Raw genomic sequence first — 57,671 nt, forward strand, 5'->3', positions numbered from 1 at the left:
GCCTGCGCCACCGCCTCGCGGGCCTTGGCGCTGACGTAGGTGCGGCCGTTGATCACCCGCGAGGCGGTGGACCGGGACACCCCGGCCACCCTGGCCACCTCGTCGAGGGTCGGGACCTCCCGGCCGTCTTCGGCCACGCTCTACCCCTGTTCCGGCAGGGCGTTCGCCCCCGCCACCGTCGCGTACCACCTGCCGCTCAGCTTAGGAGTGCGGGCGAAAGTGTCGAAGTCGACATGCGCGATGCCGAACCGTTTCGCGTAGCCCTCGGCCCACTCGAAGTTGTCGAGCAGGGACCAGGCGAAGTAGCCGCGCACGTCCACCCCGGCCTGGATCGCGTCGTGCACCGCCCCGAGGTGCTGTTCGAAATACCGCTGCCGAGCATGGTCTTCGATCTTGCCGTCGACCACGGTGTCATCGTAGGCGGCGCCGTTCTCGGTGATGTGAATGGGCAGCCGCGGGTATTCGTCGTGCAGGCGGTTCAGTACGCGGAACAGGCCGTCGGGCAATTCCTCCCAGCCCATCGCCGTGGTCGGCAGGCCGCGGCTGACGTTGTGCGCGTGCTCCGACCCGATCCATTCCGGCGTGATTCCGCCGGGCTGCCCGGTGACGTGGTGACCGGTGTAGTAGTTCACGCCGAGGGCGGCCAGCGGGGCGCTGATCAGCGTCAGGTCGCCGGGGCGGATGTGGTCAGCGAAGCCCAGCGGGGCCAGGTCGGCCAGCACGTCGTCGGGGTACCGGCCGCACAGCACGGGATCCAGCCACAGCCGGTTCTGCAGGCCGTCGACCCGCCGGGCGGCGTCCACGTCGATCGGGTCGTCGGGATCCACCGGGTCGACCGGGTACAGGTTGAACGTGACGCTGACGTTGTCGCCGATGATCGACCGCGCGAGGCCGTGCCCCAGCAGGAGATGGTGCACGGCGGCGGCAGCGGCTCTCGGCTCTCGACGACCGGGGCGTGCACGCCGGCGGCGTAGCCGAGCAGCGAGGCGCAGTAGGGCTCGTTGAGCGTGGTCCAGTTGTTGACGCGGTCGTGCAGCGCGTCGTACACGACCTGGGTGTAGTCGGCGAAGTGCTGGGCCGTGTCACGCTGCGCCCAGCCGCCACGGATCTCGTGCCGCTGCGGCAGATCCCAGTGGTAGAGCGTGAGAAACGGGGCGATGCCGCGGTCGAGCAGGCCGTCGACCAGACGCTCGTAGAAGTCCAGGCCCTTGCGGTTGATCGCGCCGTCGTCGTCGATGATCCGGGACCACGACACGGAGAACCGGTAGGCGTTGAGGTTGAGCTCGGACATCAGCGCCAGGTCGACGTCCAGCAGGTGGTAGTGGTTGGCGGCCACGTCCCCGGTGTCGCCGTTGACCACGCGCCCGGGCTGCCGGCTGAACACGTCCCACACGGACTCGCAGCGGCCGTCCTCGGCCGCCGCGCCCTCCACCTGGTAGGCGGCCGTCGCCGCGCCCCACAGGAATCCTTCCGGGAACACAGACACAGTTACCCCTTCACCGCTCCCTGCATGATGCCGGCGACGAGCTGACGGCCCACCGCGACAAAGAGCAGGAAGATCGGGATCGTGGCCAGCGTGGTGCCGGCCAGCACCAGCGCGTAGTTGACGTAGTAGCCGGCCTGGAGCTGTTCCAGGGCCAGCTGGATGGTCGGGTTGTTCTGGTCGAGCGCGATCAGCGGCCACAGGAAGTCGTTCCAGGACTGCATGAACGTGAACAGGCCGAGCATGGCCGCGGCCGGGCGGGCCGCCGGCACGGCGACGTGCCAGAAGACGCGGATCATCGAGCAGCCGTCCGAGCGGGCCGCCTCGATCAGCTCCGACGGCACCGCGTCGGCCAGGTACTGGCGCATCCAGAACACGCCGAACGCGCTGACCAGGTTGGGCACGATCACGGCTTGCAGGTGGCCGGCCCAGCCGAAGTCGGCCATGGCCATGTAGAGCGGGATGATGCCCAGCTGCGTCGGCACCGCCATGGTCAGCACGACGAGTACGAAAAGGACGTTGCTACCGCGGAAGGCCAGCTTGGCGAAGGCGAAGCCGGCCAGCGTGGAGAAGATGACCACCGACAGCGCCACCGAGCCGGACACGATGACGCTGTTCAGCAGCGCGTGCCAGAACGGGATGGTGTCCAGCACCTGCTGGGCGTTGCTGAAGAAGTTGCCGCCGGGCAGCAGCGGCGGCACCTTGTCGGTGAGGATGTCGTTGCCGTGGCTGGGCACCAGGAACGACCAGTAGATCGGGAAGGCCGAGCCCAGCACGAACGCCACCAGCAGGCCGTAGACGAGGAAACCCGGTCGGCGGGTCATCGGGCCAGCCTCCTGGTGATGAAGTAGTTGCCGACCGCGGCGATCACGATGACCAGGAACAGCACCCAGGCGATGGCGCTGGCGTAGCCGAGCCGCTGGTTGTCGAACGCCGACTGGTACAGGTAGAGCGTCACGGTCTGGAACTGGCCGGTCGAGCCGCCGGTGTCCGAGCCGGGCATCGCGCTGAACAGCTTGGGCTCGGTGAAGATCTGCAGGCCGCCGATGGTCGACGTGATCACCACGAAGATGATGGTCGGCCGCAGCATCGGCAGCGTGATGCTGGTGAACCGCCGCCAGGGGCCGGCCCCGTCGATCATCGCCGCCTCGTTCATCTCCGGCGGGATGGCCTGCATGGCGGCCAGCACGATCAGCGCGTTGTAGCCGGTCCAGCGCCAGTTCACCATGGTGGCGATGGCGATGTGGCTGGCCAGCCGGTCGGCCTGCCAGTCGATCCGGCCGATGCCGACGAACTCCAGCAGCGAGTTGACCAGGCCGTAGTTGACACCGAACAGGTTGCCGAAGATGATGCCGACCGCGACCAGGCTGGCCACGTACGGCACCAGCACGCCCATCCGGAAACCCGTGCGCAGCCTCAGGTTGGTGTTCAGCAGCGCGGCCACCGCGACGGCGACGACCACCTGCGGCACGCTGGAGAGCAGGAAGATGCTGACGGTGTTGAGCAGCGCGTTCCAGAACTGCGGATCGGCCAGCAGCTCGCCGTAGTTGCCGGCGCCGAGGAACTTCGCCGTGTCGTCACCGAGCCGCCAGTCGAACAGCGACACGTATCCGGTGTACAGCAACGGAAACAGGCCGACCACCGCGAACACCACGAAGAACGGCGCGACGTAGACGTACGGCGAGACCTTGAGATCCAGCTTGGCCCAGCGGTCGGGCCGCCCGGCGACCGGGGCGGTGGCCTCCGGTCGCCGGGCGGGCAGTCGGGTCAGCGTCACTTCGCTGCCTTCTGCGCACCGGCCACGGCCTGCTGCCAGCCGTCGGCCGCGGACTTGCCCTGTTCCACCGCCTGTAGCGCCGGCGCGAACACGTCGTCCTGGATCTGGCCGTCGGCCGGCCCCTTGTACTGGGCCTTGGTCAGCTTCTTGGCCAGCTCCGCGTACAGCGCACCGGTCTTCGGGTCGGCGAAGTAGGCGTTGGTGGTGTTCTGCAACTCGGGCGACTGGAGGGCCTGCACCTGGCTGGGGAACGGGCCCTTGGCCACGAACGCCTTGATCTGCTGCTGCGGCGCGGTCAGCCAGGCCGCGAGCTCGGCCGCTTCCTTGGGGTGCTTGCTCTGCAACGGAACCGTGAGGTACGAGCCGCCCCAGTTGCCGCCGCCGTCGGGGAAGGCCGACGAGACGGCCCACTTGCCCTTGTTGTCCGGGCCCGAGTTCTGCTCGATCGAGCCGAGCATCCAGGCCGGGCAGACGGTGGTGGCGAAGGCGCTGGTCTTGAAGCCGGCCTGCCACTCGTTGCCGAACGACACCAGCTTGGCCGACTCCTTGTCGGCGATGGCCTGCGTGACCGCGTCCCAGTCCTTCTTGATGTCCGGGTTGCTGGCCACGACGAGGGTGTCGCTCTGGTCGTAGTAGCCGACGTCGTGCTGGTTGTGCATGGCGTTGAAGATCTGGGTCGAGGTGTCGAACCAGGGCTTGCCGGTCTTCTGCACGTAGGTCTTGCCGGCGTCGAAGTAGCTCTGCCAGCTGGCGAACAGCGCCTTCACGCCGTCCGGGTCGCTGGGCAGGCCGGCTGCCTTGAGCATGTCGGTCCGGTAGCACATGGCCAGCGGGCCGATGTCGGTGCCGTAGCCGACCAGCTTGCCGTCCTTGGACTTGCCGGCGTCGTACTTCCACGGCAGCCAGCGGTCCGGGCCCGCGTCGGCCGGGCCGATCTTGCTCAGGTCGTTGAACTTGTCCGACTTGGCCATCACCTGGGCCCGGTAGCCCTCCTCGATGGCCTCGATGTCGTCAAGGCCGGAACCGGCGGCCAGCTTGGTGAACAGCTCCTTGTGGTGCGGCGCGGCCTGGCCGACCTTGTGCTGCGTGACCACGATGTTCGGATGCTCGGTCTGATACTGCTTGAGCAGGTCCTCGTAGCCGAACTCGCCGAAGGTGGCGATGGTTAAGTGGATCTTGCTGTCGGCCGCGTCGCCGGCCCCGCAGCCGGTGACCAGCCCGGCGACGACAGCCGTCGCGATGGCGGTCGCGAGAAGTCTCTGACGCATGTGCTCCGCTCCATTCTGGAAGCGCTTCCAGACACTGGGGGCAGAGTTTGCGGGGTTCTTACGACGTCGTCAACCGGTCGACGCCATCTCGTGACCAGATTTCTGGAAGCGCTCCCAGTCGAACGGATCGAATCCTGACACGAAAACAGCGCCGCCGGAAGGTCCGGCGGCGCTGGTCCGTTACCGCGCGACTACCCCACGTGCAGAATGTCGCGGGCGGCCGCGGCCGCCTCCTGCGCCGCGCAGGACACCAGATCGGTGCCCGCCTTCACGTCGACCTTCGGCAGGTTCCAGCCCTGGAGGCTGACCACCGGCGTCGCGCCGCGCAGGTCGGCCGCGTCGTAGGTGACGGTGAGGGTCTGCGACTCCCCCGGCCACAGCGTGACGTCGTTGTCATTCCACAGACCCGACGTAACCTGGTTGTCACCGGGCTGCTCGGTGCCGTCCGCATTGCCGCGGCGGATGTCGGCCCGCAGGAAGAAGCCGACGACCGGCTGCTTCGAGGTGTTGGTGACCGTCACCTTTGTGACCTGCTTGCCGTCCCGCTGCTTCTGCGAGTAGGCGACCGCGGACACCTTGGCCTGCTGAAGGTTCTGGAGGCCCTGAAGGTCGGCGTACTGGGTCATGGTCGCCTGCGGGTTGCCGTAGCTGGCCGGCCAGTCGACCACGTCCTGCTGCGTGGACAGCCAGTACACGTTGCGGTCCACGACCTGGTTTCCCTTGCGCAGCAACAGCTCCACGAAATACGTCTGCGCCTTGGCCGGCGGCGCGGTCACCGCGGGCGTCTTCGGCTTGAGGACATCGGTGCGGACCTGCTGACTGGCCAGGCTGGTCGCGTCCGTGTGCTGGTTGTCCAGCACGTTGCCGTTGGTGTCGTACACCTTGGACTCGACGGTCAAGCCGTCCTGCTTGTCGGCGCCCAGGTTGTCGACCGTGACGCCGCCGTCGTCGTAGGAGTACAGGACGTGCAGCGGCTCATTGGCCTTCTTCGCGCCGAAGAAGCTGCCGGCCTGGTCGCCGTCGTTGTTGTAGAGCGTCCAGAGCAGGCTGGGCCAGCCCTTGTTGCCCTGCCAGTAGATGGTGCCGGTGGACGGCGTCGGCTGGTTGGTCGAGTGGTCGATGAACGCCTCGAACTGCGAGCGGGTGTTCTCGTAGTTCTGCACCTGGGCCTGCTGCACGTACTGCGACAGGCTGTTCCACCGGCCGTAGCGGTTGGACATGGCCTGGTCGAAGGTGAACATCGAGCCGAAGCTGTAGCCGCCGTGGCCCTGCTCGAAGTTCAGGTGGTACTGGTTGTAGGCCGGGTCCTGCCAGAGCTTGGCCTGCTCGTCGGCGCTGAGGAAGCGGTTGATCGAGTCCAGCGTCGGCACCGTGTCGCCCGCACTCTGCTCGCTGTCGAAGCCCCAGGAGCCGCCCACGTTGGTGCGGGAGTCGTCGGTCGGGTCGAAGTGGGTGGTGTCGTACCAGTAGTTCGGGGGCACGTAGTCGTACGGGCCCTCCTTCTCGCCGGCCTGGCCCAGCTGCGGGCTGGCCTTGTACTCCGCCGAGGCGACGATCGGCTGGTGGAAGTCCGCGTCCTTGAAGCCCTGCAGCGACACCGCTTCCTGGCGGGGCGTGGGCTGGTTGTCGCTCCAGTTGAACGTGATCACGCTCGGGTGGTCGCGCAGCCGCTCGCCGATCGTCTGGGCGCTGAGCTGGATGATCTTGAATTCCTCATCCGTGACGCCCTTCTCGTTGCCCGGCAGCTCCCAGTGGTCGCAGCAGGAGAAGCCCGCGTTGATCATGATGCCGGCGCGGTCCAGCTGCTCGTAGAAGTCGTCCGGCAGGAAGTGGCCCTCGACCCGGACCAGGTTCACGCCCATGTTCTTGAGCAGCTTCACCTGCTTGGCGATGTCTTTGGCGTCATAGTGCAGCAGCAGATCCTCGGCGAAGCCGGCGCCGCGGACCACCAGCGGCTTGCCGTTGATCGCGTACTGCCGGACCCCGTCAGGGGCCGCCGGCGAGGGGCTGATCAGCTTCGTCGTGACCGTGCGGATGCCGAACTGCTCCGTCGTGCCGCTGCCCTGGGCCTCGGTGGTCAGCGTGTACAGCGGTTGGCTGCCGAGGTAGTACGGCCACCACAGCTGCGGGTGGTCGATCACGATCGGCTTGAACGTCACCGTCTGGGTGCTGTGCGGTGGGACCGTCACCATCTGCTGCACCGTGCGCGGCCGGCCGTCCGGGTCCGTGACCGTCGCCTTGGCCATCGTCGTGATCGCGATGTCCGTGCTGTTCGTGAGGTCCGTCTTCGGCGTCAGCGTCGAGCGGTCGTTGGCGTTGTCCTGGAGGACGCGGGCGTTGCCGTTGGTCAGGACGCCCGCGACGCGCAGCTGGACCGGGAAGTGGATGCCGGTGTTGTTGTCCGGCGGGACCTGGTTCCAGTCGATGTCCGAGACCGTGAACATCTTGCCCGGGTTGTTCGGGTAGACCTTGAGGGCCAGCGTGTTGCGGCCCTTCGTGACCAGCTTCGAGACGTCGAACGTGAACTTCGTGTAGGCGCCTTGGACCGTGCTGTTGCTCGCCACCTGTTGGCCGTTCAGCCACACGTCCGCGGTGCCGATCACGCCGTTCACGATCAGCTGGGCGGTGCTCTTCTGGGCCAGGTTCGGTGTGAAGTCCGTACGGAACCACCAGGGCACGTTGAAGGGCGCGATCGCCGGGCCGTGGTTGTTGTCCGTGTAGCCGAAGCACTTGCGCAGGTTGTCCGAGAAGTAGACGTCCGGGCACTTCCCGTTCTGGACGAGGGCCCCGATCTCCGTGCCCGGAGCTCCCCCGTCATCGGCTTTGACCTTCAGCCAGCCCTTCGTGTCGAACCCCGCCTTCGACACCTCACCGCCCGGCTGCGTCGCCTCCGCCGTGCTCTGCACCTGCCAGCCCTGTAACCCCAGCGTCTCCAGCCCCGTAGCCCCGCTCGCCGGCGCCGCTCCTCCCGGCACCGCTCCCGTGACTCCCAGCAGGCCCGCCAGCAGGGCTCCCGCCAGCCCCGCACCCAGCCCTCGTCGCATCGCCCCAGCTCCCCACACGCCGAAATAGTTCAGAAGGTTTCCTAACACACATCCCCCACCGCCGGAAGCCCTCCATTCCCCCAGCTCAGCGCCCCACCACCCCCCGATTTCGATCTTTCCCCCAGGTGCGCTAAGCTATGCCAGCACTCACCGCAACACCGAGTGCAAGACCGGGACGTGGCGCAGTTTGGTAGCGCACTTGACTGGGGGTCAAGGGGTCGCAGGTTCAAATCCTGTCGTCCCGACGGTCGAGAGGGTCTTCGCAGCTCAGAGCATGCGAAGACCCTCTTTTATGATCTTGTTCCGTTCGTCGAGCTCAAGCACGCCGCTCTTGGACCCCTTGACTCGACGAGGTCACGATGCCGCTCTTGGACCTGGACAAGATCACGAACGACCTTCCCACACTGTGGGACAGCTACCTCCGCAGCTGGGACCGAACCCTCCGTTCGGCCAACCACCCGGAGACCACCCGCTACAACTACCTGCTCGCCGCACAACAGCTCGCGCTCTACCTCGCGGAGTACTCCCCCGACCCCGAGGCGAATGACGCAGCCGACGACCCGACCGAGGTCACCCGCGCCCACATCGAGCATTTCCAGGCCTGGATGATCGAGACCCGCTCAGCCGCCACCGCCATCAACAAGCACAAAGTGCTCCGGCAGTTCTTCAACTGGCTGCGCGACGACGAGAAGGACATCGACCACCACCCGATGGAACGGGTGAAGCAGCCGAAGGCGCAGAAGAAGCTCGTCCCCATCATCATTCGCCGCGTTGCGGGACGAAGCAATCATCCTGTGGGGTTCCAAAGTGGTGACCGCTGCTGACCAGCGGTTTTATGCGACCCGTTCGTACTCGTTAATCAGGCCTCCAAGCAACCGCTGTCGCCTGACCCGCTGGGAGCCGAGGTTCGCCACAGGGTATGTCGGCCGCGGTGGGCAAAGTTCGCGGGACCGGTGCGGCCGTCGACCGTTGTAGTGCTGGACGTACTCGGCGAGCACGGCGTGCAGATGCCGCTGGCTCAGGATCAGCATGCGGTCGGTGAGCTCGGATCTGACGGTGAGTACGAACCGTTCGGCGTAGCAGTTCGCCCGTGGGCAACGCGGCGGGATCTTCACCGTCGTGATGCCGACGTCAGCCAGGACGGCGTCGAACGAGGCCGTGAACTGGCCTGCCCGGTCGCGGACGAGAAACCTGAACTCCTCGACTCGGTCACCGAGGTCTATCACGAGGTTGCGGACCTGCTGGGTGGTCCATCTGCCGTCCGGATTGGTCGTCGTGCCGAGGACATGGACGTAGCGGCTGCCGACTTCTAGCACAAAGAACACGTAAATCCGTTGGAGAGTGAGCGCGCAGTCGACGTGAAAGAAGTCGCACGCCAGCATCGTCGAGGCCTGCGTGCGCAGGAACTGCCGCCAGGTCGCGTCGGTATGCCTGTGCGGCGCGGGAGGTATGCGCGCCCGCTTCAGGATCCGTCGGATGGTGGAGGCACTGACCTGGTGTCCGAGCTTGAGCAGCTCGCCTTGAATTCGCTTGTAGCCCCAGTTGTGGTTCTCGGTTGCCATCTGTTCGATCAGTCCGGTGATCGCGTCGTCGACGGGCGGACGGCCGCCTCGGTGTGGGTAGGTCCACTTCGCGGCTACCAGGCGCCGATGCCAGCGCAAGATCGTGCCCGGGGTGACCAGCCGGTGCAGCCGCAGCCCCGTCGGGAGCCAGCGGGCTAACGCGGCGAACACAGCGCGGTCGGCCCAGTCCAGGCGCTGTTTCGGGTTGCCTCTGCGCAGCACGGCGACCTCATGGCGAAGCACCAGCAACTCGACGTCCTTCGACGCTGACGAGCGACCGAGCAACACCAGCAGGCCCACCAGTCGGAGGAAGATCAGGTAGAGCAGACGCAGCGCCATGGCTGGCGATCATGCCGTCGGCGTGTCATGCCCGTTGCCGCAGGTTGGACCCGTGGACCGACTTCTGAAACCCCACAGGGCGCTGGAAAGATCCTGCTCGACGTCAAAGCCGGCTGAGTATCCGATTCGGACGGAAAGCGGTACCGCGATGTTGACGGTTATTGTCTGGGTGTTGGTTCTCATCGGCGCCATCGGCATCAGAGTGTGGACCAGCGTGGCTCTCTACGGCGCGGCGATGTCCGCCGGACTGGGTCGCCGAACCGCGATGATCGTGGCGTTCGGCACCGCGACGGTGCTCTTCGCATGGGTGGCCCTCGCCGCCTTGCTGGCCTTCTACGGCGCATTCAGGACCGGGTTGTGGGGTTCGGTCTTCGCCGCCGGCACCGCGCTGGCGGCGTTGGCTGGTACGCGCATCCCGGCAGTAGCCCGGGTGCTTGACGCGCCCGGGTTGAGCGTCCGTCTCACCTGGCCACACAGCGTCCGGGTGGTTGGCATCGTGTTTCTCATCCTGCTGTGGGCGGGCAAGGCCACCCCGCAGGCAGCGTTGCCGGTCGGTGTCGGCGATCTCGCGGTGGGCCTGGCCGCGCCCTGGGTGGCGCGTTCGGTGATGCGTGGCGCCGGTCAGCGGCGGGTGTTCTGGTTCAACGTACTGGGTATCGTCGATGTCGCCATCACGTTCGGCAACCGCCTGGTGAGCGGCCTCGTTTTCGGTGTGCCGGCAGGCGCATCAGGTGTGTTGCCACTCGTGCTCCTCTCGACCACGGCGTTGCCGCTCGCATTCGTCATCCACGTCGTGGCACTTCGCCGGATGGCGGGCACTGCCGGTGGCGATGATCGCCGAACTCACCGGTTCTTCAGCCCAGCATCATAAACCAATCGGTTTCCACGGTGGGCTAATCGCGTTGGGCTTCCCGCCACCCCACCCTCCCGAGATAGCGACTCAGTTCGCTGTGCCCACGAGCGAATCGATCCGACAGGAGAGACTGACATGGACAGACGTTCCTTCCTCGGCACGGCCGCCGCGACACTGGCGGCGGTGCCGCTGGTTGGCCTGACCGGACCGGCCCTCGTCGCCGACGCCACCGGAACCACCCGTACCACCGCGGCCACTCTCGCGGCGACCGACGTGCCGGCCGGGCAGTACACCGTCGTGCACCGCTTCTGGAACGCGATGCCGACGGGCATCACCGTCTCCCGGCACGGCCGCATCTTCGCCTGCTACCCCCGCCTTGGCGACAACGTCCCCTTCACCGTCGCCGAAATCCGCGACGGGCAAGAGATCGCCTACCCCGACGCGGACGTGAACCGGCAGAACCCCGACGATCTGGCCGGGTACTTCCAGTCCGTACAGAGCGTCGTCGTGGACCCGGCCGACCGGCTGTGGATCCTGGACACCGGCAGCCCGCTGTTCGCCGGATCCTCCTACGGTGGCCCCAAACTGATCGCGGTCGACCTGCGCACCAACCGGATCGTGCGGAAGATCCTCTTTCCGTCCGATGTCGTGCCCGCCGACAGCTACGTCAACGACGTGCGCTTCGACCTGCGGCGCGGCAAGGCGGGCATGGCGTTCATCACCGACGCGGGTGGCCCGCTGGGCATCATCGTCGTCGACCTCGCCACTGGCCGGTCCTGGCGCCGGCTGGCCGGGGATCCCTCGGTGGTTCCGGACCCGAGCTTCGCTCCGGTTCTCGACGGCGTGGCCATTCCCAACGAGTTCGGCTCCGACGGCATCGCACTCGGCGCTGACGGCAGGCGCCTGTACTACTCTCCGCTGTCCAGCCGTCGCCTGGCCAGTGCGTCGCTGGACGCCCCGGCCAACCCGAATGCCACCGACGCCGAGGTGGCGGCGACGGTCAAAAACCTCGGGTTCAAGCCCATGGCGGACGGTTTGGAGGCCGATGACAAGGGCAGGCTCTACGGTGGCGACGAGGAGCACAACACCATCTGGCGCCGCAACCCGGACGGCAGCTACCAGACCATCGCCCAGGGCCCGGATCTCGTCTGGATCGACACCCTCTCCGTCGCCCCCGACCGGCACCTCTACGCCATAGTCAACCAGTTCGACCGGCAGGCCCTGTTCCGTGGCACGGACCTCCGCCGCAAGCCCTACCTCCTAATCCGCCTCCCGATCGACGCCGGACCGGTCCGGCTTGGCTGACGGCCCTGTCTCGCAGAGGGGTGTGTCGCGTTCCGGCCTTTAGACGCCCGCACGCGCCCGCCCTCGGTCGCGCTATTCGTCAGGCATGGTGATCACGGCAGTACACGAGGCATCGAGACAGCCGCACTGCACCACCCCCGGCTGCGTAATTGGGAAGCCGAGCTACTTGGCCGGTCTGGAGGACGACATCGCGGCCAACACCGGGATGGCGGCGATCTTCTCGGGCGTCAGGTGGTCCCAGATCAGGCCCACGGGCCGGCGGGACGGGCCGCAGGAGATGACCTCTGCGGGCGTGACGATCAGGTCGACGCTGAAATCGTGCTCGGTCTCCGGCAGGTCGTCATCGACGACCTGCCGGTCGTTCACGACAGTGACGATCGTGGTGTTCGACCTGATCAGCCCAGCCTCCTGACGCAGGGCGACCTCGAGGCCCGCCACGACGGCGTGTCCGACACCGTCCGGTCCGATCTCGCACCTCCGATGCGGGAACACCATGGCAATCTCACGGAGTTCACCGTCGCCGCCGGCCATTGGGCGTCGCTCGGACGCGCCAGCGAGGTCAGCGCGGTAATCGAACGCTGGCTGGCCGCGACCGGCCAGCGCTGGCCGGCATCTCGGTGGAGACCCTGCGCAAGATCGAGACCGATTGGGTGCTGACGCCCGCGTTCTTCACCGTGGCCGCCGTAGCCGAGGCGGTCGGGCTGTCGCTGGACGCGCTGCACGGTGAACTGGACGGCAGCAGACCGCTCAGCGCCTGACCACTGTCCAGCCGTCCGCATAGCCCAGTTCGAACCGGTCTGCGATGCCGAGGGCATCAAGGACGGCAAGCACCCCCGCGGCGCGAACGGCGGAGGCGGCGATGTCGGCCATGTTCAGTTCGGCCTCGACGATGGACACGGTCAGCCCGCCTGTGTCGATGCCTTCCGCGGCAGCAAGACGCAGCCCCTCGCAAATGCCGTCCTGCGCCGCGTCGACGAACTCCTGCTCCACGCCGGGCTGGACCGAGTAACGGTCGTCGGGGCGCACCGACCAGACCACTTCAGGCGGGTGCGAACCGTCCGACGTGATGACCTCGACCGCGACCTGGCCGAAGTTGCCCACCCCGTTCTTCTGCCGCTTCAGCCGGTACCGGCCGTGCGAGCTGGTTTTGCTCACGGTGCCCTCCGCGTGTGGAAATGGCCGTAGACACCGGCACGGAAGTAGTTCTCGACACCGTAGCGACCCGTCATGCGGCGCACGTGATCGTATCCGTGATTGCCGCCCGAGTTCCAGATGTCGGTGGCGGTGTCGTCGTCCATCTTGGTCAAATCGGCGGACTTGAGGCGGCCGTAGTCCTCCTCGGAGATGCGGTGTTCGAGGACGCTCACGTCGGCACCCTTGGCCTGCTGGCCCGCCAGGTACTTTTCGGCGTCCTCACGGGTTTCCCAGGTGTACAGGCCAGGCCCGAACTCAGCCCTTGCGGACCCGTGGCTGGTGCCGGTCGGCCACGGCTCGCCGCCGTTCTCGATGAGGCGACGCGCGTCGGCCTCGTCCTGCACGCTGTAGAACACCCGATAGGGCGCGAGCCCGACTGGATCCGACCACAGGAGTGGATTGCCCACATAGCTTCGTGGATTCGGCGCCGGTGCCAGGCCGAGCGGGTCGGCGCTGAGATAGCGACCGACCTCGGGGTCGTAGTGGCGGTAGAGGTTGTAGTGATGGCCCGTTTCCAGGTCGTGGTACTGGCCGGGGAACCGGATCGGACAGTAGGCGGCCTGTTGGAGTGGCGCGAGCACTGCACCCCACAGTGTGGTGTTCTGCCGCCACGCGAGATTGCCCGCCGCGTCGACCAACTCGGTCGGAGTGCCGACGATGTCGGTGACGATGGCGTAGAACCGCTCGTCGATCGAGTCCTGCTCGGCCTGGGTCACCGGCGTGGAACTGCCCGGACGGTGGTTCCAGGTCGTGCGGTGCCCGCTGGAATGGACCTGCTCGGCCAGCGTCGTGCCGTCCCATGTGAACAGCGTCTGCTCGGCCACCTGGTTGTCAGGGGTCAGGCGTAGCTTGGCGATACGGCGGCCGAGGGCGTCATAGACGTAGCGCCAGATGATCTGGTCGGGGGTGGTGACAGCGACAAGTCGATCTTCACAATTCCATAGATAGCGCCAGCTTCGGGCCTGTCCGGACAGCGTGCGCGAGTGACGGGCGATCTGGCGGCCGTGGTCGTCGTGCTCGTACCGGGTGTCTCCAGCCGCCCGCAGCAGCGTTCCGGCGGCGGTGTGTGGACGCGCCGGCTCAGTAAGGTTGCCGCTGAGGTCGTATCCGTACCGCTCCTGGCGGTCAGCGGCGGCGACACCGGTGACTCGTCCGAGAGGATCCAGCTCGAACTGCCGCACACCCGCCAACTGGTCGACGATGTTGGTGACCGCGCCGTCGTTCCGGTAGGTGTAGGCACGCCTCTGCACAAGGCGCTGCTGGTCGGCCGGGCCGGGCGCCACCAGAGCCTGGGTACGCAGGCGGTGGTTGTCGTCCCAGGTCTGGGACAGGGCTGCGACTCCGAACCGCCATCCAGTCTGTCTGCCGGCCGGGTCATAGTCGAACGCCAGTTGCTGCGCGCCCGAGGTGAGGGCTGTCGGCCTGCCGGCTGCGTCGTAGCTCCACAACGACCGCGCGCCGGCCGGAGTCACCCTGCTGACCCGGTGTCCCTGGGCGTCGAAGGTGCTGACGACGCTGCGTCCATCGGTGGCCTCCTGAACCACGCGTCCTAGTTGGTCGCGCGTGAACACGACATCCGCGTCAGCGTTGGTAGCCCGGATGAGCCTGCCGACCGCGTCGTAGGCGAACGTGGCCGTGCTGTCCTCGCTTCTGCGCGCAACGGTTCGGCCGAGGGCGTCCACTTCGAACGTGGTGGTCTGGCCGGCACCGTTGGTCTTGGCGATCAGCTGCCCTGCCGCGTCTCGGGCGTAGCCGATGGTCCGTCCGTCGAAATCGGTCTCGCTGATCAGGTTGCCGGCCGCGTCGTAGTCGTAGCGCCACACGAGACCGGCGGGGTTGGTCACGGAGACCAGCCTGAGCTCGGTGTCGTAGTTGAACACCGTGCGCGCACCAGTGGGGTCGATTTCGGCCACAGGCCGGTCGAAGCCGGCGAACTCGGTGCGCGTGACCGCGCCCGATGCGTCAACGTGCTCGACGAGGTTGCCCTCACCGTCGTACGACCAGCTTTCGACGGTGCCGTCAGGCGAGCTGCACCGGGCAAGTTTGCCGCTTGCGGTCCATTCCAGCCGCGAGACTCCGCCGACCGGATCACGCACAACGATCACCCGGCCGAACTCGTCACGCTCATAGTGGGCAACCGCGCCCAGCGGATCGGTGACGACAACCGGCAGACCCGCCTGGTTGCACTCGATGCGCGTGAGGCCGCCCAGAGGGTCGGTGACCGACGTCAGGTGGCGGGATTCGTCGTACTCATAGCGGGTGACCGCGCCTGCCGGGTCGGTCACCGCGATCACGTTGCCGACATCGTCGAAATCCCGCCGCCAGATGGCACCGTCCGGGTCGACCTGCGTCACCGGCAGGCGCAGGTGGTTGCGCTCGATGACCACCTGCGAGCCGTCGGGGCGGGTGACCCGCTGGAGGTCGCCGGCCTCGGTGTAGTCGAACCGTGTCGTCCTGCCCAACGGATCGGTGCGGGACAGCAGCCTGTCGTATCGGTCCCACTCGGAGGCGGTCCTGCCACTCGCCGGGTCGAAGACCGCCACAACCTGCGACTTCTCGTTGAGGTGATAGCGGGTGACGTGGCCGAGCGAGTCGGTCGCGGTGGTGACCAACTGCTCCCGGTCGAACTCCATCGTGCAGTTGAGCTGGCCGCCCGCACCCTCGGCGAAAACACACCGGCCGCCGCTGTCGTAGTGGTAGCGGTACCACATGTCGTTGCGGTCGACCCATTCGGTGAGCCGGCCGTCAGCGTCGTAGCTGAACCGCAGCGAGTGGCCTGCGGCGTCGATCACCTCGGTGAGCTGACGGCTCTCGTAGGCGAATCGCACGAACGGTTGGCCGGCAACCGACAACCCGGTGATCAGACCGTCCACGGTGTCGACGGCGACTCGGTAACCGCCTGAGTGTCGGATCTCGGTCAGGGTGCCACCGGTTGTGCGGTCGAAGTCGATGCGGTGCCCGGCTCGATCTGCGATCGCCACCAGAGCGCCGGACGAATCGAACAGCAGGCTCTGTCCTGCCTCGGGCTTGGTGATCGTGTAGCCGATATCGGTGCGCCGCAAGGGCCAGCGCGCACCTTCCACCGGAAGCACGTCGTCAGCGGTCGGCGTCGGGTAGACCAGCAGCACGCCGTCCGCGGCGACTAACACCGCACCGTCGGCGTCGATCTCGAGCCGCTGGTCCACCGTCGCAGCCCACGTCTGCCCGAACGAGCGGCCCACCCGGTACGACGACAAATGGGTACGCGAGAGTACGAGTGGCAAAGCGCCCGGCAGTTCAAGGTCTGTCTGTGGCAGCAGCACTTCGCCGGTCGCGAGGTCCACCGGGTCCTTGGACTTCGTCCGCTGGTTCTCACCGACCGCGTGGCCACGGGGGTCGTCGTCGACGTGCTGTCGTGCGCTGCGTCCGCCACCACCACCGCCACCGACCGGCCTCGCTCTGCTCGCGCCTCCCCCGTGCGGGTCGATGTCTCCCTTGACATCCGGGTGGTGCTTCTTGAGCAGGCTTGCGCCTTGGGCATCGGCCTCCTCATAGAGGTCCGCGCTCGTGTGGAGCCGCCTGCCAGCTTCACCGGCGACCCGGCCGCCCTCTTCGAACACCTTGCCGGTGACCTCGACGCCCTTGCCCATCGCCTTCGCGACGACGGCGCCAACGCCCGACCTGTCGCCGCTGGCGTGGGAAACCAACTGCTGGCCGGCGGATTCCAACTTCTGACCGCCTTCAGCGATCTTCCCGCCGAACTCGGACAGCTTCCCGCCGGAGCGCCGCATGTGATCGGGATGCACATGGAGTCGGCTCATGCCGCACCTACGCCGCTAGACGAGCTCGCGGATCCGACGGTCCAGCATCTCCAGCGATTCCCCATTGGCCAAGGCTGCCGCGGACAGCTGCCGGAACGCCAGCCGGTAGCCGTCGACGTCGTCCGTCGCGTCCGAATAGGCCAATCCCGTATGCCTTTCGGTGTAGACGGTGGTGAACTCCGGGGCCGCCATTCGCAGCAGCGTGAACGGCGTGCCGATACCGGAGTGCTCGCCATTGTCCAGTGGAACACCTGGAAGGTGATGTTCGGTCGGGCCGCCATCTCACACAGGTGCTCCAACTCTCGCCTCAGGACGAGCCGGCCGCCCACCGGACGCACCAGCGCCGGCTCACCGACCACCATGTGCAGGTCGGGCGCACTCGGCATGATGAGGGTCGCTGCGCCTCGACCCGCTCCCTTGCCTCCCGGCTCACTTCGAACGGTGCCGTCTTGAGCGGGCCCCGGGTATCAGACTGGGCGGCGGCCGAGATCCGGCCACTGCGTCGCCAGGGCTGGGGCCCTTGGTTGCTAGCCCGTAACCCGCGCCAACCGCCCTCCCGAACAGCCCCGCCGGCCTACTATCTGTAATGATTATCATGAGCGTATGACCTCGCTCGCTCGCGTCCCTGTGACGGTGCTGTCCCACACGTACCCGTACCGCTCGACTGTCGGGTACGTCGTCAAGGACGCGGTGGGCGGGATCCTGGTGGTCCGCGGAATCTCAACGCACGCGCCCGAAGGCGTTGGTGACGGCGATATAGGCCAGACATAACAGCACGAGTGATCATCATGCCTTGAGACGGACGTCTGCCAGACCTGGGGAGCCGGCAAGCTGACGGACCTGCTCAGTGGTGACTGAGGGTTGCAGGCGGCGCGGATGAGGTTTTCGGCAGGCGCAAGGTCGGCCGGTAACTGCTCGCCGGCGCTGTAGCCGGAGTTGGGCAGCACCCACATGTCGCGCCGACCGGCGAAGGCCTGAGCCAGCGCGCTCCGCGGATTGTGGACGGCGACCACCGCTCCCTACCTTGACGGCAGAGGGGTTCACCGACGCCGACCCGGAAGAGGATGTAGCGGTGGCAAAGCACAGAATGCCTACACCCCAGCGAAAATCGTGGCGGCAGAACCGGCTCCTCACGGCCATCTCAACACTCGTGGTCGCGATGACCATCGCCCTGCTGGCACCGGTCCTCGCCCACGCCCCGCGGTCGCTCGGCGGCGGTGCGCAAACCTGGATGTACCCACCGCCGAGCGACGGCGGGGCCACGCACGCCTTCGCGCATCCCGCCACGCCCACTATGGGTCCGGCGACCCATTCTGACGAATGCTCAATATTAAGGTCGACACCGAATCGCGGACTTGTGTTGGCCTGGGAGCATCCGCAGATCTGCTCGTGCCGGACGGAGCCGTAGACTTCCCTTTCAGGTCAAGGCTTTCCCAGCGCTCTTCGGTCTGACCGCAGCGCCCACACGACGAGTGCCAATGCCACCACCATGTGGCCCGACGTGATGATCCCGGGCTTCGAGCTCAACGGATACTGGAAGGTGATCGGCGGCACGGCCAGCAGCGTCACGACCACGACCACCAGGACTCCGGCGGATGCGGGCACCAAGCGATAGCCGGCGATCACGCCCAACCCACACGCCAGCAGGCAGGAGGCGGCAAGCATCAGCACTACGAGCTCGACGCCCGCGAGCACTTTGAGGTCGTGGTATAGCGGCACGTCGGCCGCCAGCCGGCTGGCCGCGCCGAACAGGACGAACGCGGCCAGCAGGAGACATACGCCGACGTATGGCCGCGGCCGCATGGAGCGCACGTCGACCTGGCTGACGGACACCTCCCGCATCGCCCGCACGGAGGCTCGCCTGGCCACCAGGGCGAAGAGAACGGCCCAGACGGACCATGCCGCGAACGCGGTCAGGACGCCCCACAACAGTGGAAGCCGGCCGAGGCCGACTTCGACGACGATCGCGACGAGGCTCACCGTCGCAACCACGCCGTTCAGTCGCCGACGCCGGTCGAATCGGGCCAGGTTCACTGCTCGGCTGCCCTCGGCACGGTCCACCCATCCGGACAGGGACTCCTCGTCGACCGCCCTCGACATGCCGAGCAGATCCAACGCCAGCAGTCGCGAGGTGATGCTCCGCGCGCCGAATCCCCGCACGTGGTCCCACAACGGAATGCCGACCTCGGGCACGGTGATCGGTTGCGAGTTCGGACTGGCGAACGAGCCGAGGCGGCCGACGCTGTCGCTGGGGCTGCTGTAGTTGCGCCAGACGAGCTTCCGGCCCACCAAGGGCAAGGGCGACAACGCGGCCAGCAGCTCGTCGCGCAGCAGATATCCGACAATGAACATCAAGAACGCGCTGTTCAGCACCGATCCCCACCCCCCGAGGTCCGTCAGCTGGCCCCACATTGCCGACACCGTGGCGTTGGCGCCGTTCGCGACAGCGGTGGCATAGCCGTCGGCCGGCATGCCTTGCGGGTCACCGACCATGGCCAAGGGCGCGCCGGTGTTCCAGCCCAACACGGACGCGGCGCCGACCATGCCCAACACCATCTTGGTGAACAGCACGAGCAACGGCTCCAACCGGCCCACGACCCCCACAGCGACCAGCAGGACGATGAACGACGGGAGGATCAGCTTGCGGCTTCGCCCCGAGCTGGCCAGCACGTGCATCGGACGCAGTCCGGAGCCCACGGTGAGCAGCACCTGGACGTCTCGCAGCCGTCGACCGCGCTCGCTGTCGGCCAGCAGCCGGTACACGAGGTAGCCGCCCATCGAGTGCGCGATCACGCACACGCGTGGGCACCGCTTCTGCAGCCACTCCAGGTCGTCCGCGATCGCGTCGATCAGGGTGTCCCGGTGCTGGGCCGAGCCGGCGATGGCCGCGACCTGCGCCACCAGGTGACCTCCCGGCCGCAGCAACGTGACGGCGAAACCCGAAATCGCCAGGAGCAGCAGGCCACCGGTGATTAGCGGCGAAGCGATCAGGAAGGCGAGCACCGTGGCCGTGAGGAGCACGGCGAGGCCCATCCGCCAGAGGATCCGCAAGAGCGGCCCGATCACCGTGCGCTTGCCTTGCCCCGCAAGCAAATACAACGCGCGCCGCGGCCAGGACAGCCCGACCGGCATCGGCGCCGCCATCTGCTGGAGCATGGGCCGGTCCCGCATGTCCGGGGCGATCATGATGGTCAGGATCACCACCAGCCTCGCCGCCAGCCACCCCAGCATCCGCAGCCACGGCACGAGCCGCCAGTGCTCCCCCGCCTTCAGCCGGTAGAAGGCATCCCGCCACTCCGTCGGCCGGAACACGTACTCCGCACGCGCTGTGCCGGAGCCCACCGTCACCCGGCGGACCGCATGCCCGCCGTCCTCCTCATCGAGCCGGTCCGCCACCGCCTCCGGGCCGAGGTGGCGCCGCCACTCGCCGACGATGCCGTCGGTCTTGGTCGCCACCACCGTCTTCAGTGAGCCCGCGTCCGGCCGGTACGCGCCAATCCCTGGCACCACCAGCACACCGACACGTCCGCGGGCGCGGCTCGACCTCAGCGTGGCCGAGTCCTGAGCGGCACCCGTGCCAGTCCCCTGGCGCGCCCCGCCGGCCCGCCGCATCTTCCTTGCTGACAACGATGTCAATCCCCCTGCCTCGTGCCGCGATGAGGCCAGCCCCATCGGCCGAACCGGACGGTAACACCGTGCAGAACCAACGCGAGCCCACTGAGCGGGGACAAGACGGCCAGATACCACCAGTTCGAGCGATTTCTCGCAGAGGAACTGGACGCTTCACCGGAAACGCGACACCACAAGGCAGCGGTGCCTGGCGGAGCTAGTGCCCGCAGCCGGCCACGCTCACGCGACCCTGGCAATGACGGAGGCCGCGGTCCCCAGCACGTAGACCACCGTGGTGTAGGTGATCAACTGATACTCCCGCCACCGCTTGCGGACCGTCACGAAGAAGCCGAGTGCGATCACCGCGGCGATGATGCTGTACACGAGGCCGACCAGCACGATGTCGAACCCGCGTAGGCCAGCATCGTCAACGAGTAGATGACCGCGTTCACGCCGAGCACGGCCAACTCTCGGCCGGCGAAAGCGGTCCGCGGGCGGCCGCGCTCAATGAGCAGCAAGGTGACGGTCACCAGCAACGCGCCGACGAAGAAGCCGATGTTGCCGGTGTAGTACGAGTTGAAGAACAAACCCCCGCAGAGGTTGCCGGAGGCGTTGTCGCAATAGGTGTTGTACGTGAACGGGGCAACCTCGTGCACACCATTGCCGGTGGCATAGAAGTAGGCGCCGATCACGAACGCCACCAGCATCCACAGCCGGGGCGACCGAGCCGACACCTCCCACAGCTACAGGGCGGTGATCACCACGGTGAGCAGGATGAGCACGCTCATCTGCACGACCTCGTGCAGGCGCAGGAAGTCGTGCGGGGGTAGGAGCAGGCGGACGGTGAACGACACCCGTTCCAACGTGACAAGGACAACAGCAATTGAGGTGGTGGTAAACAGCCAATTTAGTCTGTTGATTCGCGATGTTCGCCGACTCGATCAGCACCCGACTCGTTGTTACGCTCGTTCGAACGCAGTGATCGACACGAACGGCCGGCGCTTTCACCAACCCAGGACCCTGCTGGATTCAATGCGCCGGTTGTGGACGCTTCCGCTCGACAGGCACGGCCAGGAACGGGCTGGCGTGTCGGTTCCCCGGCACACCAGCCCGGCCACCGCGCTCACACCCGGGCCGTCGCTGAAGCACCGGCCACCACGTCCGAGCACCTACCCGGACGACCGTCGCCGCCCACGGAGCCTCCCATAGACATGCCGCACACTTCTCCCGCACAGCGGACCCCGCTCACCCCGGACCAGCGCAACGCCTTCCTGGCCGCGCTGCTCGGCTGGATGATGGACGCCTTCGACTACTTCATCGTGATCTTCGTGTACGCCGACATCGCGGCCGAGTTCCGCGTGTCGCTGACCCAGATGGCTTTCGTCACCGCGGCCACGCTGCTCATGCGCCCGGTGGGCGCGCTGCTGTTCGGTCTGTGGGCCGACCGCGTCGGACGGCGCGTCCCGGTTCTGGTGGACGTCGCCTTCTACTCGATCGTCGGCTTCCTGTGCGCGTTCGCGCCGAACTTCACCGTGCTGTTCATCCTGCGCCTGCTCTACGGCATCGGCATGGGCGGCGAGTGGGGCCTCGGCGCCGCCCTGGCCATGGAGAAGATTCCCGCCCAGCGCTGCGGATTCTTCTCCGGCATCCTCCAGCAGGGATACGCCCTCGGCTACCTGCTCGCCTCCGTGGCCACGCTGCTGGTCGTCAACCTCGGCGGCCTCGGCTGGCGCTGGCTGTTCGCGCTGAGCATCCTGCCGGCCTTCGTCAGCCTGCTGATCCGCAGCCGGCTCAGCGAGTCCGAGGTGTGGGCGGACACCCGTGAGCACATGCGCGCCACCAACACCTCGGTCAAGTCCGTGCTGATGAACAAGGCCGTGCTGCGCCGGTTCTCCTATCTAGTCGTGCTGATGACCGCCTTCTGCTGGCTCAGCCACGGACCGCAGGACATCTACCCGACCTTCCTCAAGTCCACCGACCACGGCGGTACTGGACTCTCCGCGAGCACGACGACCACCATCGCGATCATCTTCAACTTCGGGGCCCTGATCGGCGGCTTCGTCTTCGGCAGCCTGTCCCCAACGCTACGGCCGCCGCTACACCGCCGCGTTCTGCGCGGCGCTGGGCCTGCCCGTGCTGCCGATCTTCGCCTACTCCACCACGGCCGGCATGGTCTGCCTCGGCGCGTTCCTCATGCAGATCGTCATCCAGGGCACCTGGTCGATCATCCCGGCCCACCTGACCGAGATGTCCCCGCCGTCCATCCGCGGCCTCTACCCCGGCGTCACCTACCAGCTCGGTAACTGCCTGGCCGCCTTCAACCTGCCCATCCAGGAGACGCCGTCCACCGCCTACGGCTACCCGTTCGCACTGGTTTCCACGATGGTGCCGGTGTTCATCTCGGTCATCGTCCTGCTGCTGATCAGCAAGGAAGCCAAGGACATCGACTTCGGCCACGCCGATCCAACTGCCGCGACGGCGTCAATCTGCCCCTGCTCATGCGCCGGGCCGAGCCTGCTCGGCCCGGCGCCGCCAGATCGCCAGCGCCGGGTTGGTCGGGGCGCATGCGGGGCAGCTCGGGTCTCGTCCGAGCGGCACGGCGCCGTTGGCCGAGGACGTCGGCTTGCGGAACTGGAAGGTGGCGTTGTTGACGCTCGCTCCGTCTGTCGTGAGGTCGCGCCCGAGCTCGGTCTTGATGGTCTCGGCCGCCAGCAGCACGCCGGCCATGACCGACGTGAAGCCGACCGCGAACTGCGTCGGCACGTTCGATTCCGCCGTCCTACGCAGACTCTGGATCAGCCGGTTGCCCACCTCGTCGCATTGGCCACGGCCCAGCCATTGAACGACATCCCGCTCGGCGACACCGACATCGAGCGCATGCCGAGCGATCGCCTCGGGCCCGGCGTCACGGAGTCGGGTGCGCAGCTCGTCGTCGCCGACGAGTGCCTCGGGCGGGTTGTAGCAACGCAGGCAAGCACCGACTCCGGGCGGCCCGGCACGCAGCACTTCCGCACGCAGGTCGCGGGTGCTCCCGGACAGGATGGTCGCGACGTAGAGGTTCTGCAGCGCCTCTCGGGCCCGATTGCGGTCGACCGCAGACACGAGGACGCGAGGACGGGTGCGGACTTGCAGGCACGCTTCGAGCCGGCCGTCGCAGGCCTGCCAGGCGATCGAGCTGTCCCCGGCGATGCGCGCGGCCTCGTCCGCCTTTCCCATGCCGACGCTGTCCCGCCCGAACAGTGGGCAGCGGTTGAGGTTGGTGATGTCGACGCCCTTCTCGTCCGCGTCGGCGACGACGATGTCGCCGGCCAGGCCTGGCGTCGCCCACAAGGTGTGGATCCAGGTGCTGCCGACCGCCCCCACACCGGCCAGGGCGACGCCCGACAGGTCGAGGTCGGCCACATTGGCCGGCGCGTCGGCTGACGGGTGGTCGGCAAGGCACTGCTGCCAGCAGTCCCAGCCACGGATACCTGTCGCGGCCGCCACGTGCTCCGGGAGCCGAGCGCGGAGGTACACCTCGCCGACGGCGAGGGCCGCCGCCACGTACGATCCGACAGGCAGGTCGCTCACGCGCTCGGGGAAGGTCATCGGCTGGTCCGCGACGCCGCCCCACCAGCCATGGCCCAGCACGTAGCGGCAGCCGGGGTGTTCCTCTGCGCCGACGACCAGGACTGTGACGCCGTCGGCGGGTACCGCGACGAGGTCGACCGGGGCCGCGCCGATCGCGTTCCCGCCGATGATCAGGGCGTCCGCCAGGGGCACGGTGCGCGGAGCCAGCGGCACCACCCGACCGGCCAGGGGCACGTCGAGCGGGCAGACGACGTGCACGGCGGAGACGATCCCGTCGGTGCGGGCCAGGAGGTCGACCAGCATCCACGCCGTGTGCTGGGCAGCGGCTAGTCGCGCGGTCGCCGGTGCCACGACCACGGCCACCTCCACCGCGCGGGCGTCGGCGAACGGTCGGAGGCCGCCTCGGAGATCGCCTTCATGTCGGTCGGAGATGCGGTCCACAGCGGCCTCCTGAGATCGATCACCCCGGGGAGCACGCGCACGATCTCGTCGATGCGCGGCCCGGTGACGCGCCGCCAACCGGCCGGCTCGCGCAGGTGGATTCCGGACTGCCACAGCGTGGGCCGCCCGGCGGCATGCCACGGCAGGACGATCGACAGCGCGCCGGCGCGCTGGCTGTAGGCGCGACGGTCGTCGATGTGGGAGTGGTCGACGAAGTCGTTGCCGTGCGTGTGCACCTGGGCCAGACGCACGACTCCGAGGGCCTCGAAGTGCTCGCCGGCGCGTTCCATCGCGTCGACGGGAACGGTGAAGTTGCCCGGACTGGTGACGGCATCGGGAATGACCACGGTGGTGGCGAAGCCCTGGAGCGTGCCGTCGCGGTCGCGGTGGCGGATCCCATCGAGGTAGGCGACATGTTCGTGGCCGGCGGGCGCGGTGGCGAAGCGGTCGAGCAGGAGCTGCCACACCGGGTCAGGAATCGTCAGCACCGGAAGGTCCTCCGTAGTTCGCGCTGTCGAGGGCCTCCTGGATGCGGTCAAGGGTGGCGGCAAGCGTGTGACGGCCCTGCCGCCAGCGCTGGCTCTCGGTGGGGTTGTGCCCGGAGATGTAGTACTCGAACGTCGCCGAACAGCACACCAGCTGGCGTGGCGAGCTGTACGCGTCCTCGCTGGGGAACTGGAACTGGTAGGAGTCGTGCACGGCGAACCAGGACAGGCCCTCCGCCAACGGGAACCACCGACCGCCTTTGCGCGCCTGCTTCCATTGGTCGAGGCTCGTTCCCTCGACGGCGCCGTTGGCCGGCGGGCACACGAAGGAGGTCGTCGGCGGGTAGCTGTCGTAGTACTCGGCGCCGAGCAGCACGTAGTACAGGTCCTTCTCGCCGGTCGCGCGGGTGGCCGCCACCGTGACGACGGCATGCAGCGGGTCGATCGGGGTGAAGACCCAGCCCTGCGCCCGGGCCTGCGCACTGGCGCTGACCCGGGCGATGTGGCTGGCGAACACCGCCGCGGCGACCTCCTCGTCCGCGGGGACGGGCAGCGGGGTCGTCACCGGTCAGGCCCCGCCCGTGTCCCCGACGAACGACCAGTGCAGGCCCGGGCAGTGTCCCTGCTCGATGTAGCGCTCGAGCGTCTCGTCGGCGAACTGGAACACGTCCTGGCCGTTCTGCCGGCAGGTGAGCCGGTCGTCGGGCTGCCGGTCGACCCCGAACTCGGTGTACATGATGTCGATCACTACGGCCAGCCGCTTGTTGACCGGCACAAGCAGCCTGATCGTGTCGCCCGAGTCGCGGTTGTCGACCTTGACTACGCGGGTGTGCCTGGTCTCGTCCTCGACGACGACCTCGTCGTCGAGGACCTCGATGTTGTCCATGTGGAGGGACATGGTCACCACCTCCTTGTTCTCTGTTCCCGTGGAGCCGTTCTCTATCAGGAACGATCCGAGGGTACCTGGTACCGTTCACAACCGAGAACTCGACACGCCCAAGAGGGAACATGCGCTCGGCGCTCCTGTCCGACCTGGAACTAGCCCGGCTGAGCCGACCCGGGACACCCGATGCTCAGCTGGTGGTGGAGCTCGCCCAGCGGACGCTCGACGAGGTCACGATGGAGCTGCCGATCAACCACGAGATCGTCGCCTCGATGCGCGGCGTCGTCCGCATCGAGGAGGCGCCGATCCCGGTGTCCGGCTTCCTCAGCGTCACCGCCGACGGTCTGGTGATCACGCTTAGGATCACCGACAGCCGCGGCCGGCGGCGCTTCACCGTCTTCCACGAGGTGATGCACACGTTCCTGCCCGGCTTCGGAACTCAGGTGCAGTACCGGTGCACCCCCGGCGACCAGCCGATGACGCGCGACACCGGCCTGGAGCAGCTCTGCGACCTCGGGGCAGCCGAACTGATGTTCCCGCGCCGGGCATTCACCGCAGACCTCGCGGGGCGGCGCGCCGACCTCGACCTCGTCGAAGACCTGGCCGCCCGCTACGACGGCAGCGCCGAGGCCACCGCACGGCGCGTCGCCTCCCTCCACGCCGACCGAACGATGCTGCTGGTGCTTGTACCCGGTCGCAAGCCGAGCGCACCAAGGGAACGACCACAACTCAGGGTGCGGTACGCCAAGACCGGCGGTTCCTGGCCGTTCGTGCCGCGTCACAAGTCGGTCCCGGAGGACGGGGTCTTCGGCCGCGCCCTCCGCGGCGAAATGATCGACGAGATAGTCTCGTCGCTCGGCGCGCTGACCAGTACCGCCATCACCGACGTGCACGTCAGCGCCCGCTCGTATCCGTACGTCGACGACCGAGGGGAACAGCAGATGCGCGTTCTCGCGCTGATCACGCCCGCCACGTCGCACCGCACCCGTCATGGCGACTGAATCGCCCAGCACCGGCTCCTCCCGCCCTACAGAGGACGTCGGTGTCGGCGCGCGAATCCGTCGCTACCGCGAGGAGCGGAAACTGAGCCTCAGTCAGCTGGCTGAGGACGCTGGCGTGAGCAAGGGCTACCTTTCCGCGCTGGAGAACGCCAGCGGTTCACACACCAAGCGCCCGTCTGCCGAAACCTTGTACGCCATCGCCAAGGTGCTTGGCGTGACCATGTCGGATCTGCTTGGTCGCAAGCTCCTCACCGCAGCCAGCGCGGAAATTCCGCGCAGCCTGCTCGATTTCGCCGCGCAGGACGGTGTCCCCGAGGCCGACGTGCAGATGCTCAGCACGATCCAGTTCCGCGGCGACGCTCCCCGCACAGTTGACCGCTGGCGATACATCTACACCGCCATCCGCACCAGCGAGGCGATCGACGGCTGACACCCGACGAACGTGGGCGCGCCGTGGGACATGTCTCGGCGGTGCCGGGCGGTCCCGGCACCGCCGAATCGACTACAGGACCGCCCTCTGGCCCCGCCCGGCGATGCTCTCCTCCAAGTCGTTGAGCACAGCGTTCACCGGGACCCAGCACATGTTCACGGTGTCGGCATTGGGCGTGAAGTCGTGCTCCAGTTGCTGGCGGGGATGGATGTAGTTGCGGAAGTCGCGTACGGGGTGAATGAAGTTCCGCGCGTCCAGCTCAATGAGCCGCTTCTCGTGGGCGGTGTCGATTAGCAGCGCGAGTCCGGCCCGACTCGCCGGCACCTTGCGGCCGTCCTGGCCGCGGAATCCGGCGGTGACCAGCTCGGGGAACTGCTCCTTCAGCGCGGAGAACAGCAAACCCTCGATGAAACTGCCGATGCCGAAGACCGCGAGCAGGTACGCCCCAGCGGCTTGGGCGGCTCGGCACTGCGCGATCCGGTCGATCAACAGGTCGATCACCTGCTGATCGGACAGCAGGGCGCGGAGCCGCTGCTCAACCTCGGGCGGGGCGCCGTACACCGGCTGCTCCGACCCGTCGGTGAGCTCGCCGAGCACGGGCCGGCCGCCGCTGTAGGTGATCACCACACGCTCGAACTCGAGGATGGAATTGAGCTCGTTCCGGAACGCCTCGGCCACTGGCATGCCACCGTCGTATTCGAGCGGATCGCAGACGCGGCAAAGGAACCGCTCGATGTCTGGTCGATTGTCGGCCCGGTCCGCGAGGGCGTCGGTCAGCCACGGAATCCGGGGTGAGCCGTCGTATTCCGGCACATCACTCCAGCCCGCGCTGCGCAGCAGCCGTTCCAACTCGAACCCGCGGCGCTCCCCCGCACCGCCGATATCGACGACGCGCTGGGCGACCCGTTCCAACGTCTTGCCATCCAACGGAAACATCAGTTCCCCTCCCCCGCTGCCGACTTCTCGACCTCGTCGAGCGCGATGGACACCCGCTCGACGATCCGCTTGCCCCGTCGCTGAAACCCGAGCGCCTCCCGGACCTGCTCGATGCGCGTCTCCCGATCGAGAGCCAGACCGTCGGACAGGACCCACCGAGCTATCGCAATGAGCTCGGCCGGCCCATACTCGTCGATCTTTGCCCGGCGCGGCACCCGCGGCCGGGGCCCGCGTTCCACCTTCGGCACGGGCACCTCGACGCGTTCAACCGTCGGTCGCACCGGATCTGGCTGCCGATCAGCGTCGGCGACAGCCTCGCGCCAGCGCTCGACGATCCGCGCGGTCTGTTGCTCTGGATCACTGAACCACTCGCTCGCCCACACCCGATGGAACCGCCAGCCGAGCCGTTCGAGATGGTCCTGCCGCAGTCGGTCCCGATCGCGCGCGGACTCCGACAGGTGATAGCGCTCGCCGTCCGCCTCAACGGCCAGCACCATCAGCCCGGGGCGCTCGGGGTGGATCAGCGCGAAGTCGATGCGGTAGCCGGACACCCCCCACTGCGGCACGACCGGGACGTTCGCCGCCAGCAGCGCCTCGTGGATGCTGCGCTCGAACCCATTGAGCGGCTGCGTATCTGCACGACCAATGGCGGCCGGTCCACCACCGCCAGCCGCGAACTCCAAGAACTTCCTGAGCAGCCTCGGCCCCTCCTTGTGCCAGTTGGGAGCCATGTCGTGGTGAGTGAAGGCGCTGACCACGCACATCCGGCGGCGGGCCCGGGTCACAGCGACGTTGAGCCGCCGCTCACCACCATCATTGTTGAGTGGCCCGAAACCCATCGGCAGCCGGCCGTCCGCCCCCTTGGAGAAGCCAATACTGAGGATGATCGCGTCCCGTTCGTCGCCCTGCACCCGCTCCAGGCTCTTGACGAACAACCGCTTCCCCGGCCCCTGCATCCGCGCGGTGAACTCGGCCAGCTCCGGATGGCGCTGGCCCGCCTGCCGCAACGCGCCTTCGATACGATCGGCGTTCTTCATGTTCATCGTGATCACGCCGAGCGTGTCCTCCGGGTGCTGTCGCACGTGCTGGAGCACCAGGTCGACGACACGGCTGATCTCCTCGTCGGCGGCGCCGCCAGCGCCGGGCGCGGCAATGCCGTCCACCACTTCATGCCGCAGTGGACTCTCCTCGTCGCGGCCAGGGAAGGTGACGAGTTGGTCACTGTAGATCTCATGGTTGGAGAACGCGATCAGTCGCTCGTCCGCGCTGCGGTAGTGCCATTTCAGCGTGTACGTCCGTGGGATCAGCGCGGCCAGGCACTTCAGGATCGACTCGAAGTCGCCCACCTGCGGCGTCACTGCCTGCTGCTCGTCGTCCTCGTCGTCCTCGCCCGCCCCGCCGCGCAGAGTCTGCCGGAAGAACATGGTCGGCGGCAGCTGCTTGTCGTCGCCGGCGACCACGAGCTGCTCGCCACGCATGATGGCGGCCATCGCGTCGTACGGCTCGATCTGGCTGGCCTCGTCGAAGACGACCAGGTCGAACAGCCGCTGTGCCGGCAGCAGCCGGCTGACGACGATCGGGGACATTGCCCAACATGGCCTCGCCGCCAGTAGGACGTCCGGAGCCTTGGCGACCAGCTTGCGGATGGGCATGTGGCCGCGTTTGCGCTTGGCCTCACCGAGAACCAGCGCGCTCTGCTGCCGATTGCTATCGCGCGCCGCGGCCAGCCGCTCGGCAACGCCACGGCGGATTCGTTGGGCGTTCAACCGGAAGTGATCGGTGTCGGCCTGCCGGAACTCCGCAACGATGCGGTCGTGCTGTGTGCCGGTGAACTGGGCGAGGTAGGGCAGTCGCAGCTTGAATTCGTGCAACAGAGAGCTGTACCAGCAGGAGCGGAGCATGCGCAGCGCCTCGTCGGCGTCGGCGTCGCGCTCGACCAACTCGTCCAGCAGTTGACCCAACCCCAGAGCCTCCAACTGATCGGTGATCGTGTTGAGCCTGGGCATCCGGTACAGGGTGTTCACGTCGCCGGTCAGCTCGTCGAGGGTCGAGGAAATCTTCTCCTCCGGTAGCTGCTCGGGTTCCTCGATGCGAGCGCACATGGCGACGGCGGCCAGCTGGTCGCGGACCTCCGTGAACCGCCCGAGGACTTCACCCAGTCCGAGGACGGCCGCCGGCACGGCGCCTTCCAGCGCGAGCTGCCGCCAGCGGTTGAGCTGCCAAGACGCGGCCAGCAGTTCGTCGTGCATCCGGCCACGGTCGCACTTGCCGACCTTGCGCATCAGGCGGATCTGCTTTCGCACGCCCCGGCGTGCCCACCACCCGAGTTGGCGCGGATGCCGGGCACGCCAGGCCCGATCTCCAGTGGCGAGGCAGAAATCCTCCAGCGGCGCGGAGAAGATCTCCTCGCCGTAGTACGAGACCGTCTTCTCCACGGCACCGAGAAGCCCCAAGATGTCCCGCCAGCCCGCCAGATCGGACGCTTTGCGCAGGCCGGCCCGCCCGACCAGCGCGCGCAGCTCGGACTGCGCGTTGCGCCACGACCGCGCGTGTAGCTCGGTGAGCTTCGCGTGGACCTCTTCGACGTCGCGCATGTTCCTGATCTCGCAACGCGACCAGGGCAAGTCTCCGCGCCGGACCGCGAGGCCGCCCATACTGACGAAATTGACCAGGTCGTTCTCCACGCGGTTCAGCGTGTCCCCGCTGAGCGCGTTGAGTTGAGAACCGCGCAGCACGTGGCCGATGCGGCTTGCGGCCGGCAGTTCGAGCATCGCGCTGTAGGCCTGGTACGCGCTGATCCCCCACGGCGCACGTGGGCTGTGCAACTCGTGGTCGTGCTGAATGACCTGCCGCCGCCGTTCGGCCAGGCGATCGTGCAGCCCGTTTACCTGCGGCGGCAACTCCTTGCTGGCTCGTTCCAAGGACTCGGCGACCTGCTCGGCCACGTGGCGCCGGCCGAGCGTCTGCTGATGCAGGTCCAGCACCAGGTGATGCAAGTCGACCTGCTGCAGGCGCTCGGTAACAGCCTCGATCGCGGCTCGCTTCTCGGTGACGAACAGGATGCGCTTCCCGGCCGCCACTGCCGAGGCGATGATGTTGGCAATCGTCTGGCTCTTGCCCGTGCCCGGCGGCCCCTGGATCACGACATGCTGACCAGACAGCACGGCGAACAGTGCTTGCTGCTGCGAGGAATCGGCATCCAGGACCAGGAACTCGTCCTTGGGCTGCACGCTGTCCGGCGAGCCCGTACGGTGCGCCGCAGCCACCGCCTGCAATCCGTCGATCGCTGGCGCGAATCCAGCAGCCGCAGCGATCACGTCGTGGCTGGCCAACAGGTCGGTCGCGGCCTTGAGGTCCTTGACCATGGGCAGATTCTCGAAGCTGAAGATGCCGGCCAGCACCCGCTCCTCGAGCTCGGCGGTGAGGCTCTGCTCGCGCAGTAGGTCCTCGATCGCACCGAACAGGCGCCGCACTTGCTCGGCCGGGCCGTCGGCCTCGTCAAGCAGGCCGTTGAGACGCTCCTGCGTGCGGTCAAGATCGAGGTCCACGCCGTACTGCCGGTTCAGCGCGTACAGCAGCACCGGATTGACTTCGGCGTCGCCGACCAGGTCGATTGTGAAATCGTTCTCCGCGGCGGTCCTGCTGTCGATGGCGATCGCCTGCAACACCAGCGGTGCCCGCAACGGAGGAACCGGCGACGTTCCCCTGGTGGCTGGCGGCGGCAGGCGGAGCAGCCCCCGGGCGATTCGCCCGACCTCGACGCCCTGTTCCTCTTCCAACTGGAGCATCTTGCGCCGGAGGTTACGTGCCCTGATGCAGGCTGCCGCGTGGGCATCCTTCGCCGGTAGCAGCGCCGACAACTTCGTCTTGCGGCCGCCGAGCAGTTGCCCGAGCGAGTCCGCCGACGCCGCGGTCAGATCAAGAGTGATCGTCTTAGTGTCCTGATAGTGCAATAGTGTGTTCTGATGCCCGAGGTCGATCAACTCGTCGGCCCACTGATCGGCTTTGACCCGCACCACGTCCAAGCGACTGGCAAAACTCGTGGTCACGCCCGATGTCCCCTTCTCCAAGGTCCCACCACCCGGCCGGGACAGTGCCCGACGCCCACCAGTCCGATGGCGAGCCAGACAGTCTCGCCGAAACCCAGGCGAACAGTCTGCTTCCATTCGGGGCATAACTGTCAGCCATTCGGGTAAGACCCGGCCTGCCGCCTAGCAAGCTCGCACGCCCACCCACCAGCAAGTACCGCAAATACGGGATTCAGTACGACAACGGCGCCCACTTTCGACCGTGGGGTGGTCCATTTTTGACGCACCATCACGGTCGACTATGCGACAGCCACGTTCGGGACAGTCGGCGCACGAAAGCCCCGCTGGTTACCGACATGTGACACCTGAGTGCACTCGTCCTCGTCACCAGTCGACGGAGCCCATGTGTCACCACAGTTGCCAGGGAGGACGCAATGACGACCTAACGCACCCTCGGGGATTTTCCGCTTCACGACCCACACCCTGCTGATTCACAGCAGCACCACCGTCCAGGGCGAACTACTACCCCGTTGTCGCTATACGCTCGGCGACGTTAGACGCTCGACCAGTTCGTTACCAACAAGAAAGCCAATGGAGACCGTGGCGAACACAACCGAGTGAATTTGAGACGCACCGAGTAACCCTCAAGTAGACGAAAACTCGCCCCTGGCGGTTACCGACGCCCTGTAACCGGTCACGGTCCGAGCCGGCACCAGCGAAGGTCACAACGCTTCCCACACGCCCAAAAGCCCAACCGCCAGCATGGTCACCGCGAAGCCGATGCCGAACCAACGCAGCAGAAGCCCTGGAAACGCCACCAGAACGCCACCTCGACAACTCGACACGAGGGCAACCTCTGCAAACTCGGCGTCCACATACCGAGACCACCATCCCAGTCCCGGTTGACGCTCATGATCAACCCGAAAAATCGAGGACTCCTTTACTTTGGCAAGTAGACTTGGAAGCGAGCTTGGAGAACGGGCATGAGCACGCCGTTGACCCTGAATTCAACTGGGGGTCAAGGGGTCGCAGGTTCAAATCCTGTCATCCCGACGGTCGAAGTAGCAGGTCAGAGGCCCTGCCACCATCACAGGTGGCAGGGCCTCTTGCTGTTGAGTGACTAACTGAGTGACTACGGTCTGCGCTTGGCCGGGAAGATCTCGTCCATCACGACCGCGCCCTCCTCCATCACCGGCTTGAGCTGATGCCGGTAGACCGTCTCGGTCACCGTCGTCCCGCTGTGGCCGACCAGTCGAGCGATGTCCTCCAGCCTGTGCGTGCCGAAAACCCCATCCGCGCAGGTCAAGCTGCATATAGGTACTCGTGGATGAGGCCGCCGAGACGGTCCTGTCGGCGTAGGGCGAGGCGGTCGATCCGGTCGAGTTCGAGGGGGTGAGGCTGGGCTCGCTGCGGTGCCGCGGCGTCAAGCGATCGGTGAGTTCGATGCAGGTTGTAGTGCCGCTCGTACTCGCGCAGCGCGTGCCGGAGGTGGGTTTCGTTCCAGATCAGCGTGCGGTCCAGCAGTTCGACGCGGAGTGTCTTCACCCAGCGTTCGGTGATCGCGTTCATGCGAGGCATCCGGACACCGGTCAACACGGTGGTGATCCCGGCGCTACCTAGGATCTCGCCGATCAGCGCGGGGTACTTGGCGTCGCGGTCGCGGATGAGAAACCTGATCCGCGCGAGGCTTCCGGCGTCCTCGAGGTCCATGAGCAGGTTGTGGACTGCTTGCCTCACCCAGGCATGTGTCGGGTGCGCGGTGGTGCCGAGAACGTGTGCCCGCCGGCGGGCGTGGTGGATCGCGGCGAGGATGTACTGCCGCGCTCCGGTCAGGGTGACGGTCTCGATGAAGTCGATCGCGAGGATTGCCTCGGCCTGGGAGCGTAGGAGGTCTGCCCACGTGACGGTCGCCCGGCACAGCGCCGGGTCAACACCCTCGGTCTTGAGTATCTCCCACATGATCGAAGGAGTAATCGTACCGCCGAGGAGGGCAAATTCACCGTGGATGCGCCGGTAGCCCCAGGAAGAATTCTCGGCTGCCATACGGAGTACAAAACGACGGATCGAGGTTAGGGTACGCGGACGCCCAGACCTCCGGCGCAAACTCAGGCGGGCGTGGCGGTGCTTAACCAGGTCACGATGCCACCGCAGCACCGTATCCGGGCTGACCAGCAATCAGAACCGGCGCAGCGTCGCGCGGGCCAGCGGCACGAGCAACGCCGCCAACAACGCCCTGTCCTCGGGGCGCAATCGCGGACGCTGGTCGCCCAGTTGTCGTCGCAGGACGGTGAGCTGGTGGCGGAGGGCGAGGATCTCGATGTCCTTCTCGCGGTTGGTCATCGGCAGCAGCCGTCGCGCGGCAAAGGCGTGTGGGACGGCGAGGTAGGCGAAGCGAACGAGCACGAGCCGCGATCATGCCGGAGGATGACCGCTCACGCGCCAACGACTGCTGACCTGCACGGATGTATTTCCCGGCACGTACACCTCCCCCACCTGCTGAGCGAGTCCGCGCGAGCCCTGACCATCCTCCCGCAATACGGCAAGACCGTCACCCAGGGCAGCGCGCTGGCCCTGAACCACCTCTCCCGTGGTTCGCCGTCCGCCTGACCACCGCCGCCACCCCGCTGATAGAGGGCCAGGGCAACCTCTGCCCCCGCGCAGAAGACGCAAGGTCGCGCAGATGTTCGCCGGCTTCGAGCTGGTTTGATCCCGGCCTGGTCTCGTTGCCGCACAATGGCGACACGTCGATGCTGGCCGGGCTCGCCCCCAACCCTGAACTACGCTAGGCCGCCATGACGTCGACCAGCACTGCTGTCGCGTTGTCCCCGTGTTCAGTTTCCACCGCGTCCCGGACCAGTCTGCCGACGACCTCCCCGCCTTCCGACGAAGACGTGGCTGCAACGAGAGCCTCTTTCCGCACCGCGTCGTGCACCCCGTCGCTGCAGAGCAGGTAACGATCGCCGGACCGGAGTGCCTGCAAACGTACCGCCGGGACAAAGGACGAATGCTCCCCGCCGCCGAGGCAGCGCGTGACGACGGACGATCCCGCGCGATGGTCCGTCGTCAGCTGGCCCGCGAACCCGTCCTGCAGTCGATACACCCGGACATCACCGACGTTGGCCAGCACGACGTTGCCGGTGGCGGACAACGACAGCATCGCCGCCGTGCATCCCATGCCGTTGCCCTCGGCACGCATCCGCTCGGAGATCGCACCGAACAAGGAGACCGGGTCACCGGTCTGGTCCGAAGACAGCAGCTCCGCAGCCAGCACGGCGGCGCGGTCGCCGTCTGCGTGCCCTCCCATGCCGTCCACGACGGCAATGTTGAGGGGGCGGTCGACCGGAACGATGAGATCGATGTGCACAGGTATGCCGGAATTGCCTGTGCACACCAGGCCGTCCACTCCCACCGCATCCTCGTTGCGATCGCGTCTGCCGACCGCCGTCGCCAGGGACACCCGCACGCGGATCAGCTCGTCACTCGCCACCAGACGTCTCCTCGAGTTCGTCCTGTCACGGCACCGGAAACGGCTCCGGTGAACACGGTCAGCACCCACGAGCACCAGAACACGAGCACTCCCAGCTCTCGTCCGAGCACGAGGCCGACGACCACCGCCGCCACGACAGCGATGATCAGGCCCGCCACCAACGCCTTCGCCGCGCCCAGCAGTGCGCCGGACAACGGTGTCCGGGGCAGGAGGAGCCCGGCCAGAAGCGAAGCTGTGCCCGCCAGCAACACCGTTCCCACCAGCACACCGTCCAAGAGGGACGAACCCGAGGCCGCACCGATCCCCGCCACCACCGCGAAGGATCCACCCGCGATCGCCGTGCCCACCACCGCGCGCCCGAACCGGAGGTGGTCCCCGACCGTCACCGGGCGGTTCCGCACGGGCAACGCTGGCACGGCCACGATCCAGTCGCCGGTGGACGGAACTCCGCTCACCATCGCCTCGACCTCGGCACGCAGACCACGGGCCGCGGCGGCGAACTCGTCCTGCTCGGTCGGAGGTCGTCGTCTCGTCTCCTCCGCGAGCGCCGCCAGCAGCACGACCACGACGTCCAGCGCGGGCTGGTGCACACCGCGATCCTGGTCTGTGAGCGCGCGGAACCAGGCAGTCCTGCGGGCACGGCGCGTTGTCAGCTCGCGAGCCCTCCGGTTCAGGTTGCGACGGTACACCGGGTCGAGAACGGCCCTGAGCACCATGTCGCCCAGCCGTTGACGCTCCGGCAGCCGGCTGAGGTCGCCGAGCGCGTCCCTGGCGTAGTCCTCCGCCATCCGGTGCCAGCGCTCCCATTGGGCGGCGACCAGATCGAGTCCTCCCTGGCCGGAAAGCCTGGCGAGAGCGCGCAACGCACCGCTGTTCAGCAACGCGTCGAGAGCCGCCCGTGCCGCGGTCTCACCGGACTCGGACTCGGCGGCGAGCTGCGCCAGTCCTGGCCTGTCGACCACGAACCCGCGGAACCGCGGCTCAGCCGAGGCGTCGAGTCGCACCATCAGCTCGCAGACACACCGGTCGACCGGCGAACGCGGCTGGACGAAGTGCTCGTCGACGTCGTCCAGCGCCGAACGCATGTCGTCCGACACGGACGACGCCCATTCCAGCAGCGATGACCAGCCGTCGCCCAGCACGAGTTCGCCTGCGGCCTGCCAGTTGGCGGCCATCGCCGCGGCGAGCTGACGGGGCCGGGTGATCCGCGCACCCGCGAACACAAACTCCCCTCCCGCCTGTTCGTCCGGCCCGATATGCTCGTCGATCGCGGGCTCGGCGCCTTCCAGCCACTCCTGGACCTGGCGGGCTCCCCACCGGTTCTCCGGCCTCCAGGTCAGCAGCCCCGGAGCAGGGAGCGCCAGCGCACCGGAACGACGTCGTCGATCGGGACCGGCGAGCTGTTCACCTGCTCGTTGATCTCGTCGTCGGACAGCATCAGACCATTGGGGCCGACCTGGAACGGGTGGTACCCCTGCAGCAGTTCGATCAGCGTGATGCCGAGCGCCCACCAGTCGATCGCGGGTGATCTCGCCTGCCGGAACAGCTCGGGGGCGGCGTAGGCGGGCGTCATCGCACCAGTCGACCGTTCCCTGGTGAACGCGTGCACCGCGGACACACCGAAATCGCTGACGCACATCCTCAGCGGCTCCACCTCGCGCAGGAGGATGTTGGCCGGCTTGATGTCCCCGTGGACCAGCGCCCGCGCGCCGCTGTTGGCAGCGGCGGACACGCGGTCGTGCAGGTACCCCAGAGCCCCGGTCACCTGGACGAGCACAACCTCGGCCTCATCGGTGGTCAGCGGGCGGCCGAGCCCGTGCACGTGGTCCAGCAGCGAGCCGTGGGGCAGGTGGGGCATCACCTCGTAGTCCCGCAGGCCGTCGGTCTCGGCGGCGAGCAACGAGATGACCCGGTCGTCGTGTTCGCCGGCGAACCGCCAGAGCTCCCACACGTCCTCGACGCCGTCCCGTGCCTGCCGGTAGATCTTCAGCACGACATCGTGTTCCTGATCCCAGCGACCTCGCAACAGCAGCGCCTGTCCTCCTCGCTCCGACATGGGCTGCCGGTCGGAGAACCTGGCCGCGATGCCGGGCGGGAGCTGGTCTCCCGGTTGCCGCGCCTCCTCTGGCCCGGGCAGGTCCGACGTCTCCCGGTTGGTGCCGAGGTGAGGCCTGTCCGCGGTCGGCCTGTCGGACCTGTCACCGTCCGGTCCGGGCAGGTCGGCCGTCAGCCGCGCCGACGAGGGTCCCGCTGGAAGATCCCTCGTCTCGCGGTCCGACGGCGGGCCTGCGGCTGTCACGACACCCACTCCACGACGATCTCCGCATGATGGCCAGAAGGCCCGAGGAGGATCGTGACCGGAAGCCCGAAGTCCTTCCCTTCCGGCCCGACCGCGACGCCGCCGACCTTCGTGCCGTACTTGGAACCGGGGTCCCGGACGAACAGCCGGTCGCCGCGCAGGACGATCTCGGCGTGCTCCTTGCTCACGTAGTCGTACGGCCTCAGCGCTTCCTTGATCGCCTTGTGCGAGAACATCCGTCCCAAGTGGACTTCCGCGCCGTCGTCCAAGACGATCAGCTCATCCTGTCCGTGCCGGACGCGCGCGCGCTGGGGGACAGCCTCGGGAGCGCGCGGATCCACATTGACAAAGGCGCAGACCCTACACTTGCCCGGCGGCACCTCGTTACCGCAGCTGCCGCACTCGATCAACTCCGCCACGACGTTCCTCTCATGCGGACGCCCCGTTCAGAGGCACCGGCCTGGACACCGGAGAGATCACCGGGCAGTGGAATGCCGATCATCCACACCGACTGGCCGTCGACGTTGATCTGTACCCTCTGCCTCGGCATGCTCGAAAGGTCGCCGTAGCGCTGCTCACCGAGATGGCTCATCGTGACCAGCACCTGGTTTTCGGAACCGCGCAGCGGCGTGTCACCCGCCAGATCCGCGCGGTACGGGCCGATGACCACGGCGTCGACATACCCGTGCAGTGCTTGGGCCGCCTCGGTGTCCAGCCAGTCCGGCTCCCTGCCGGTGAAGAGCAGGACGTCGGCATCCGGCCGACGTGTGGTCCGCCAGCGGCGCAGACCATCCAGCAGCGAGGCCAGGGCTTCAAGCTGATCGGTCGGCTCGCCACCGCTGATGGTGACGCCGTCCACCTCGTCGGGAGACAGTCCGGCGATCCACGCCAACACGCCCTCGACATCGATCTCTGTCTCCGGTTCCACGCGCCAGGTGTCGATGCTCGCGCAACCGGGACAGCGGATCGAGCAGCCCTGGAACCAGATCCCGGCCCGCACACCGGGGCCGAGGACCGTGACCGGATGGTGCAGACGGCTGATCCCGACGTTGGTCATCGCATGCCCTCCTCGGCCTGCAGACCTGGGCCGTCCTCGTCCTCCCAGACCTCCGTCACCGTGCACCTGGCGTTGGGGGCCATCGTGATCAACTCACGGCCGAGCGGGTTGAGCACGCGGCTCTCCACCACCGTGTTCACGCTGCGTCCGCCGAAAACCAGCCGGTTGTCCTTGCCGACCTCGACGTCGAGCACTGCCCGCACGCCGTCGGTGACGTCCACCTGATACCCGCTCTGCTTGCGCACCGTGGCCGTCAGGTGGTCGAGGTTGCGGCGCAGGAGATCGCGGGCAACCGTTGCCGTGATGTAGTTGAACACGACCACGTTGTCACCGATGCGGTTCATCAGCTCTGGTCTGCCGATCTTCACGAACGCGTCGTGGATGGCCGTCCGCACGGCCGACTCGAGCACGGCGTAGCACGTTCCGGGCTTCACGACGGGTTCGTACTCGTCCAGCTCCTTGCCCTCCGCGTCCTTGACGCGCCGCATCATCCCGGCGTTGGAGGTAAAGACGATCAGCGTTTCGGTGAAGTACACCGTGCTGCCCGAGGCGTCGGTCAGCCTGCCGTCCTCGAGGATCTGCAGGAACTTGTCCAAGATGCGGGGGTTGGCCTTGTCGATCTCGTCGAAGAGCAGCAGCCGGAACGGGTTGCGGCGCACGGCGTTGGTCAGTTCGCCCCCCTCGCCGTGGCCGACGTAGCCGGGCGGTGCGCCGAGAAGCCTGGCCTCGTGGTGCTCGGCGGCGAACTCGCTCATGTCGAACCTGAGCATCGCCTCCTCACGACCGAAGACGATCTTCGCGATCTGCTTGGCCAGCTCGGTCTTGCCGACGCCCGTCGGTCCGGCGAAGAACATCACGCCCTTGGGCCTCGTCGGATGGCCGGAACTCTGCGCACCGGACAATCCCAGTGCCGCACGCGCCAGGACGTCGACGACGTGCCGCACCGCGCGGGGCTGCCCGAGCACGACCTCGTTCAGAGACCGGGCCGCATCCCGAATCCGGGCCAGGAGGTCGTCATCGCGCCACGGGCTCCGGTCCACGCCGGATCGCAGGAATCGGACCGCGTCTCCGACGTCATGAGCCGGGATGCCGCGGTCACGGGCAGCAGGAGTGACCGCCATCATGTCGGCGAGCCGCATGCCCTCCGTCTGCTCGGCGAGGTCGACGGCCACCTGCGCGCGTTCTCGTTCCGGCAGTTCCTGGTAGCCCGGCAGGCCGCCGACCAGCACGTCGGCCGTACGCCTGCGAGCGGCGAGTCCTGGCTGGGGCAGGCTGACGACACTCACCCTGGTCGCGCCGACGAGCCAGGATGGCAGGGCGCTCTCCCGGTCGGCCAGCCAGATGACGGTGTTATAGACGCCAGGCCGTTCCTTCGGCCCCATGGACACTCGCGGTGCGTCCTGGCTGAGGAACTGGCCGGCGACGAACATCCGGTGCACATCGAGCGCGCGGGGATCGGGAGAGAGCCGGTGCGCGCCGTCGACCACCACTGCCACGCGGCATTGCCGAGCACGTACGACCCGCTCCAGCAGGACGGTCAGGCCCGCGGCGGTCGGCTCCGCTCTGGTGCCCCACACCTCGTCCCCGACAATCTTCTGCGCGGTGCCCGGCACGGTCTCAGACAACACCGACAGCCCCGCGGCGACGTGCCAGTGCAGCACCACGCTGTAGGCGTTGGCCGTGAGCACGTCGTCGAGCACCTGGTGGGTCTGCCGCAACGAGAACATCGTTCCCGAAGGCGTGGCGACAGGGCAGAGGTGGAGGTCGTCGACGTTGCCGGCGAGCACGACCTGTGCTGCCACCGGCAACCTGGCGTCGACCTCGTGCGCCCATTCGGGGTAGTCCCTGGAAAGCCTGCTCACCGATTCATCTCCCTAGCGACCGGTTCGTCCACCTCGATGGTTGAGTCGACAGGGACGACTTCCTCTGCGGCCAGCGGCACCACGCGCAACGAGAACACTCCTGCCCGACCCGGCTTCGCGCCCTGGACCGAGACCTGCTGGCCCGGCAGCACCTGCAGCGCCTTCGTCGTGTCCCGGCACAGTTCCTCATCAGCCGCGATGTCGGCGGCTTCCCGGTTCAAGACAGGCGGCGCGCCAGGCACCGCGAGCCGCACCGGCTCCAGACGGATGGAGCCCTCCTTCACCACGGCCACCATCCCGTGGGAGGGACCACTCCTGTGCCGGAAGAGCACGCCACCGCTGACCGTGAGCACCTCGGGTGACTCGAGCACCTCGTAGCCCAGAGCGCCGTAAGCCTTGGCCAGTGCGCTGTAGGCGTATTCCTGTTCGCGCAGCACGAGTTGACGTGCCTGTGCGGCGGCGACCGCTTGCTTGAGACCCGCCACGTCCACTTCGAGCCCGGCTTCAGGCGCTGCCGCGAAGGTCCGCACCTCGGCTGCCAACTCGGCGTCGGCGGACTCCTCCGCCAGCAGTCTCGCCTCTTCCAGCAAGGCCACAGCGGACCGCGTCCGCTTCACCGACGCGTTGTGCTCTTCCACGCGGTCGCGCAAGCTGCCGAGCAACACCGGCTGGCGCGCCACGGGTGCCGCGACGACCTGCTGCGCCAATGCCTCGATCTCTGGCGACGGCTCGATCTCGCGGTTGAGGCGGCCGAGCATCTTCTCGACGCGCTCGGCGACAGCCGGGCGGCCGCCGCCTGCCGCCTTCTTCCGCCGCACCACCGGTTGTGGCCGGCCACCCTCGATACCGGACGCGTTGCACTGCGTCGACCTGCTGATTCGCCTGTCGCGCACCTTCTTGAGCCCGTGCCACATCACCTGGCGGTCCGTCTCCGCGGCCTTCTGCGCCTTCTGGAAGTCTGTGTCACTCCACGACTCCGGCTTGGCGAGCGGCGCGGGGACCGTGATCTCGGCGTCCAGGTCGCCAGCGGACGACATCAGCGCTGCCCGCATGCGAGCGTGCTCGTCCTCCATCACTCTCCACTGCCGTTGCAGCCTTTCCCTTCTCTGCTGCTCGAGCAGTGCGGCCTGCGCCGCCGCGTCGAGGACGTAGCTCCCCGCTCTGGTTCCGCTCAACCCGCATTCACCTCCACTACGACGTCGCACTCGTACTGACGGACGGTGCGGAGATCCGTCAGAACACCTGTGTCCGGAGTAGAAAGCGAGAAGGGCACGATGGCGGAAGAAAAATCGGCACCGGGGCAGCGACACGCCGCGTCCGGGCTCCCCGGCGTGAACCGTCGCGGCCGGATCACGGTGCTGCGCCGGTTGTTCCTGCGGCGACAGGGGAAAACGGACGGACGGCTGCGCAAGCCCGACCCGCTCTTCGTCACGGAGCGGCAGGCGACACCCATGCGCAGAAGGCTCCTCGTCGAGCTGGACAAAGGGCTGTCCGTGGTCGCGGCAGACCACGCGCAACGCGTTCGCTCGCTGAACGAGCACAGCAGGAAGGTCACCTCGCGCACCATGGCCCTGACGGACGAGCTGTCCGCTGCGGCGAACGCCCTGACCTCGGTCGAGGCCTCCGCGCCTGACCCCACCGCGCCCCCAGAGTACCGGCCGGGCGACGAGCGGCATCCGGACGACCGGGTGCGCGCCCGGCGAATGCGGGAACACGAGCGGGCGGTGAACCGCGCGCGAGCACACCATCGGGGCGTGCAGGAAGCACTAACCGCCTCCCTCGCCACGCAGGCCGATCTGCGGGCCCGCATCGAGCAACTGCGGACCGAAGCCGCCTCCGAGGCTGCCGGCATGCGCGCGCTCGTCATGGCCCAGCAGGCGCTCTACGACACGGCGCTGCTGCGCCGGCACCCGGACGCTGAACTGCTGCGCAGACTGCTCGACGCAGGTGAACCCGATCTCTCCACCTGGCTGGGCTCCCTGTCCTCCGACGACATCGAGGAGGCGTCGTGACGTCCCTGCCCGCCAACCGTCTTGCTGCCACGCTCGCTTGGCTGCACGCGCTGCTCCCGGCCGCCTTGCGCGGCCGGGACCGCGCCGAGCCCGATCACTTGTTCTTGCAGATCAACAAGAACCCCCTCATCGAGGGGCTGGCCCCCGAGCCCAGGGCGGCGTCCGCGGAGGTTCGTGAGCGGATCAACGCGCTCATCCGCGAAAACGCCGTCGACGACGGGAGCAGGCACGTCCTCGACACGACCATCGACAGCTGGGTCGACCAGTGGAACGTCGAGGTGGAAAGGGAACGGATCCAGCGGGAGTCCGTGCTGCACCAGCTCGAGTCCGATGCCAAGACGAGGGCGCAGAACCTCGACGAGCGTGCTGAGGCCATCCGTCAGGAAGCAGCGGAGTTCAAGAAGTACGAGGAGGAACTGCGCACGAGGCAGCGCCGTCGCGAACCGAGCCGACAAGCCGAACGAGGAGACAACAGCACTGTGAGCACACCGACAACCGCACAAACATCGCCCGACCCGCCCTCTGACGCCTCCGACATCACGCGGTGGCAGGACGACGATCCGCGTGGCCGGTTCGCCACCAGGTTCAGTCCGATGACGGAGCACGGCCTCGCATTCGTCCTCCTCGGCATTCTGGCCTTCGCCGACGCGTTCGGGTTCTGGACGACCCTGGACAGACTGATCCAACAGGATTCACAGCTGGTGTTCGCCTTCGTGTCCGCCCTGGCGCTCGGGTCGGTGGCCGCCGCGCACCAGATCGGCAAACTCGCGAGGTCCCGGCGTGAGGGCTACGGGGGCAGCGTGGTCTGGATGGTCGTGCTCTCGGTGCTCTGGTTGGCGCTCGGCGCGACGATCTCCGGCATCCGCGCCACGGTAGGAGCCTCGACCATCCGCGGGACTGGATCCGGCCCGCTGGCCACCTCCGCGGGTTCGAAGGCCTCGGAAGGCGCGATCTGGGTCGCGGCGCTGATGCTCGGGGTCTACCTCATCACCGGCGCGTTGGCGATGACCCACGCCTACAGGTTCGGCGATCCGACAACGGCCGACGAACGCGTCGCCCGCAAGCGCAGGCTCCGGTTGGAGGCCGAGGCCGCGGAGCTCGCCGCACAGGCGCGGGTCGAAGGCGCGAGGCAGGAGGTTGCTGCGGAGAACCGCAAGCGAGCGAGCAAGCTCCACGACCTCGAGCAGGAGCTCGACGAGGCACGGCGCTCCGGCCTCCGCGCGGAGCAGGCACAGCAGACGGCCGCCGCGATGGGGAACCCGTCCGCCACCGACAGCCTTCTCGACCCCGAAGGCGACACGGGCAACGGCCGTGGTGACGCCGCTACTCCTCCCCCGCCGCCGGCTTCCCCGAAATTTGCCGAGAACCCCAGATCGGTAGGAGACAGTGACCTCTACTGCTAAGCAGCTCGTCGCCACGATCATCGCGATCGTGGTCTTCACAGGTTCGTTGACGTCGTGCGGCGAGTTCAAGCCGCCTCGGGACGCCGGCGAGATCGCCCTCGTGGTGGGCGGCCGTGCGAACATGCCGAGACCTCAGCTGGTTTCCAAGGCACGTGAGTACTTCAAGGAGTCGGTGCTCAGCCGCGATCACCTGGTGGTCGTCGGGGTGTCCGGCAAGCCGGAGGTCCAGCTGGACATGCAACTGGAGAGCAAGTGCAACTCCGACAGCGGTTGTGAGGGCACGGTCTCGGACTACGAGGACATGCTCAGCAACGACGTGTTCAACGCGCTCCGCGCCAAGACGCCGGAGGCGGACACGCTCGGGGCGATCCTGCTGGCCGCCGAAGTCCAGCACCAGTCGTCGAAGACGGGGCCGAAGCGCATCGTCGTGATCGACAACGCCCTGCAGACCTCCGGCGACCTCCGCCTGCAGGCACCGGGCGCTCTCGCGGCCGACGCCGGCAAGGTCATCGAGCAGCTCGGTGGCAACTCAGGCAAGCTGAAGCCGTTGGCCGGCACCGAAGTCCTGCTCACCGGGCTGGGGTCGGTCGCGGCTCCCCAGCCCGAGCTGTCCCTCGACGAGCAGAACCAGTTGAAGGGGCTGTGGACCAAGGTGCTGAGCGCGACCGGCGCCAAGGTCGTGCCCGACCTCACCACGTTCACGAACACCCCGCCGCTGGACAATCTGCCGACGGTGACGCCCGTGCTTCCCCCGAAACGGATCGACGACCCCAAGGGCGTCGGCTGCGCCAGGTTCCGGGAGGACCAGGTCGGATTCCTGCCGGACAAGTCGGTGTTCGCTGACGCGAAACGAGTGCAGGACGTGCTCGCTCCGATCGCGGAGACGTTGCGGGAGAAGAAGATCGCGGTCACGGTTACCGGGACGACGGCACTTCCCGAAGACGCGCCGTTCACGCTGTCGACCCAGCGCGCGCAGGCCGTGGTGAAGGAGCTGACGAACCAGGGTGTTCCCGGTTCGCTCCTCCAAGCCGGCGGCGTGGGCACCAACTTCGCCGGTTACGTTCCGCCGTACGACGCGACGGGTCAGTTCATCGAGACGCTCGCCGTGCAGAACCGGCTCGTGATCATCGCACCGGTCGGGCAGCCCTGCCCCTGACGAGGAGGGAGTGGTTGGGCCCGTTGAAGTCGAGCGGGCCCAACCACTCGGTCAGACGCCCTGCTGGGTGAACCCCGCCCAGCACACCGCGTCGGCGTGGTCGAAGCCTCGTGCGGGCGCCATGTCCCGCACCTTCCCGGGCATGCTGGCAGGGAACTCCCTGCCGGGATCCAGCATCCACAGCTGCGCCCGGCGCAACGCCGAGGACGATGCCACCCCCTCCACCCGCAGGTAGTGGTGGAACATGAACATCAGCTGCACCGTGGTGCGTCCTGCGGGCACCTTCCACATCGATCCGACGACGGTACGTGCGCCCAGGGACAGGAACGACGTCGACAGGCTCAACGCCTCGTCGTAGTCCACACCGGACACGTTCGTCGTGCAGCCCGCGAGCACCACCAACCCGATCGGCAGCACCTCGGTCGGCCTGACGTCCATCAGCCGCTGTGTCGACAACGTACCTCCGGCAAGGCAGATCCGCGACTCCAACGGTTCCTTCATGTCCGCGACCGCGTGACAGGCGAGATGCAGCAGCGGCAACGGCTTGGCGAGTGCGGACACTACCTCGGCCGGCGTGCCGGCACCGTCGTCCGCGGGTTCTGACGACAGCGGGAACCAGCTCCACGACCCCATCACGAGTCCACCGGAGTAGAAGGCGTCCCGCACCGACCACGCCTCGACGACTCCGGAAGGCAGGTCCCGAGTGGGATTTCCTACCAGCAGTGGGTTTCCGCCCACGACAGGCCGCCGCTCGACCACGTCGCAGAAGACCTCGGCGGACGGCGCGTAGGAGATCTCCAGGTCCTGCACCAGGTACCGGTCCACCCCGTCGGCCACGCGTTTGGCCGCGTGCCACGGCACGAGTCCCAGCGACCCGACGGGCACCAGCACGACCCGCTCTCGCCCGTCAGCCGCCCGGCGCAGCTGTGCTCCCACGACGTCGTCGGCCCAGCGGCAGATGCGGTCCAGTTCGTCCTTCCACCGCTCGTACTCCTCACCGTCCTCCGTTCTGGCCTCGTACCAGGCGTCATAGGCAGACTGGTATCGCCCGACCGCGGAGTCCTGTGCTGTCAGCAGTTCCGGGCACGTGCTGAACGACGGTTCGCCGTCCGCGGGCACCACGACGACCAGTCCTTCGTGGTGTTCATTGGACGGTACGAGGTAGACGAGGCAATGCGATCCGTGCGCGTGCAGCGCCCGTCGCACGCGATCCAGGAAGTGACGATCCTCGGACATGTCACCGTTCTCGGTGAGTACTCCGAGGACCTTGCGCCGCAGTCCGCCCCAATCGCTGAGCTCGCCATCGGGTCCCCGCAGCCTGAGCCGGTCGCGCCCCTCGGCCTCGACCCATTCCTCGGCGAGGTCGTGCCGGCCGATCTCGCCGAGCCGGTGCGCGACGACGCGACCGATGTGCGCGGCTTTCAAGACCAGGCCGCGGCGGGCATCGAGCGCCCGCACGAGATCGTGCACCGCACCGTCCTCGATGCACCACGAGACCAGTTCGTCCGCCGCCGCGACGCCGTTGCGCGCGATCTCGAGCCCGTGTTCGTTCTGCGACTGCATCGCGACCTTCCACCCGGCGCTCCAGGTGGCGTACCGCCCCATGTCCCGGCTCCTGGCACGGTCACCGGGGAGGTCCCGCCGCCTCAGCAGGCGTCCGAACTGCAGTGCGGACCTGTCGAGAAGCAGGTCCCTGCCTGCGCCGCGCTCGCTCCAATTCCGTTCCAGCACCGTGATTGCGGTCGCCTGCACCTCGGCGTCGTCTTGTTCCAGGTCCGCGAGAGTTGTTAGGACGTTTCCGTGCAGCTCCCGCGCGTACTTGAGCCAGTACTCGCTGCTCGCATTGCGCCGGACGAGATCGCCTACGGCCGTGGCGATCTCGCGCAGCACCTGCGTGTCCGATCTCTCCGCCGCGGCGGCGAACTCCTGCACCAGCCGCAACATCACCATCATCGGTCGCAGCCAAGCCGGTGCCGGGCGGTCGGGAAGCTGGGACGGCCGGGTGTGCGGATCGGACATGGCCCACCAAGCGAATTCGGCAAGCCCGACCATGGGCCCCATCTCTTGCGGGAGGTCGTGGTGACCATCAGGTCGTGCGCCGTGCTGATGGCTTTACGCAGCTGCTGCATGTCGCCGTTGGCGGTGCCGATCCGGAAGAACGCGAACAGGGCGTCCAAAGCCTCAATTTGATCAGATTCGACGCCGCTTGATGTTTGAGGCCCGGCCTGCTTGAGCAAGGACGTACCCGCGTCGAACGCGCCCAGCGAGTCCAGTCGGCTCGCCGCCGACGCGAGCAGTCCCCCGGTCATGCCGGCCACGTCGTCGTGGAGCTGGCGCAGAGCAGCGTCGTTGAGCACCGCGCTCGCCACGCTGATGTCCAGGTCGGTCTGGCCCCGGAGCAGGTTCACCTGGTTCGTCAACAACTCCTGAACGACCCTGAGCGTCACGTCGGTGCGCTGCTCGTCAACGAGGTCGGAGTGATCGACCGCCAACCCCAGCATTCGCGCCGAGTCCTCGAGCGCGGACACCAGCTCGTTGATGTCAGCGACCACCGCGTCGGCCGCTCCGCTCAGCACAGTGATCCACAGCAGTGCGGCGCACAAGGCGACAGCGCTGTCCACGTCGGTCAACAGGCCGTTCTTGACCCGGCCGTCCACGACGCGTACCGATTCGCGCAGCCAGGCGGCCACCGGGTACTGGGCGGCCGAGGCTCCCAGATCGGGATAGTCCGACAGGTCCATCAGCGCGAATAGTCGCCAGGCGTGCAGGTCGCGAACGACCTCGGCGTCTAGGTCGAACGTGTCCAGCAACCGACTGACGTGCCCGACGACGTCATCGACGTGGCTGAGGTCACCGGTGATCTTCAGCAGACGGAAGTGGGCGCGGGCGATGTCCACTCCTGCCATCCAGCTCCACTCGGCGTCGGAGTCCACGCGGTCCACGCTGTGGCCCAGCCAGAGCAGGGCGTCTTCGATGTCGTCGACGTCGTCCGCCTCGCAGCCGCGGTCCAGCAATGCGTCGCCGTACATCCACCACACGAACTCGTCGTCCATCCCGGCCGCGACGGCGAGGCTGTCGACGATCTCGTTCTGGACGGCAGGGTTGTCAAAGTCCTCGCGCAACATCAGCAGCCGCGCCAGCAGCAGATGATGTTCCGGCAGCACCTCGCCCTCCACCAGGGTGAGGGTGATCAGCCGACGGCACGCGTTCACCGCGAGTGCGAGCGGCACGTGCTCGGGTGCGATCTGGTACCCCGACCTGCACAACTCGGCGAACAGCATCAGCTCGTCGGCGAGTCCCGGATAGCTGTCCGGAACCACCGGCAACGCCCAGGACTGCAGGCCCACCGCCTGGTGCAGCTCAGCGGCCTCGTCGGTGATGTCCCACCGGTACGCGTGGGTCCGCGCCCTGATCAAGTCGATCACCGCGCGCACGCCGGGGTTCGACGTCGTGTCGCCGAGCTCGTCGAGCAGGCGCAGCAAAGTTCCGCAGGCGTCGAGGAAGTCCTGGTCGGACAAGTCACCCGACTGCCATGCATCCATCACTGCCCCCACACGACAGCAGTGGAGCTCCGCCACGTCGACGGTGATCTGGTCGCGTTCCTCGATCGAGAGATGCGGGAAGTCCAGGGCAGCGCCGGCCCAGTACGCGGAGGCGTCCCACGCGCCGGGAGCGGCCGACGTCAACGCGGTCCGCGCCAGAACCCGTGCGAGCTCGATGCGCCACCAGCCACCGTGCACGGCGTCGGGCGCGCCAGCCACCGCGAACCGCAGAAGGCGTCCCACCAGGTCAAGTCGGTCGGCGAGGTCGGGTGCCTCCTCGTCCAGGTCGTCAACGCACTGAAAACCCACGTCACCCGCGTACTCGGGACTCACCGACAGCGGATCGGCGCGCAGCAACCGGCCGATGCGTTCGGCCTCCGCCCATCGAGCTCGTTCCTCCGGCGATTCAGACGCACTCGTGACGACCACGGACGTTCGCCTTCCCGTTTCAGGCGCAGCGACGGGAACGCCGGGCCGCGGGCTTGGTCGTCAGGTCGCGAATCCGTGCCAGCACGAGACCGCGTTGCCGGTCGTCCTCGAGCAATTCGCGTCCGCGAGCATCGCTGAGCAGCCCGCTCTCCTGGAGGCGGTGGATCGCGGCGCGCAGGGCGAGATCCCGTCGGTGGGAGGGTTCGGGCCCGACCGCGCGCAGGAGCTCGTCGAGCACGAGGGCGTCCTGCACAGCCTGGTGGCCGCCCTGGTCAGGGAAGGCGCCGCGACGCACAGCCACCGGTCTTCGTCGATCACGTGGTCGGCGGGGTCGGCACGTCTGCCGAGCGGCCGGTCGATGCGGGCATCCCACCAGGTCACCAGTTCCGGCTCGTCCGCGGTGCCGATGTTGACCCTGGGCCCCGTCCGGCAGATCGTCTCGATGACCGCGAGGACCTCCGGCAAGCGGTGCAGGTAGTCCGCGGGCTCGCCGTCGAACTTCCCCGCGCAGCGGTACGCGAGGCGCTGCAGCAGTCCCTGCGCCCCGCGCAGTGGTCCGCTGCTGCCGGCTTCGTCGACGAGCATGACCAGCACAGCGCGGTGGAAGTCGTCCGGCAGCATTCGCCCGTAGCGGTTGGTCGCCACGACCTCCGGGCGCGCGGGTGCTCCCCGCTCGACTCTCGCGTGGCGGTCGAGATCGATCAGCCGGTACTTGAGATGCGTGCGCACCGCACCGGCCGGGTTGGCGAACTCGTCGCCGTGATCCGTCAGGTAGGCCAACGCCACCTCGAACGCGTCGGCGACGAGGTCCCGGCACGGACAGTTGCCCACGAGGTGGTAACCGAGGACCTGGGGCGCGCCCACTCCGTCCGCGCCGAGCCGCAAGGAGCCGAGTCGGAACTCGGTGTCGCAGTAACGGACCCGGTGACGCGAGTGCACGGCGGCTCGCTGGTCGAACAGCTCATACCAGATGGCTCTCGAGACGTCGTCGGGGATCTGGAGGTCGATCGGACGCTGGTCACCCTCCGGGTGCGAGCCAGAGATTGGTCGGCATGGGCGAACAGACACAGAGGCGGTCGGCATGACATACTTTTATATGCGAATCCGGCCCTGGTCGATGGACGAGACCAAATCGTGAGGACACCTGGGGTTGACGATCACCTCCGACGCAGGTCGGTTTGTGGTGATCCCCCGAGACGATGGAGAGAGACGATGTCGCTGCTGCCCGCTGTCGTGCCACTGGCGGCCGGCAAGCGTTCGGACCTCGTGCCGTCGCGCCTCGCGCAGAACGTCGCACCACTGTTCGGAGTGCCGTCACCGAGCAGCCCGTTCGGCGCCATGACCTGGGTCAGCGAGTTCGACATGATCACCATCAGCGAGATCGCCAGGGGCGCGCACTCGCCCGGACGGTCGGACGACCCGCCGCCGGCGGTACCGGAGGGACAGGACTGGGTGCTGCACGGCCGCACGGTCGTCGCCGCCCGCGGCCGCACGCTGCCGAACGAGATCATCAACGCGACGACCAACAGGTTCGGCCCGAACACGAAGTCCGCGGTGCTGCTGACCGCGGCGAACACGCTTCTCGGCCCGGTCACGAACGGCATGGCGGAGGCACTGCCGCTGCTGCGGGACCGCGACGGCGGCGAACTCCCGCTCAACCTCGGCATCGCGGCGTGGGCGACCGCCGCGATCGAGGCCTTCAGGTCGCAGCCGGCCTTGCTGATCGCCGCTTTCCAGGCCCGCACGATCCAGCGCACCTGCCTGGACGGACCAGCCATCCCGCGTGCCCCCCGCCTGCGCGACCGGAAGCAGGCGCGCAACGAGATCGGTGGCAGGCCGCCGGCCAAGCGCGATCCCATAACGCATCCACGCGAGCTCCACGTACTGGATCGCACCGTCCACCTCGCGGGGCTACCCGTCCACGACTCGGCGGGCAACGACGACGACGGGTTCCGCTCGCCTCCTCGCGGCATGGCGGACGAACTCGTCGACCACCTCGTCGAGCAACTCCTGGACGCGAGCCAGCCAGAGGGCGCGGGCTACGTGTGGATCAGCGAGCGGGCGGCCCAGCAGGAGGCCATGGAGGCGATGCTGCCGTCGTCCGGCCTCGTGGACAACCTGCTGACCTACTGGTTCTCCGTCCACTCCGATCTGGGCGCGGCCGACGATGTGACAAAGGTCCGGTTGCCCTCGCCCGAGCACGTTGCCGGGCTGTCCGAGCCCGGCAGGAGGGTGCTCGTTCTCGCCGGTGTCGGCCTGGCCCGCGTGCTGCGGCAGCAGGCGGGTTCGCCGGGCCTGCCCGTGCGGGAGTACCTCGGACTGCTGGAGGACCTCGGCGAAGTGACGGCCGGGTGCTTCGAGCACGCCGGTCCGGTCGCCGGGATGGTGCGCGTCCGGCTCGCGATTCTGCGGCTCGCCGTCCTGCGACACGACCGCACCAACCCCATCGCCGCGATCGTGCGGGACCTCATCGACGACGTGGACCTCTGCCGTGCCCTGCTCACCCGAGGCGCACTGGATCGCGGCGCCGTCGCGGACCTGCTCAGCGCCGCGTGCATCGAGTTGAACGCGGTTCGCACGACCAATGCGGAGGACCCGCGCGCTGACCTCCCCGCACCGTCCGAATTGGACGAAGTGCTCCGCCAGTGGTGGTGGGCCTACGCGGACGCGCTGGAGATCGACCTGTCCGGCGCCGACCAGGAGCGCAACCAGGACATCGGGTACCACCTGCACAACTACGCGGCCTTCCTGGGCAGCCACAACGCCCAGGAGGACCAGCGGGAGGCAGTCAGGTTCTTCCGGGACTTCGTGATCCCGAGCAGGCAGCGGAGGTACCGCAGGCTCGGAGACTTCGCTCCGCTCGGCCGCAGCTGCTACATCGCGACGGCGTCGACCTCCAGGCTCGGCGAGCAGGCCAGGGCCGACGATCTGCCGGACGAGGCGGCGCGCTGGGCGGAGCTCGGCTACAGGTGGATCGACCCCGTGCTCCGCAACGAGGACTTCGCCCGCCTGCTGGACCGGTCCGACGAGCAGGCCGGTCTCTTTGTCCTGCGTGCCGCGCCCGCACTGCTGCTGGCATTGGAAACCGGCGTGCGCGAACTCGACGAGGCCGAGAGCGACCGCCTGCACCGTCTGCTGACAGCCGCGGAGAGGTGGCTGCACTCGAGCTCCCAGGGCAGGGCGGAGAACTACGTGCGGCACAACGAGGTCGAGTCGATCCGCAAGCGAGTGGCCGAACTGACCGGAACCGGCTGAACCGGCGGCCCGCCCCAGGTGGGCAGGCCGCCGGGGTCATCAGCTCACTTCCCTCGTCATGACGTCCTCCACCCATTCCCGCCAGAACCCGTCGTACCGCGTCAGCGTCAGCCTGGTGGCGTCCACGCTGGTGGTCTCGCAGAACTCGGTGAGCGTCGTGTAGTTCTCGACACGCCCCCGTTCGTGCCACGGGCGGTGCGGGCAGGCGACCTCGTCGCGAACCTCCGTCCGGGCATGTCCGCGGCGTCCGCCACCGCAGGGGCAGACTCGAGGCCGGTCCGGCTCCGCACGGCGCTGCACGACTTGGGCAGGTCCGCGCACCACGACGGCGCTGACGAGAGCCGCCTTCGTCGGCGTGCTCAGGCCGCGTCCCAGTTCCACCCGCACCCGGCCCGCGACCAGCCGGACGGCGTGCGCCCGATCAGTCCACAAAGGAGGGAGGACTGCCTGTGCGAGCGTGAGTCCGCTCAGCCCCAGCACGATGGCGTCACGCACTCGTGACCGCACCACGCCGAATGCCGCCTCGGTCTCGGCGGTGCGCACGAATGACGGCGTCACCGCACTCCCGCTGCGGACCAGCTGATCAACCCTGCGCACCCGGTCCACAAGGAACACCAGGTCGTCCTGGCTTCGGGAGGACCGTACGCCGCCGAGCCAGTTCGACAACACGACCCGCTGCCGGCGGTTGGTCCCGGCGAACAGCCCTTCCAGAACCACTTCCACGACGTCCTCGGCGAGGAGAAGACCTGAGTCCGCCGCGTCCGCCGTCCCGCAAGTCTCGTTCTCCTCCACGAGGAGCTCCTTCGCGTTCGGACGTGTCTCCTTGGCCGCGTCCGGGTGGAGCTCGACGAACACCCTCTCGGCACCCTTGCCGCCGTCCGGTGCCGCGCTCGCGAACATCCGGACCAGCCTGCGCAGTCCCGCCAGGGCTTCGGGTGCGACACCCCGGTCATGGGTCATGCCCTTCCTGAGGGCCTCCGCGCACGCCCGTGCGTGGCGGTTGACCACGTCGTCGACGTCACCGTCAGGTCCGGGTGCCAGCAGCTCCGCGATCGCGGTGCGGTACCCCGCGAGCTGGTACACGAGGTCGATGTTCCCCATCACCGGGAAAGTGCTGTGGTGGACCAGGTCGTCCCCCTCGGCCCGGCCACGCTGCCGGGCGGCGAGTTCCGCACCTCTCGCCAGCACCGCACGGACGACAGCTACCGGATCCTGGACATCGAGTCCGGCCGTGGCGAGCACAGCGGGCACGACCATGCCGATCATCAGCGGTGGCACCGCCGACTCCTCGTCGCGCACAGGCGCCAGGACGCGGGACGCCTTGATCAGCAGTCCGACCAGTCCTTCGTCGACCAGCCGACACTGCGCCACCACGTCCAACGGCACGTCGCCGTGGGCCACGAGCCGGTCATACTCCTTCGCCACGTTCCCGTTCGAGGCCTGCACACCGGCTTTCCTGCCCTGCACCGAGAACACGGCAGCGGCGAGCAACGGGTACCGCGACTGAGGTACGTCTCGTCCCTCTTTGCGCAGCCGCTCGTACACGCGCGTGCCGCGGTTCACCGCGATCTTGACGATCTCCGGTATCGAGCCGTGCAGGGCGATCAACCGCTCCGAGATGTCGTTCGGGAACTCGGCGAGCACCATCTCGACCGCGTGGCCCAGCAACGCCGGGTCGAACCGCTCGCCGGTCACCGGCGTCATCAGCTCAGCCATCGATCCTCCTGTTCGTGCGGAAGCGCAACGCGGGCTCGTCCTCGCCGACCCCCAGTGGAAGTACGGCGATCCAGCCGAAGCGCACCGAGTCGTCCGCGACGAACTCCGTCCACCCGGCGCCGTCGAAGCCCACGACGAGTTCCGGTGGCTCTTCCCCCGCTGTGTGCGCCAGCACCAGGACTCCTGCCTGTTCGACCCCGGTGTTCTCGTTGCGATACCGGTAGGTGCTCCAGCTCAGATCGGGATGGACACCCGCGGCGTCCGCCAGGTCGGCGGGAAGCGCCAGATCGCTCCACTGCCCGTCGCCGGTCCTCCCCCGGAGCGGAACCCGGCCAGATGGCCCGGTGACTGGGCGACCAGCGCCGCGGCGAGACCGAGCCCGCTGAGCCGCGTCCACAACTCGCTGCCCCAAACCCCTGTCCTGGCCGGTGCGTCGTCTGTCGACTCAGCGAGCACCGGCGCCCGGTACGGCGTCCACGTCTCGGCCAGCTCCGCGACCTCGTCGAGTGCCAGCCGTGCCGTGCGAGACCCGCTTCGCGCGGTCATGAGCTCGCTCGCGACGGAAGCAAGCGCTCCCAGGAGCACCATCTCGTCGTCGGTCAGGCCGAACCCGATGTCCATGCCGACGAACGTCGGCGGACCCACCGCGTCGTCCGCGGCGAACGCGCAGGCCAGTCCCGGCCTGACCTGCCGGTAGACCGTCGGCTCGACCGTCAGCAGCGTGACCTGGATCCGTCCTGGCTCCGGCAGGTAGTCCACCCGCGCATACCCGTCCCACGCCGTGAACATCGCACCTCCTCAGCTGCCATCGCCTACGCGATGACGGACCGCTGGCCCTCCGGGCACGGTCGTCGGGCCCCCGCGTACAGATCCACTTCCTCCCCCGACCGAGGTGCCTCGGGTGTCAGCGAAAGCCCGGGCCGCGGCCCGGCCGGTGGGAAGGAGAGCCCCGTGCGCGGTGGCGACGAGGACGACAGGAACGGCTGAGCCCGCTGGAGGTGGGGTGGTGCCCGCGCACCCCACCTCCGGCTCCTCTGCACGACGAAGGAGCGAACGGTGTCCGAGACGAACGACGAGAAGGCGGCACCACGCGGTGCATCCGGCCGCAAGCCGTCGAGCGAGACGATCTCGCTGTTGATCAGGCTCCTGATGGTCGTCGTGACCATCATCAACCTGCTGCGCGACCGTTGAGGGAGGTGGTTGGCGGACGGTCCGGCCGTCCGTCAACCACGTGCTATGGGCGCTCTGTACGCATTGGTGGTCGGCATCAACAGCTACCGGAGAAGACTGCACGATCTCCACGGTGCGGTGGGCGACGCCGAGGACGTGGCCGCGCTCCTGGGAGAGCAGGCGAGCGCGGTGGTGCTCCTGGAGCACCAAGCGACGAAAGCGGCGATCGTCGCCGCGTTCAGACAGCACCTCGGGCGGGCAGGGCGCGGTGACAGCGCGCTGTTCTACTTCGCGGGTCACGGCTCAGAGATGCCGACACCCCCGTGCCTGCGCCACACCGAGTCCAGCGGGATGGTACAGACCCTTGTGTGTGCGGACAGCCGCACACCGGGCGTCACCGACCTGCTGGACAAGGAGCTCGCCGTGCTGCTCGCCGAGGTTGCCCGCGGCGGGGCGCACGTCGCGGCAGTGCTCGACTGCTGCCACTCGGCGGGCAGCACTCGTGGGCGTGCCAAAGAAGGTGTGCGAGGCGTCGAACCGCTCACCAGTCCCGCGGCCCACGACGAACTGTTGCCGGAACTGACCGAGCCGACGAGGTCAGGCGCCGTCTTCTCCCATGCCCCGACTCACGTGCTGCTCGCCGCCTGCGACATCCACGAAAAGGCCGGGGAACGCCGGACCGCGCGCGGAATTCGTGGCGTCTTCAGCGAGGCTCTGCTCACCAAGCTCGGCACACTACCCACGGGCGTCACCTATCGGGAGCTGGCCGGCTCAGTCGCCTGCTCGGTGGAGAACTTCACTCGAAGCCAGCGCCCAGTGCTTCGTCCCGTCGAGAACCCCCTGGTGGACCAGCCTTTCCTCGGTGGCGCCTACCGAGGACCGCTGTCCGGAACGATCGCGCGCCATCTTCGCGGAGAATGGCGCATCGACGCCGGAGCCTGCCACGGCATCACCGCCGGAACCCCGCGCTCACCAGTCGAATTCGGCGTGGCTGGCGGTGAGCTCTCCGAACGGTTCCACGTCGTTGGTACCACAGCGACCGCGAGCACGGTCGTCCCGGTGGGGTGGGAACCTGACGCGGAGACGCAGTACCCGGTGGTGCTCACCGCCGTCCCACTTCCCGAATGCGCTGTCGCTGTCGGGAATCCGGAACACGCAGCACTCGCCACCGCGGTGGCGACCGCGGCGACTGGGCGAACGCCGTCACCGCACGTGCGCCTCGTCGGAATCGACCACCCATTCCCCGGCATGCAGGTCGTGGGTCGACGGCCTGGCGTGGTCGACGTCGTGGGTGGGGACGGCGTCCCGTACGTCACCGGGCTGTCTTCGGACGACCCGGCGGAGGTGGTGAGAACTCTCGAGCACATCGCACGCTGGCAACGCGCTCGCTCGATCACGAACCCGGTGTCGGCGTTGACCGGCGCCGTACGACTGGAGATCGTCTTCGAGAACGGCGCACCAGTTCCGACGGACCAGTCCGGAGTCTTGCAGCTGGCCTATCGGGACGAGACCGCCCCGCGAGTGCTGGTCCGCCTGCGCAACACACATGACCGGAACCTGTACTGCGCGCTGCTCGACCTCACGGACGGGTTCGGGATCCACCCGGATCTGATGCCGGGGTCCTGGGTGCGCGCGCAGTACGTCGCGACGGCGGCGGACGGGTGGCCGATCGAACTGGGACTTCCCGCCGGCCGGCCGGTCATTCCCGGCGCGAGCACGCGTGACTGGTTCCTGCTGCTCGTCTCCGAGCTGCCGTTCTCGACCGAACCGTTCAGGCTTCCCGAGCTCGGCGAACCCGAGCAGGAGAACTCCCGGTCGACGGCGATCACCGGCGTGATCGACCAGCTCGGCTTCGCCGCCCTGCACCGGCAGGCACGTGTCGTCGGCCCCGCAGCCGATTGGACGACGTCGATCGTCGCGTTGAGAACCTTCGCACCTGGCTGATCCGGATGCTCACTGTCCTGAGTGGACGAAGGCAGCCCAGGCGCTCACACCGTCGACCGCGTGCCGATCGAGCAGGTCCCGAAGCGACTGCGGCATCGACTCCGGGGGACGCCGGTCGCGCAAAGTCCAGAGCTGGGCGGAGCGCAACGCGTCCACCGGTGCGAGTCCGCATTCGCGCAAGTAGTGGTGGAACATGAACATCAGCACCGACGTCGGCGAGTCCGGCACGCTCCACTGCGCGCTGACCACCGTGCGAACACCTGCCGCCAGCAAGGCCGAGCCGATGCTGTACGCCTCGTCGTAGCTGCGAGACGACGTCGCCGTGCTGCAC

At 67.9% G+C, this 57,671-nt stretch carries 49 protein-coding genes, 1 tRNA gene and 2 pseudogenes (2 of these 52 running past the window's edge); 14 read left to right on the forward strand and 38 right to left on the reverse strand.

Annotated features, from left to right (window positions below; all coding sequences use genetic code 11):
• From M3Q35_RS13120 to M3Q35_RS13145, 6 genes and pseudogenes are all read right to left on the reverse strand, one after another.
• Window positions 1–137: the beginning of a LacI family DNA-binding transcriptional regulator gene (locus tag M3Q35_RS13120; protein WP_273942002.1), read on the reverse strand. It extends 880 nt beyond the left edge of the window; only the first 137 of its 1,017 coding nucleotides appear in the window; its start codon is at window positions 135–137; the stop codon falls past the left edge of the window.
• Window positions 138–140: 3 nt separating this feature from the next.
• Window positions 141–1,486 (reverse strand): annotated as a pseudogene (locus M3Q35_RS48845) (GH1 family beta-glucosidase).
• Between the two features lie 2 nt (window positions 1,487–1,488).
• Window positions 1,489–2,307 carry a carbohydrate ABC transporter permease gene (locus M3Q35_RS13130; protein WP_273942003.1) on the reverse strand — a complete coding sequence of 273 codons (819 nt, stop codon included), beginning with the start codon at window positions 2,305–2,307 and terminating at the stop codon, window positions 1,489–1,491.
• A complete protein-coding gene (locus M3Q35_RS13135) occupies window positions 2,304–3,254 on the reverse strand; it encodes a carbohydrate ABC transporter permease (protein ID WP_273944326.1) in 951 nt (316 codons plus the stop codon). Before M3Q35_RS13135 ends, M3Q35_RS13130 begins: the two co-directional genes overlap by 4 nt.
• A gap of 2 nt (window positions 3,255–3,256) precedes the next feature.
• Entirely contained in the window at window positions 3,257–4,528 is a 1,272-nt protein-coding gene (locus tag M3Q35_RS13140) for an ABC transporter substrate-binding protein (RefSeq protein WP_273942004.1), read from the reverse strand.
• Between the two features lie 191 nt (window positions 4,529–4,719).
• On the reverse strand, window positions 4,720–7,572 hold the full coding sequence (locus tag M3Q35_RS13145; protein ID WP_273942005.1) for a glycoside hydrolase family 2 protein: 2,853 nt from the start codon (window positions 7,570–7,572) through the stop codon (window positions 4,720–4,722).
• A gap of 171 nt (window positions 7,573–7,743) precedes the next feature.
• Here M3Q35_RS13145 and M3Q35_RS13150 point away from each other — a divergent pair.
• Window positions 7,744–7,817 (forward strand) — tRNA-Pro (locus tag M3Q35_RS13150).
• A gap of 123 nt (window positions 7,818–7,940) precedes the next feature.
• On the forward strand, window positions 7,941–8,396 hold the full coding sequence (locus tag M3Q35_RS13155; RefSeq protein WP_273942006.1) for a phage integrase N-terminal SAM-like domain-containing protein: 456 nt from the start codon (window positions 7,941–7,943) through the stop codon (window positions 8,394–8,396).
• Window positions 8,397–8,405: 9 nt separating this feature from the next.
• Here M3Q35_RS13155 and M3Q35_RS13160 read toward each other — a convergent pair whose 3' ends face one another.
• The gene (locus tag M3Q35_RS13160) at window positions 8,406–9,473 is read right to left on the reverse strand and encodes an integrase core domain-containing protein (RefSeq protein ID WP_273942007.1); all 1,068 of its coding nucleotides are present in this window, start codon (window positions 9,471–9,473) and stop codon (window positions 8,406–8,408) included.
• A 52-nt stretch (window positions 9,474–9,525) separates the two neighbouring features.
• On the opposite strand from M3Q35_RS13160, the gene M3Q35_RS13165 reads away from it, so the two are divergent.
• Both M3Q35_RS13165 and M3Q35_RS13170 read left to right on the forward strand, forming a co-directional pair.
• Complete coding sequence (locus M3Q35_RS13165) at window positions 9,526–10,344, forward strand: hypothetical protein (RefSeq protein WP_273942008.1); 819 nt, start codon at window positions 9,526–9,528, stop codon at window positions 10,342–10,344.
• Between the two features lie 117 nt (window positions 10,345–10,461).
• Window positions 10,462–11,631 carry an L-dopachrome tautomerase-related protein gene (locus M3Q35_RS13170; RefSeq protein ID WP_273942010.1) on the forward strand — a complete coding sequence of 390 codons (1,170 nt, stop codon included), beginning with the start codon at window positions 10,462–10,464 and terminating at the stop codon, window positions 11,629–11,631.
• 162 nt (window positions 11,632–11,793) lie between these two features.
• Here the strand turns inward: M3Q35_RS13170 and M3Q35_RS13175 are convergent, their stop codons facing one another.
• Entirely contained in the window at window positions 11,794–12,162 is a 369-nt protein-coding gene (locus M3Q35_RS13175) for a hypothetical protein (protein ID WP_273942012.1), read from the reverse strand.
• Here M3Q35_RS13175 and M3Q35_RS13180 point away from each other — a divergent pair.
• Entirely contained in the window at window positions 12,162–12,389 is a 228-nt protein-coding gene (locus M3Q35_RS13180) for a transcriptional regulator (RefSeq protein WP_273942013.1), read from the forward strand. The two genes, M3Q35_RS13175 and M3Q35_RS13180, sit on opposite strands and share 1 nt — an antisense overlap.
• On the opposite strand, the gene M3Q35_RS13185 is transcribed toward M3Q35_RS13180, so the two are convergent.
• From M3Q35_RS13185 to M3Q35_RS13210, 6 genes and pseudogenes are all read right to left on the reverse strand, one after another.
• A complete protein-coding gene (locus M3Q35_RS13185) occupies window positions 12,379–12,786 on the reverse strand; it encodes a hypothetical protein (RefSeq protein WP_273942014.1) in 408 nt (135 codons plus the stop codon). The genes M3Q35_RS13180 and M3Q35_RS13185 overlap by 11 nt on opposite strands.
• Entirely contained in the window at window positions 12,783–16,625 is a 3,843-nt protein-coding gene (locus M3Q35_RS13190) for a DUF6531 domain-containing protein (RefSeq protein WP_273942015.1), read from the reverse strand. Before M3Q35_RS13190 ends, M3Q35_RS13185 begins: the two co-directional genes overlap by 4 nt.
• Window positions 16,626–16,640: 15 nt before the next feature.
• Window positions 16,641–17,011, reverse strand: a pseudogene (locus M3Q35_RS48850) (Scr1 family TA system antitoxin-like transcriptional regulator).
• Window positions 17,012–18,047: 1,036 nt separating this feature from the next.
• Window positions 18,048–20,135: a hypothetical protein gene (locus M3Q35_RS13200; RefSeq protein ID WP_273942016.1), complete on the reverse strand. Its 2,088-nt coding sequence runs from the start codon at window positions 20,133–20,135 to the stop codon at window positions 18,048–18,050.
• 339 nt (window positions 20,136–20,474) lie between these two features.
• Window positions 20,475–20,597 carry a hypothetical protein gene (locus M3Q35_RS13205; protein WP_273942017.1) on the reverse strand — a complete coding sequence of 41 codons (123 nt, stop codon included), beginning with the start codon at window positions 20,595–20,597 and terminating at the stop codon, window positions 20,475–20,477.
• Window positions 20,594–20,935: a hypothetical protein gene (locus M3Q35_RS13210; protein WP_273942018.1), complete on the reverse strand. Its 342-nt coding sequence runs from the start codon at window positions 20,933–20,935 to the stop codon at window positions 20,594–20,596. The genes M3Q35_RS13205 and M3Q35_RS13210 overlap by 4 nt, the downstream gene beginning before the upstream one ends.
• Before the next feature lie 510 nt (window positions 20,936–21,445).
• On the opposite strand from M3Q35_RS13210, the gene M3Q35_RS13215 reads away from it, so the two are divergent.
• On the forward strand, window positions 21,446–22,537 hold the full coding sequence (locus tag M3Q35_RS13215; protein WP_337960579.1) for an MFS transporter: 1,092 nt from the start codon (window positions 21,446–21,448) through the stop codon (window positions 22,535–22,537).
• Window positions 22,538–22,730: 193 nt separating this feature from the next.
• Here the strand turns inward: M3Q35_RS13215 and M3Q35_RS13220 are convergent, their stop codons facing one another.
• The 4 genes from M3Q35_RS13220 to M3Q35_RS13235 are packed head-to-tail and all read right to left on the reverse strand — an operon-like array spanning window position 22,731 to window position 25,628.
• A complete protein-coding gene (locus M3Q35_RS13220; RefSeq protein ID WP_273944328.1) occupies window positions 22,731–24,161 on the reverse strand; it encodes a ThiF family adenylyltransferase in 1,431 nt (476 codons plus the stop codon).
• Window positions 24,131–24,733: a hypothetical protein gene (locus tag M3Q35_RS13225; RefSeq protein ID WP_273942019.1), complete on the reverse strand. Its 603-nt coding sequence runs from the start codon at window positions 24,731–24,733 to the stop codon at window positions 24,131–24,133. Before M3Q35_RS13225 ends, M3Q35_RS13220 begins: the two co-directional genes overlap by 31 nt.
• Complete coding sequence (locus tag M3Q35_RS13230; protein WP_273942020.1) at window positions 24,717–25,295, reverse strand: hypothetical protein; 579 nt, start codon at window positions 25,293–25,295, stop codon at window positions 24,717–24,719. The genes M3Q35_RS13225 and M3Q35_RS13230 overlap by 17 nt, the downstream gene beginning before the upstream one ends.
• Window positions 25,296–25,298: 3 nt before the next feature.
• Entirely contained in the window at window positions 25,299–25,628 is a 330-nt protein-coding gene (locus M3Q35_RS13235; RefSeq protein ID WP_273942021.1) for a hypothetical protein, read from the reverse strand.
• Window positions 25,629–25,849: 221 nt separating this feature from the next.
• Here M3Q35_RS13235 and M3Q35_RS13240 point away from each other — a divergent pair, with 221 nt between their 5' ends.
• Complete coding sequence (locus M3Q35_RS13240; RefSeq protein WP_273942023.1) at window positions 25,850–26,614, forward strand: ImmA/IrrE family metallo-endopeptidase; 765 nt, start codon at window positions 25,850–25,852, stop codon at window positions 26,612–26,614.
• Window positions 26,604–27,044, forward strand: coding sequence for a helix-turn-helix domain-containing protein (locus tag M3Q35_RS13245; RefSeq protein WP_273942024.1), 441 nt, complete (start codon window positions 26,604–26,606; stop codon window positions 27,042–27,044). The genes M3Q35_RS13240 and M3Q35_RS13245 overlap by 11 nt, the downstream gene beginning before the upstream one ends.
• Before the next feature lie 72 nt (window positions 27,045–27,116).
• On the opposite strand, the gene M3Q35_RS13250 is transcribed toward M3Q35_RS13245, so the two are convergent.
• The 13 genes from M3Q35_RS13250 to M3Q35_RS13310 all read right to left on the reverse strand — a co-directional run bounded on the left by M3Q35_RS13250 (window position 27,117) and on the right by M3Q35_RS13310 (window position 41,786).
• Window positions 27,117–27,971, reverse strand: a complete 855-nt coding sequence (locus tag M3Q35_RS13250; RefSeq protein WP_273942025.1) for a hypothetical protein — start codon at window positions 27,969–27,971, stop codon at window positions 27,117–27,119.
• Between the two features lie 8 nt (window positions 27,972–27,979).
• Complete coding sequence (locus M3Q35_RS13255) at window positions 27,980–32,029, reverse strand: AAA domain-containing protein (RefSeq protein ID WP_273942026.1); 4,050 nt, start codon at window positions 32,027–32,029, stop codon at window positions 27,980–27,982.
• A gap of 701 nt (window positions 32,030–32,730) precedes the next feature.
• The gene (locus tag M3Q35_RS13260; RefSeq protein WP_273942027.1) at window positions 32,731–32,883 is read right to left on the reverse strand and encodes a hypothetical protein; all 153 of its coding nucleotides are present in this window, start codon (window positions 32,881–32,883) and stop codon (window positions 32,731–32,733) included.
• A 257-nt stretch (window positions 32,884–33,140) separates the two neighbouring features.
• On the reverse strand, window positions 33,141–33,314 hold the full coding sequence (locus M3Q35_RS13265) for a hypothetical protein (RefSeq protein ID WP_273942028.1): 174 nt from the start codon (window positions 33,312–33,314) through the stop codon (window positions 33,141–33,143).
• A complete protein-coding gene (locus M3Q35_RS13270) occupies window positions 33,311–34,051 on the reverse strand; it encodes an integrase core domain-containing protein (protein ID WP_273942029.1) in 741 nt (246 codons plus the stop codon). Before M3Q35_RS13270 ends, M3Q35_RS13265 begins: the two co-directional genes overlap by 4 nt.
• A 132-nt stretch (window positions 34,052–34,183) precedes the next feature.
• Window positions 34,184–34,411, reverse strand: a complete 228-nt coding sequence (locus M3Q35_RS13275) for a hypothetical protein (RefSeq protein WP_273942030.1) — start codon at window positions 34,409–34,411, stop codon at window positions 34,184–34,186.
• A 379-nt stretch (window positions 34,412–34,790) separates the two neighbouring features.
• Complete coding sequence (locus tag M3Q35_RS13280) at window positions 34,791–35,495, reverse strand: PP2C family protein-serine/threonine phosphatase (RefSeq protein ID WP_273942031.1); 705 nt, start codon at window positions 35,493–35,495, stop codon at window positions 34,791–34,793.
• Entirely contained in the window at window positions 35,477–36,718 is a 1,242-nt protein-coding gene (locus tag M3Q35_RS13285; RefSeq protein WP_273942032.1) for a hypothetical protein, read from the reverse strand. Before M3Q35_RS13285 ends, M3Q35_RS13280 begins: the two co-directional genes overlap by 19 nt.
• Before the next feature lie 113 nt (window positions 36,719–36,831).
• Complete coding sequence (locus M3Q35_RS13290) at window positions 36,832–37,551, reverse strand: protein kinase domain-containing protein (RefSeq protein WP_273942033.1); 720 nt, start codon at window positions 37,549–37,551, stop codon at window positions 36,832–36,834.
• Window positions 37,552–37,790: 239 nt separating this feature from the next.
• Window positions 37,791–38,213, reverse strand: coding sequence for an FHA domain-containing protein (locus tag M3Q35_RS13295; RefSeq protein ID WP_273942035.1), 423 nt, complete (start codon window positions 38,211–38,213; stop codon window positions 37,791–37,793).
• Window positions 38,201–38,851, reverse strand: a complete 651-nt coding sequence (locus tag M3Q35_RS13300) for a 4Fe-4S single cluster domain-containing protein (RefSeq protein WP_273942036.1) — start codon at window positions 38,849–38,851, stop codon at window positions 38,201–38,203. Before M3Q35_RS13300 ends, M3Q35_RS13295 begins: the two co-directional genes overlap by 13 nt.
• Window positions 38,848–40,713, reverse strand: a complete 1,866-nt coding sequence (locus tag M3Q35_RS13305) for an AAA family ATPase (protein ID WP_273942037.1) — start codon at window positions 40,711–40,713, stop codon at window positions 38,848–38,850. The genes M3Q35_RS13300 and M3Q35_RS13305 overlap by 4 nt, the downstream gene beginning before the upstream one ends.
• Entirely contained in the window at window positions 40,710–41,786 is a 1,077-nt protein-coding gene (locus M3Q35_RS13310; protein ID WP_273942039.1) for a hypothetical protein, read from the reverse strand. The genes M3Q35_RS13305 and M3Q35_RS13310 overlap by 4 nt, the downstream gene beginning before the upstream one ends.
• A gap of 201 nt (window positions 41,787–41,987) precedes the next feature.
• Between M3Q35_RS13310 and M3Q35_RS13315 the strand changes: the two genes are divergently transcribed.
• Genes M3Q35_RS13315 through M3Q35_RS13325 form a run of 3 tightly spaced genes read left to right on the forward strand, consistent with a single transcriptional unit; the run spans window position 41,988 to window position 45,284 of the window.
• On the forward strand, window positions 41,988–42,725 hold the full coding sequence (locus tag M3Q35_RS13315; protein ID WP_273942040.1) for a hypothetical protein: 738 nt from the start codon (window positions 41,988–41,990) through the stop codon (window positions 42,723–42,725).
• Window positions 42,722–44,128, forward strand: a complete 1,407-nt coding sequence (locus M3Q35_RS13320; protein ID WP_273942041.1) for a hypothetical protein — start codon at window positions 42,722–42,724, stop codon at window positions 44,126–44,128. Before M3Q35_RS13315 ends, M3Q35_RS13320 begins: the two co-directional genes overlap by 4 nt.
• On the forward strand, window positions 44,112–45,284 hold the full coding sequence (locus M3Q35_RS13325; RefSeq protein ID WP_273942043.1) for an OmpA family protein: 1,173 nt from the start codon (window positions 44,112–44,114) through the stop codon (window positions 45,282–45,284). Before M3Q35_RS13320 ends, M3Q35_RS13325 begins: the two co-directional genes overlap by 17 nt.
• 51 nt (window positions 45,285–45,335) lie before the next feature.
• Here the strand turns inward: M3Q35_RS13325 and M3Q35_RS13330 are convergent, their stop codons facing one another.
• From M3Q35_RS13330 to M3Q35_RS13340, 3 genes are read right to left on the reverse strand one after another with little or no spacing between them, the layout of a single operon-like run.
• On the reverse strand, window positions 45,336–47,237 hold the full coding sequence (locus M3Q35_RS13330) for a CHAT domain-containing protein (protein ID WP_273942044.1): 1,902 nt from the start codon (window positions 47,235–47,237) through the stop codon (window positions 45,336–45,338).
• Window positions 47,234–49,255, reverse strand: a complete 2,022-nt coding sequence (locus tag M3Q35_RS13335) for a hypothetical protein (RefSeq protein WP_273942045.1) — start codon at window positions 49,253–49,255, stop codon at window positions 47,234–47,236. The genes M3Q35_RS13330 and M3Q35_RS13335 overlap by 4 nt, the downstream gene beginning before the upstream one ends.
• A gap of 60 nt (window positions 49,256–49,315) precedes the next feature.
• Window positions 49,316–50,338 (reverse strand): hypothetical protein, encoded by a 1,023-nt coding sequence (locus tag M3Q35_RS13340; RefSeq protein ID WP_273942046.1) that lies wholly within the window; start codon window positions 50,336–50,338, stop codon window positions 49,316–49,318.
• A 129-nt stretch (window positions 50,339–50,467) separates the two neighbouring features.
• Here M3Q35_RS13340 and M3Q35_RS13345 point away from each other — a divergent pair, with 129 nt between their 5' ends.
• Window positions 50,468–52,510, forward strand: a complete 2,043-nt coding sequence (locus M3Q35_RS13345) for a hypothetical protein (protein ID WP_273942047.1) — start codon at window positions 50,468–50,470, stop codon at window positions 52,508–52,510.
• A 39-nt stretch (window positions 52,511–52,549) separates the two neighbouring features.
• Here the strand turns inward: M3Q35_RS13345 and M3Q35_RS13350 are convergent, their stop codons facing one another.
• The 3 genes from M3Q35_RS13350 to M3Q35_RS13360 are packed head-to-tail and all read right to left on the reverse strand — an operon-like array spanning window position 52,550 to window position 55,015.
• Window positions 52,550–54,226, reverse strand: a complete 1,677-nt coding sequence (locus M3Q35_RS13350; protein WP_273942048.1) for a hypothetical protein — start codon at window positions 54,224–54,226, stop codon at window positions 52,550–52,552.
• Window positions 54,219–54,401, reverse strand: coding sequence for a hypothetical protein (locus M3Q35_RS13355; RefSeq protein ID WP_273942049.1), 183 nt, complete (start codon window positions 54,399–54,401; stop codon window positions 54,219–54,221). Before M3Q35_RS13355 ends, M3Q35_RS13350 begins: the two co-directional genes overlap by 8 nt.
• Before the next feature lie 59 nt (window positions 54,402–54,460).
• Window positions 54,461–55,015 carry a hypothetical protein gene (locus M3Q35_RS13360; protein WP_273942050.1) on the reverse strand — a complete coding sequence of 185 codons (555 nt, stop codon included), beginning with the start codon at window positions 55,013–55,015 and terminating at the stop codon, window positions 54,461–54,463.
• A 267-nt stretch (window positions 55,016–55,282) separates the two neighbouring features.
• Between M3Q35_RS13360 and M3Q35_RS13365 the strand changes: the two genes are divergently transcribed.
• Together M3Q35_RS13365 and M3Q35_RS13370 are read left to right on the forward strand one after the other, a co-directional pair.
• On the forward strand, window positions 55,283–55,417 hold the full coding sequence (locus M3Q35_RS13365; RefSeq protein ID WP_273942051.1) for a hypothetical protein: 135 nt from the start codon (window positions 55,283–55,285) through the stop codon (window positions 55,415–55,417).
• A gap of 45 nt (window positions 55,418–55,462) precedes the next feature.
• Complete coding sequence (locus M3Q35_RS13370; RefSeq protein WP_273942053.1) at window positions 55,463–57,340, forward strand: caspase family protein; 1,878 nt, start codon at window positions 55,463–55,465, stop codon at window positions 57,338–57,340.
• A gap of 9 nt (window positions 57,341–57,349) precedes the next feature.
• On the opposite strand, the gene M3Q35_RS13375 is transcribed toward M3Q35_RS13370, so the two are convergent.
• On the reverse strand, window positions 57,350–57,671 hold the 3' end of the coding sequence (locus M3Q35_RS13375) for a CHAT domain-containing protein (protein WP_273942054.1). Its footprint extends 2,444 nt past the window's final position; only the last 322 of its 2,766 coding nucleotides appear in the window; the start codon falls outside the window, past its right edge — the gene reads right to left on this strand; it ends in the stop codon at window positions 57,350–57,352.

Origin of the sequence: Kutzneria chonburiensis, assembly GCF_028622115.1 — a bacterium.
Classification (GTDB): Bacteria; Actinomycetota; Actinomycetes; order Mycobacteriales; family Pseudonocardiaceae; genus Kutzneria; species Kutzneria chonburiensis.

Coding starts and splice junctions, on each gene's coding strand:
- M3Q35_RS13130 (WP_273942003.1), bottom strand. CDS start 2,307: ATGACCCGCCGACCGGGTTTCCTCGTCTACGGCCTGCTGGTGGCGTTC.
- M3Q35_RS13140 (WP_273942004.1), bottom strand. CDS start 4,528: ATGCGTCAGAGACTTCTCGCGACCGCCATCGCGACGGCTGTCGTCGCC.
- M3Q35_RS13145 (WP_273942005.1), bottom strand. CDS start 7,572: ATGCGACGAGGGCTGGGTGCGGGGCTGGCGGGAGCCCTGCTGGCGGGC.
- M3Q35_RS13160 (WP_273942007.1), bottom strand. CDS start 9,473: ATGGCGCTGCGTCTGCTCTACCTGATCTTCCTCCGACTGGTGGGCCTG.
- M3Q35_RS13170 (WP_273942010.1), top strand. CDS start 10,462: ATGGACAGACGTTCCTTCCTCGGCACGGCCGCCGCGACACTGGCGGCG.
- M3Q35_RS13175 (WP_273942012.1), bottom strand. CDS start 12,162: ATGGCCGGCGGCGACGGTGAACTCCGTGAGATTGCCATGGTGTTCCCG.
- M3Q35_RS13190 (WP_273942015.1), bottom strand. CDS start 16,625: ATGAGCCGACTCCATGTGCATCCCGATCACATGCGGCGCTCCGGCGGG.
- M3Q35_RS13215 (WP_337960579.1), top strand. CDS start 21,446: ATGCCGCACACTTCTCCCGCACAGCGGACCCCGCTCACCCCGGACCAG.
- M3Q35_RS13235 (WP_273942021.1), bottom strand. CDS start 25,628: ATGTCCCTCCACATGGACAACATCGAGGTCCTCGACGACGAGGTCGTC.
- M3Q35_RS13240 (WP_273942023.1), top strand. CDS start 25,850: ATGGAGCTGCCGATCAACCACGAGATCGTCGCCTCGATGCGCGGCGTC.
- M3Q35_RS13245 (WP_273942024.1), top strand. CDS start 26,604: ATGGCGACTGAATCGCCCAGCACCGGCTCCTCCCGCCCTACAGAGGAC.
- M3Q35_RS13270 (WP_273942029.1), bottom strand. CDS start 34,051: ATGGCAGCCGAGAATTCTTCCTGGGGCTACCGGCGCATCCACGGTGAA.
- M3Q35_RS13290 (WP_273942033.1), bottom strand. CDS start 37,551: ATGTCGGAGCGAGGAGGACAGGCGCTGCTGTTGCGAGGTCGCTGGGAT.
- M3Q35_RS13300 (WP_273942036.1), bottom strand. CDS start 38,851: ATGACCAACGTCGGGATCAGCCGTCTGCACCATCCGGTCACGGTCCTC.
- M3Q35_RS13310 (WP_273942039.1), bottom strand. CDS start 41,786: ATGGAGGACGAGCACGCTCGCATGCGGGCAGCGCTGATGTCGTCCGCT.
- M3Q35_RS13315 (WP_273942040.1), top strand. CDS start 41,988: ATGGCGGAAGAAAAATCGGCACCGGGGCAGCGACACGCCGCGTCCGGG.
- M3Q35_RS13330 (WP_273942044.1), bottom strand. CDS start 47,237: ATGATGGTGATGTTGCGGCTGGTGCAGGAGTTCGCCGCCGCGGCGGAG.
- M3Q35_RS13340 (WP_273942046.1), bottom strand. CDS start 50,338: ATGCCGACCGCCTCTGTGTCTGTTCGCCCATGCCGACCAATCTCTGGC.
- M3Q35_RS13345 (WP_273942047.1), top strand. CDS start 50,468: ATGTCGCTGCTGCCCGCTGTCGTGCCACTGGCGGCCGGCAAGCGTTCG.
- M3Q35_RS13350 (WP_273942048.1), bottom strand. CDS start 54,226: ATGGCTGAGCTGATGACGCCGGTGACCGGCGAGCGGTTCGACCCGGCG.
- M3Q35_RS13360 (WP_273942050.1), bottom strand. CDS start 55,015: ATGTTCACGGCGTGGGACGGGTATGCGCGGGTGGACTACCTGCCGGAG.
- M3Q35_RS13370 (WP_273942053.1), top strand. CDS start 55,463: ATGGGCGCTCTGTACGCATTGGTGGTCGGCATCAACAGCTACCGGAGA.